This is a genomic window from Mesorhizobium sp. C120A (assembly GCF_030323105.1).
In the GTDB taxonomy this organism is placed as follows: Bacteria; Pseudomonadota; Alphaproteobacteria; order Rhizobiales; family Rhizobiaceae; genus Mesorhizobium.
Window position 1 is genome coordinate 5,201,818 of record NZ_CP100476.1, and the last position, 57,671, is coordinate 5,259,488.

The window sequence follows — 57,671 nt, forward strand, 5'->3', positions numbered from 1 at the left end:
GATGCCGAGGCGGGCGGCGCGCCGGTGGTGAAGTCGGTGGATCCGCTGTTTTACGCCGCCGCCTGCCGCTTCGACCTTGCCGAAGGCGTGGTGCGGATCAAGGCGCCGGGCAGCGTGCCGTTCTGGTCGGTGTCGGTCTATGACCGCAACGGCCACAATTTCTATTCATTCAACGACCGCACGGCGACCGGCAACAAGCTGGACACCGTGGTGCTGACGCCGGCACAGATGATCGACGTGCGCAGGGAGCTTCCCGAAGACCTGCAAGGGGCGATCTTCGTCGAGGCGCCGATCGAGGAAGGCATCTTCGTCATCCGCGCCTTGGTGCCTGACGACAGCTGGAAGCCGGTTGTGTCGCAGTTCCTGGACCAGAGCTCCTGCGAACTGCAGGACTACTGACCTCACCCCGACGACCAGCAAATTCAGTGGTGCGGAACAGGCGTCCGTGGTGTGCCCGGCTGGTCCGCCGGTCGCGCCTGGCCCGCCAATGGCGGATGCTCGTAGCGGACGCCGGGAAAAATGATCACCGCCGCCGGCGTACCGGTGTCCTGAACTGCTCGATTGACTGGTGCCGATCGCGGCACGAAAGACAGTACCATGCCCATGGTTCGCGTATTCCTCTCGGTTGCCCCGGAGCACAACGCAACGCCTCCAAATGTGATTAAGGCCGGCAGAGGGTTAACGGAGCGCTAACGGATCGCGGCTAATTTGATGTTTGTTCCAGGCCTTGCGCGAAACCGACATAGTTGCGGTTGAGCATGGTCCGGGTTGTGTCGAGTGTCGGGCGTATCTTCCGTGTCAGCTTCGGATTTCAGGCAAATCGCCATACGGACGGAATCGGGAAAAGCCGAAAGGCTGTTTCGCGCCGCCGTGTCGGCGTTCTGCTCGCTGACCCGCCCGTCGCGCCGCGAGATCGCCCAGCTCGAGGATCTGACGCTGCCGCTGTTCGACAGCGTACCGGTCGAATCGCGCCGCTATGTCGCCGCCGCCCTGTCCGAATGCGAATATGCGCCGGCCGCCCTGGTGCGGCGGCTTTGCGAGGAGCCGGTCGATGTCTGCGCGCCCTTGCTCGTCCGTTCGCGGGCGCTGGGCGACATCGACCTGATCGCGTTGATCGGCCGCCACGGCCTGCCGCATGCGCGCGCCATTGCCCGCCGCAAGGATTTGAACCTGACCATCGCGCAGTTGATCAAGGCGCTGGAAAAGCCGACCCTGGTGCGCGTGCGGCAGCCCGAGCCGATCGCCGACGTGGCGGGCGCCGACGCCGAAGCCGCTGCCGCCGCTCCCAGCGCACCAAAACTGCCCGGCAGCGCCGCCGAAACCGCCAGGCGCCGCCTGCGCTCGATGATGCTCGCCGAGGGCGAGGCGACATCGGTCAATCCCTTCGTCGGCTTAGCAACTTACAGCAAGCTGCGCGAGACGGCGCTGACCGGCAAGGCCGCCTTCTTCCAGACCGCGCTTGCCGACGCGCTCGACATCGACTTCTCGACGGCGCGGTCGCTGACCGAGCATTCGAGCTATGTCTCGCTGCTCGCCGCGCTGCGGGCGCTCGACCTCAGTGAGGACAGGGCATTCCTGATCGTGGTCGCGGTTTACCCCCGGGAGTTTCCGCACCCGCAGGCGATCCGCATCTTCCTCGACCGCTACCGGCTGCTGCACCACGAGGCGGCGCTCGACAAGGTGCGCGGCTGGAAGGCCGAAACATTGTCGCGAGCGGTGCGCGGCAACACCCCTGTCGCCGCGAATGGCGACCAAGCGCCGGACGTCGACAAAGCCAGCTTAGGGGCCAGCCTCAAGGCGTCTTGACGGAGAGAAGCTCCTCGACGGAAACCGTTCCGGCCTCGATCTCGACCACCCAGATGTCGGGATCGAATTTTTTCTCCCGCTCAAGCCTGGCGTCAAGCGCGGCGGCATCGTCGCCGGCGCCGAGCAGCGTGAAAAAGCGATCATCCGGTTTGTCCGAATCGTAGCTCGTCTGCGGCGCCGGGCCGAACAGGGAGACGTCGCCCAGCCTGCCGCGGGAGAGCACGAAGACAGCGCCGGCCTCGGTCGCGCCGCGCTTGACGACGGCCGCAAAGCCGCCGGCGCCGAAGACACGGCGCAGCAGGACCGACACCCAAAACTCGGTGGTTACGCGCATGACGAGGCTCCGGAGGACATGCGCGGCGTCTTAGCCGGATTTTCGGCTATCCGCGAGCGGTCGTCTTGACCACTCAATTGGTCAGGCCGATCTCGCGCATCTTGACGTAGACGACCTCGTCGGGCTCGCCCGTTTCCGGCAGGCCGAACAGCGACTGGAATTCCTTGATCGCCGCCTTGGTGCGGGCGCCGACGACGCCGTCGAGTTGCATGTCGTCATTGCCGAATGCCTTCAGGCCGGCCTGGATCTTGACGATGCGGGCATCGGGCGCTTGGGCGGATACCGGCGCGGAAACCGGGATGGGCGCAGGCGCGGCCTCGGGCGCGGCAACTCGAGCGACGGCCATATCCACGGGCCGCGGCAGCGGATGCGGGATGCCAGCTGTGGTCTGCTTGGCGCCGAGCTGGTCGAGCAGCACGGCGTCGATCTCACCGGAGGCCGGCAGGCCAACTTTCTGCTGGTAGGCCTGGATCGCCTTTTGGGTATTCGGCCCGGAAATGCCGTCGACCGTTCCCGTGTAGAAATCGAGATCCTTCAGGATGCCCTGGACCTGCTCGACGGTCGGGTCGCTTTTGACCGGTGCCGGGCCGGGCCGCAGGATGTTGATGGTGGTTTCGGGTTCGTCCGCGCCGGGGTGCGGAAAACCCTCGATGCTGCGGGTGGCGAAGAAGGCGCCGGCATGCGGAAACGGCTGGTACCACAGCGCGTTGGCGGAAACGTAGAACAGCGTCACCAGGAAGGCGGTCGACCCGCCGACCAGGACCGGATTGCGCGAGATCGCGCCGCCGAGCGCAATCGCGCCGGCCTCGAACGCGCCGCTGCGGCGCTTGACCGCCTTAGGCTGTTTTGCGGAGCGAGCCATTCCTGTCCCCTTTCGCGTCGCCTTTCGTCCTGGTCGCGGACATCGGCAGCACGCCGTTCCTGTCGGTCGCGCTCCTCTTCGGCCCGTTCACCGGCAGGCTGATCGTGACCGTCGTCCCCTCGCCAGGCATGCTTTCGATCGACATCGTGCCGTCGTGCAGCGCCACCAGGCCCTTGACCAGCGACAGGCCGAGCCCGGTGCCCTCGAAGCGGCGCGTATAGTCATTCTGGACCTGCATGAACGGCTTGCCGAGATTGACAAAATCTTCCTCGGCGATGCCGATGCCGGTGTCCCTGACCCAGAAATGCAGCCGCGAGCCGATCCGCTTGGCGCCGACGACGACATCGCCGCCATCGGGCGTGAATTTGACCGCATTGGAGACGAGGTTGATCAGGATCTGCTGCACGGCACGACGGTCGGCATTGATCTCCCCGGCGTCCGGCGCAATCTGCGCCTGGAGACCGATGTTCTTGGCATTCGCCTGCAGCTGCATCATCGACTGGCACATCTCGACCGCTTCGATGAAGCGGAACGGTTCGGGCTCGGTCGCGTAGGCGCCGGCCTCGATCCTCGAGACATCAAGGATTGAGGTGACGACGGCAAGCAGATGCTGGCCCGACTCTTTCACCAGGCCGACATACTCCTTCTGGCGCGGGTCCTTGAAGCCGCCGAACATCTCATGCAGCAGCATGTCGGAAAAACCGATGATGGCGTTGAGCGGCGTCCGAAGCTCGTGGCTGACGACCGCCAGGAAGCGGCCCTTCGCCACCTCGGCCGACGCTGCGGCCTCATTGGCGGCAGCAAGCTCGTCGCGCAATCGGGCAGTCTCGTCGTTCTCGCGCAGCAGCAGGGTGAAGGTCTCCTGCTGCCCTTCGGCCCGCACCAGTTCGAGCTGGAATGGCCGGTAATTGTCGGCCGTCAAGGCGCTGCCGTCCTGCGGCAGCCTTACCCGAAGATCGAGCCGGCGCGCCAGGGCGCCATCGCGCATGTCGGCAAGCGCGCTGAGATAAGCGACGCGATCGGACAGGTGGATGCGGTCGAACAGCCCGGCGCCGAAAAGCAGTTCCGGCGGCAGCTTCAGGATGGTGCGCGCCTTGGCCGAGGCATCCAGGACCTCGCCATGCCGGGCGACATGCAGGACAACGGCGTCGATCATGTCTTCAATGCGGTCGTTTGGAAGCAGCGCGGGCTGCGCGCGTGCGGCATCGCCTAGGGCTGCGAGCCGGGGAACCAGCGTCAGGCCCCAGGCGAGCGGCAGCAGCCAGTGCCACGCCGCGACTTGCGCCCCGCCGAGCGGGACGACAGAGGCGACAAAGGGCTGCAGCAGCATTGCGGCCAAGGCCGAGAGGCCGCCCCAAAGTGCCGCGCGCTTTGAACCGCCGATCCACCAGGCCTCGAATGGCAGTGCCAGGGCCAGCAGCGCAACCGGCGACGCCAGGCCGCCTGCTGCCGCGACGGCGCCGGCAAGCGCAAGACCGCCGGCGGCAAGGGCAACCTGGGCTGCCAGCGTCATCTTGCCTGACGCCGCCACCAGCAAGGCGGCGAACCAGCAAAGACCGAAGGCGGCGAAAATGGCTGCGACGGTGACGGCGGCGCCCATGCCCGAGGTGACCAGTGTCACCGCCGCACCGGCGGCGAAGAACGGAGCGGCAAGCATGATGCCGATGAACCGGCGCTGGCGCAGGCGATCGCCCTGGCCGATGATGGCCGGATGGACCATGCGTTCGCAACCGGCCGCCAGCGCGCCAGGCAGTTCAATATATCTGGCAGTTGTCAAACTCAACGCACTCGCACCCGGTCGTGACTGCCCTGCTTTGCAGGTCGCTTTTGCTTGTTTGAAACTCGCATCCAGCGTTTAAGGAATGAATAAGGCTGACCGGAACAACGAGCGCGCTGCGGCAAAAATTGGAGCGCCGGCACCGGAATGCACCGCCATTTGTGGCCATAGTAAACGGAGCGTTATGTGCAAAGGGCGTGCCCGTGGCTGCGAAACCCAGAGCCGGCATGCCTGCTCTTCTGAAGATATCCATGCGCAACAATTGCTTAGATGGTTACTGCAAGGTTAAGAAAATTGCCGGCATTTGAGGCTAATGCACTGCAAAACGCCTCGCTTCGAATTTGCCTAAAATTTGAGGAAAATTTTCGCTGAGCAAGAAAGCCGTCCTTTGCGCCTCATGTGCCATTGTCGCTGATATAAAGAGGTCATTGCGCATGGACGCATGATCCGGTCATTGGACGAGAGGGCAGATCGATGGGCTTTTTGATAAGAATGGCGTTCTGGTTTTCGCTGGTGTTGCTGGCGCTGCCGCTGACCGTCGGCCCCGACGAGGATGGCCGCGAGAGCGTCGGGCCGTTCCAGGCGCTTTTTGCGGCGCGCGAAGCGGTCGGCGACATCGCGGGCATTTGCGAGCGCAAGCCGGACGTCTGCGAAACCGGCAAGTCGGCGATGCATACGATCAGCGCCCGGGCCAAGGAAACCGCCAAGATCGCCGCCGCCATGCTGGACGACAAGAGCGCCGAGACCTCGCCCGATACATCGCTGGCCACCGGCAGCGTCGCCAAGGACATCGTGCTGCCGGCGACAGTCAACATACCTGCCAAGCTGGTGGCGAAGAACTAAACACCGTTTCAGCTGTATCTACAGCGACACCGCAGGCCGGTCGGACCTCTCGATGCCTGCGGTGCTTTTCTTCTTTTTCCGTGACGCCGCAGCCGCGGATGACTATATCGCGAGCAATGGCCACGACGATCCAGACGATCCGCGACGACTTCTCCCTGCTCGACGAGTGGGAAGACCGCTATCGCTATGTGATCGAGCTCGGCGAAGCGCTGCCGCCATTTCCCGACGCCGAACGCAACGCCGCCAACAAGGTGCCGGGCTGCGTCAGCCAGGTCTGGCTGACCACGAGCCGAGCGCCGGGCGCCGATCCGGTCATCACCTTCACAGGCGATTCAGACGCTCATATCGTGCGCGGTCTGGTCGCCATCATGCTGGCGCTGTTTTCGGGACGGACTGCCAGCCAGATCCTTGAAACGGACGCAGAGGCGACGCTGAGGTCGCTTGGCCTCGACGAACATCTGTCGCCGCAGCGGGCCAATGGCCTGCGCTCGATGGTCAAGCGCGTCAAGCGGGACGCCGAGATGGCTCTCAAGCAGACTGCTTGATTGCTCTATCTTCTCTTCTTTCGACGCAATTCCAAGGGAAAGCGCTCGGCAGTTTTCCTGGAATTGTTCTAGAAACAAAAACGGCGCCGTAAGGGGCGCCGTTGATCTTGTCCATTGGAGCCGGTGTTACCGCCCCTTGCGCTTGCGGCCGAGGCCCATCTTCTTGGCCAGCTGCGAACGGGCAGCGGCATAGTTAGGGGCAACCATCGGATAGCTGGCGTCGAGATTCCACTTCTCGCGGTATTCATCGGGCGTCAGACCGTAATGGGTCATCAGGTGGCGCTTCAGCGACTTGAACTTCTTGCCATCTTCAAGGCAGACGATGTAATCGTCATGAACAGAGCGCTTCGGGTTTACCGCAGGCTTCTGCTTGTCGGCCGGAGGCTGTTCGCTTGCTCCGCCCACGCGCCCGAGAGCGGCATGGACATCAGCGATAAGGTTCGGCAATTCGCCGACCGGCACGGGATTGTTGCTGACATAGGCTGCCACCACATCGGCGGTCAGCTCGATCAGCGCATCGCTATTTCTGGAAGGTGTTTCGACGATATCCATGGTTTAGGCCCCAACGAAGGATGTTTCTGTTTGCGCCCTTTTTGGAAGATCGGGCATGGCGCGAATTTCACGCGGGAAGAGCTTCATGGATTCGCGTCCGGGCATCTTAATGAGCCCACAGACAAAGTAAGTCAATTCGCATCTTGCGCTATATTCAACGATATTCATCGAATAGTCGCTCTTCAGCTTCAATCTTTCGTGCACTCTGTAACTTCGCGATATTTTCTGGTCGGACCAGGACTAGCATGACGTAAGGTCACGCCATCGCTAAATCAGCAGGGACTCATAAAGTGGGCAGCGATGCTTGATCTATGCTTCAAGGTTTGGGCAGCTGATTGTCGGATTCGTACCAAACCGCAAGTTGCAAAGCGTTGGCGAAACCCGCCGAAGAAGATCTTCGGTCTGACCGGATTCAATACGGCGTGAGGTATTTTCCATAGACCCAGCCACTAACAAAACCACCATTTTGCGCCGGGTCGTGCCAAACTTGACACCATTGATAGCGAATTGCCTGTTTCTGTTTCCAGTGCGGCTGGCCGGCGATCTCCAGAAGATTCAAGCCGCCGGTGCACTTGCCGGTCATCTGCAGGATCGTCCCGTTGGGATAGGCGGCCTGCTTCTGCGAGGTGCCGGACGGATATTTGCGAACGTTGAGCGTGTCGCCGAACGGCACGCCAGCCACTTGCCAAGCGGCGAACGCGGTTGCATGAGACTGGCCGGTGAAAGCCAGAACGGTCGAAGCGACGACGGCGAGAGCCGCAGCGGTGTTGATATGGAAATTCATCATCCTCTCCTTTTGGCTCATCTCCCGAGCCCGCCGCAACCAATACATCCCGGCCCTTGAACCCGCGCTGATCGGCGTGTTCATTTGCCATTCAAGTAATTTCTTCAGTGAGACGCAATGACCAAGACCTCAGCTTTTCCGTCCGCCAGCCCGCCGATCCCCGAGAAACACCCCGTCTTCGACACGCATCACGGCATTACCCGCACAGATGACTATGCCTGGCTGAGGGCCGAGAACTGGCAGGCGATGTTCAGGGACCCTTCCCTGCTTGAGGGCCGCATCCGCGCCCATCTCGAAGCCGAAAACGCCTATCAAGCAGTGCTTATGGCCGATACGCTAGAGCTTCGGAAGCAGCTGTTCGGCGAGATGAAGGGGCGCATCAAGGAAGATGATTCGACGGTGCCGATGAAGGATGGCCCCTATGCTTACGGCTCATCCTTCAAGCTTGGCGGCGAACAGCCCCGCTATTTCCGCATGCCGCGCGATGGCGGCGATGAGCAGATCCTGCTCGATGGCGACGCGGAAGCCGAGGGCAAGCCCTATTTCCGCCTCGGCGGCGTCGACCATTCGGCCGATCACCGCAAGCTGTTGTGGGCGTTCGACGACAAGGGCTCTGAATTCTTCACACTTCGCGTGCGCGATCTCACCAGCGGCAAGGAACTGAGCGACCAGATCGAGGCCACCAGTGGTGGCGGCGTCTGGAATGCCGCCGATGACGGTTTCTTCTACACAAGGCTCGACGACAATCATCGCCCGTCCAAGGTGCTGTTCCACGCGCTCGGCGGCAGCCCCCTTAATGACCGGCTGATTTATGAGGAAACCGATCCCGGCTTCTTCATGGATGTCGGCGGCACGCGCTCCAACGAATGGATCATGATCGGGATCAACGATCACGAAACCTCGGAATATCACCTGATGCGCGCCGATGAGCCTTTCGCCGAGCCAAAGCTGGTGGCAAAGCGCGAGACTGGCCTGCAATATGATCTGGAAGAAGGCGGCGACATCTTCTTCGTCCTCACCAATGCCGACGGCGCCAAGGACTTCAAGATCATGACGGCGCCGGCTAATGACCCGGTTCGCGCCAATTGGGAAGAGCTGGTGGCGCACGAGCCAGGCCGGCTGATCCTGTCGGTGGTCGGCTTCAGGGATCATATGGTCAGGCTCGAGCGCAAGGAAGGGCTGCCGCGCATCGTCGTTCGCGATCGCCGCAGCGGCGAGGAGCATCTGATCTCGTTCGACGAAGAGGCGTTCTCGCTCGGCCTGTCGGGGTCCTATGAATACGACACCGAGATCATGCGCTTCACCTATTCGTCGATGACGACCCCGGCGCAGGTCTTCGACTACAATATGCGCAGCCGCGAGCGTGTGCTGCTGAAGACCCAGGAAGTGCCGTCCGGTCACAATCCGGATCATTATGTCACGCGCCGGCTGATGGCGCCGGCCGCCGATGGCGAACTGGTGCCGGTCTCGCTGCTGCACCACCGCGACACGCCGCTCGATGGCTCCGCACCGTGCCTGCTTTACGGCTACGGCTCTTACGGCATTGCCATTCCGGCGGCGTTCAACACCAACTGGTTCTCGCTGGTCGACCGTGGCTTTGTCTTTGCCATCGCCCATGTCCGCGGCGGCAAGGACAAGGGCTATGGCTGGTATGACGACGGCAAGCGGGCGCACAAGATGAACACGTTCACCGATTTCATCGCCGTCGCGCAGCATCTCGTCGCCGAGCGTTACACCCAACACGACCGCATCGTCGCGCAAGGCGGCTCGGCCGGCGGCATGCTGATGGGTGCGATCGCCAACATGGCGCCGCAAAATTTCGGCGCCATCGTTGCCGAGGTCCCCTTTGTCGACGTGCTGACCACGATGCTCGACGCAAGCTTGCCGCTGACGCCGCCGGAGTGGCCGGAATGGGGCAACCCGATCGCGTCGGCGGAAGATTACCAAACGATCGCCGCCTACTCACCCTATGACAATGTCGCCGATCACGACTACCCGCCGATCCTGGCGCTGGCCGGCCTCACCGATCCGCGCGTCACCTATTGGGAGCCGGCCAAATGGGTGGCGCGGCTGCGCGAGCGCAAGAGCGGCGACAATCCGGTGCTGTTCAAGATCAACATGGATTCCGGCCATGCCGGCGCCTCCGGCCGCTTTTCAAGGCTGGAGGAGATCGCCTATACCTACTCCTTCGCGCTCAAGGTTACGGCCAAGCCCGAACCCGAGGTTACGGGCAAGGCTGAGAATGCAACGGAGGCGTCGCAATGATCGATCTATCCACCTTGACGGCTTACATAGCGGTTGTGCTTGGCTTTGTGTTTATTCCAGGCCCAGCCACGCTTTTGACGGTCGCGCGAGCGACGAGTTCCGGAACCAGGGTTGGCGTCGCGACGGGCGCGGGCGTCGCGGCTGGCGATGTGTTCCATACCATCATGGCGATGGTCGGCATTTCGGCGATCATCGCCACTTCGGCAACGCTGTTCAGCGTCGTAAAATACATCGGCGCGGCGTATCTCGTTTACCTCGGCCTTCGCGCAATCATCGAGAGAATACCGGCCGATCCTACTGCCGGTGCACTCGCGATCTCCGCCAGCAAGGCGTTTCGTCAAGCTGTCCTGACCGAAGTGCTTAATCCAAAGACGGCGCTTTTCTTCCTTGCCTTCCTGCCCCAGTTCGTGCGGCCTGAAAACGGATCGGTGATGCTCCAGCTGATGACGCTGGGCATAATCTTTGTTCTGCTCGGCCTTTTCAGCACAGTCGTCTTTGCCGTGAGTGCGGGCCGGCTCGGCACGTTCCTGCGCCGCAATCCGTCGGTGGTGAAATGGCAAGGCAAGGTGGTTGGCGGCATCTACTGCGCGTTAGGCGTTCGTCTGGCCTTGCAGCAGCGCTGATGTCGATGCGAAAGGCGCGCCCGTCGAGGCGCGCCGATCGTCACTTTTTGAATTCCAGGCTGCTCATTTTCACTCGCATTTGCAATGGCTGCGCGCTACCCAATGCGCGCCACCTTCCAGACCATGACATACGCAAAAGGGGCCACTATGTTGCTCGTCGACACCTATCTCGAGAAATCACCGATCCAGGGCATCGGGGTTTTCGCCAGGAACCACATTGCCAAGGGCACGCTGGTCTGGAAGCTCGACCCCAGATTCGACCGGATCATCGACGTCGAGACCTATGAAGGCGAGAGCGGCCCGGTGAAGAACTATCTCGACCGTTATTCCTATCCAGACCGCCGGGATCCGAACTACATCGTCTTCGAAGCCGACGACGCCCGCTACATGAACCATGACGACGAACCGAATTGCGACGTCTCCTCGCCCGAGGAAACCTATGCCTTGCGCGACATCGCACCCGGCGAGGAACTGACCTGCAATTACAGCCATTTCTTCGAGACGGGCTTCGACTTCCTCGGCGATCGCCACCTGTAGATCGCCACCTGTGGCCGGGATCACTTGGCCGGCTTGCTGCGCACCGGGTAGCCGTTGGGATGCGGCGGCACCGCCTTGAGATAGGCGGCTATTGCCGCGCGATCTTCCGGCGGCAGTTCGGCCATGTTGCGCTGCACGTCGACCATGGCGCCGCCGACCGAATCGAAATCAGGGGTAAAACCGGTTTCGAGATAGTTGGCGATGTCGGCTTCCGACCAGTCACCGAGCCCGCCTTCGCCCGATGTGATGTTCGGCACGATGCCGCTGCCTTCGGCGGCCGCCGCGCCAGCCAGCCACTGGCTCCTCCTGGTGCCGCCGGTGATGTCGCGCGGCGTGTGGCATTCGCCGCAATGGCCGGGCCCCTCGACCAGATAGCGGCCGGCGAGTACCAGATCAGGCGTGCCATCGGCAAAGGCAATCACCGGCTCTTTGCTGAGATGGAGCCGCTTCCACAGGCCGAGGCCGCGGCGGATGTTGAAGGGGAAAGTCAGGGAATTGTCGGGCGCCTTGCCGGCGACCGCCGGCAGCGTCTTCAGGAACGCATAGAGATCGGCAATATCAGCCGGCTTCATCCGGGCGTAGGACGCGTAGGGAAAGGCCGGATAGAAATGCTCGCCCGACGGCGACACGCCCTTCAGCATGGCGTTGGCAAGGTCCTCGACCGTCCAGGCGCCGATGCCGTCCTTGGGATCCTGTGAGATGTTGGGCGGCACGAAGGTGCCGAACGGCGTCTTGAGCTCGAGGCCGCCGACCAGTTGCAAACGGCCGTCGCCTTGCGAGCCCGGCTTGGCGTGACAGGAGGTGCAGCCGCCGGCATTGAAAATGCGCTTGCCCCTGGCGGCGTCGCCGGGGCCGAGCTGCGCCAGGGTGTCAGTGTCGAGCTTGACCGGCGCCGACAACAGCCAGCCGGCGCCGGCACCGACGACGCCCAGGACAAGGGCGGCGCCGACAAATTTATTCCACAAGGGCATTGCCCGGGATCAGCTCTTCTTCACCCGATAGGTCTTGTGGCAGGTGCCGCAATCACTGCCGAGCGTATCGATCTGCGCCTTCAGCGCATCGACATCGGCGGGTGCGGCGGCGACTGCGGCCTTGACGTCGGCGAGGTACTTGTCTTCGGTCGATTTGAAGCCCGCCATGTCTTTCCAGATTTTGGGCGAGGCGGTGGTATCACCGCTGTCGCTGCCGGCCGGGAACAGCGTGTCGACATCGAACTTCTCGGCATTAACTTGCAGCGCCTGCAGCGCCGTCAGCACGGCGGCGGCATCGAAGTCTGCCTCGCCCTTGGCGATTTTTGACAGGCCGCCGACGATCTTGCCTCGTTCCTTCATCAGTCCCTGTCGGTCGAGGATCGGGTCGGCAAAAGCCGCCGAGGCGGCGAGGCTGAGCATAGAGATGGCGATAACAAGCTTTCTCATTCAATTGGCTCCAGGATGATGAGGGGTCGCGACCTACCGTTAACGGAGGGCGGGCCGGGATTATTCCCTGTCCGCCGGCCGGATTCCGCCGAATTTTGTGTGCCTGCTGCTTCAGCTGAGAAAGAAAAGCCCCGGAGTACCGGGGCTTCTCTGGGTCGATCAGGCTTTCGCCTCTTCGTACATCTCAAGGACATGGTCCCAGTTGATGAGGCTGTCGACGAAGGCCTCGAGATATTTCGGCCGCGCGTTGCGGTAGTCGATGTAATAGGAATGTTCCCAGACATCGACGCCGAGGATCGGCGATGCGCCATGGACGAGCGGGTTCTCGCCGTTCGGCGTCTTGGATATCGCCAGCTTGCCGTCCTTGACCGAGACCCAGGCCCAGCCCGAACCGAACTGCGTGGTGCCGGCGGCGATGAAGTCGGCCTTGAACTTGTCGTAGCCGCCGAGGTCGGCGTCGAAAGCCTTCTGCAGGGCGCCCGGAAGCTTGTTGCCGCCGCCGCCCTTCTTCATCCACTTCCAGAAATGGATGTGGTTGTAGTGCTGGGCTGCGTTGTTGAAGAGGCCGGCATTCTTGCCGAACGACTGTTTGACCACCTCTTCGACCGACAGATCGCCAAGGCCCGCTTCGGCGGCCAGCTTGTTGCCGTTGTCGACATAAGCCTTGTGGTGCTTGTCGTGGTGATACTCCAGCGTCTCCTTCGACATGTAAGGCTGCAAGGCCTCGTAGTCGTAGGGCAAGGCGGGCAATTCAAAAGCCATCGGTCATACTCCTCATGGAAAAATCCGGTGCGGATACCGGATTAAGATAGGGCTGCATTGATCTGGAACAACTCCGGAATGAAGCGCCAATTGCCTTTTAGCGGCTCAACCGGCGGAAGTCGAATGCGCCCATTCCCAATAAAGGTCGCGCGCTTTCTTGGCCACCGGCCCGGGCTGCAGATCGCGGTCCTCGATGCGGGTGATCGGCACGACCTTGGAATGATTTCCGGTCGAAAATATCTCGTCGGCTTCAAGAAAGTCGCGCACCGACAGCATCTTCTCCGTGGTCTTGAAGCCGTAATCGCCAAGCAGCGTCATGGTGCGCGAGCGGGTGATGCCGGACAGGAAGGTGCCGTTGGGCGCCGGCGTCAACACGTGGCTGTCCTTGACCAGGAAGATGTTCGAGGTTCCGGTCTCGGCGACATTGCCCAGCATGTCCAGCACCAGCGCATTGTCGAAGCCGCGTCCCTTGGCTTCGAGAATGGCGCGGCCATTGTTGGGATAGAGGCAGCCGGCCTTGGCATTGGTCGGCATGGTCTCGATGGTCGGCCGCCGGAACGGCGACACGGTGATCGAAAAGCCGGTCGGCGAGATCATCGGCGATTCGTAAAGGCAGAGGCAGAAACGGGTCGAGGCCGGATCGGCCGGCACGCCCATATAGCCGCCATGCTCGGCCCAGTACATCGGCCTGATGTAGACCGCTGTCTTGCCGTCGAACTTCTTCAGCCCGTCCCAGGTCAGGCCGACGATCTGGTCGACGTTCATCGATGGCGTGAGGCCGAGCGCGATCGCCGAGGCGTTCACTCTGGCGGCATGCAGTTCGAGATCGGGGGCGACGCCTTCGAACCAGCGGGCGCCGTCGAAGACGCTGGTGCCGAGCCACATGGCATGGCTGCGCGGCCCAAGGATGGCGACGTTGCCTTCGTACCAGTCGCCGTCGACGAAGGTCCATGTCGCCGATAGCGCCGCAGTCGCCAGTGTCATTGTTCGGTTCCGCTTCAAAGCTGCCTGTGCCAAGCATTGGAAGATGCTTTGACCGGCGCCGTCAACCGGCATGGAGCGGTTTTTGTTGAGGCCAGAGCGCCCCAAGAAAGCGATCAAGACTACAATCGATGCTTGCACCTTGCGCCGCCTGCCCTCAAAACTGTCGCCATGCATTACGCGGCTTACGTTTTCGACGCCTATGGCACGTTGTTCGACGTGCACGCCGCCGTGCGCCGTCACGACGGCGAGATCGGCCCCGACGGCCCGCTGCTTTCGGAAATCTGGCGCGCCAAGCAGCTGGAATATTCCTGGGTGCGCACGCTGATGGGCGGCTATGCCGATTTCTGGCAGCTCACCGAACAGGCGCTCGATTTCGCCCTGCGCAAGGTTCCCTCCGCCGACAAGGGACTGAAGGCCAAGCTGCTCGAAGCCTATTGGCGGCTCGACTGCTATCCGGAAGTGCCGGCCGTGCTCAAGGCGCTGAAAGCATCCGGCGCCAAGCTCGCAATCCTGTCCAACGGCTCGCCCGAGATGCTGGAAGCGGCGGTCAAGTCGGCCGCCCTCGACCAGGTGCTGGACGATATCTTTTCGGTCGACGCCGTCAGGCGCTTCAAGACCGACCCGTCGACCTACGACATGGTGGCGACGGGCTGGCGGCTCTATCCGGGCGCCGTCTCGTTCCAGTCGTCCAACCGCTGGGACATCGCCGGCGCCACCAAATTCGGCTTTCGCACCGTATGGATCAACCGCGCCAACCAGCCCGAGGAATACCGGGATTTCCCGCCGGCGCTGATCCTGCCGTCGCTTGAAGGCCTGCTGACCGGCGGCTGATCACTCTGTTGCCTTCGAGCAACAGTGGCAGGGCGGTCACAGCTTCGCCTTTGTTTGTCCACCCTCAGGCCAGAATCGGAACCGCCTATCGCGTCAGGCATTGGGGGAGGCCGACCACTGCGCCGCTTGAAGGCATTCACGCTTTCTTGCGATTCGAGACTTAAAAAAGGCAACCATGTTGAAGACCGAAATCGACCCCTATCGCCTGAGCCGTCGCGGCTTTCTGAATGCTGCAGCCCTTGGCGCCGCTTCGATTGCGGTCTCCGCCTGCACCACCACCGGACCGGCGCCGGCGCCGGTCGAACCGCCACCGCCGACCTATGACGAGCCGCCGCTCGGCGACTATGCGACGATGTACGGCCCGATTTCCGACAGCGGGTTCGAACTCCCGGCCATCCCGATCAAGAAGATGGACCCGCAGTTCCTGCGCCAGATCGTTCCCGATCCGACCGGCCAGCGGCCAGGCACCATCATCGTCGATACGACCAACCATTTCCTCTATCTGGTGCGCGAAGGCGGCCAGGCGATCCGTTACGGCGTCGGCCTCGGCCGCGCCGGCTTCGAATGGTCGGGAGACGCCGTCGTCCAGTGGAAGCAGAAATGGCCGAAATGGACGCCGCCCGATGAGATGGTTGCCCGCCAGCCTGAACTGGAAGAATACAGCGCCAAGAACGGCGGCATGCCCGGCGGCCTCAAGAACCCGCTCGGCGCCCGCGCGCTCTACCTGTTCCACGACAACGTCGACACGCTCTACCGCCTGCATGGCTCGCCGGAATGGAACTCGATCGGCAAATCCGTCTCGTCAGGCTGCGTGCGCCTGATAAATCAGGACATCATCGACCTCTACGACCGCGTGCCGTCGAAGAGCCCGGTCATCGTGACGTCCGACATCGGCCAGCCGATGGCGGCGAGCGCAAACCGCAGAGCCATCCCGATCGATGGCGGGGTGCCGGATGGCTCGGTCCTGCTCGGCCCGGTGACCTGATCGACTTCATCGATGCCATGAAGCGGCAGGTTCCGCTCCATGCGGCAAAGCTCGCCAGGATCCCGATAGCTTTACGCGAATGCCTGGGGTTCGCATCCAAGATATGCAATGCCGGCAACAGGAGGCCAAAAAAGACGTCCAGACGAACCATGGAGCCGCTGCAATCGGGGCGGCCATGCCCTGTCAATCTCGACGCTGCTGTGTTTCGTTACCGATTGATGTATATTAGACGGGAGTATGATTGCAGAGACATACATTTCATTAGATCATTGATGGCGGGGGAACGCCGATGGTGGGATTTGATTTCGATAGTCCGCCTGCCGACGGCGCCGAGGCCAACCTGTCGGCCGAATGCGAGCGCCAATTGCTGCCGCTCGTCCGCGGAATTGTCGAGGCGGCGGTTGCCGCCGGGTGGAGCCAGGAAGACGTTCTTCTGGCCATGGTCGAGCTGTCCTGGGATCTGTACGAGAAACGCCGAGGCGATCTTTAGCAGGCCTGCGTGAGCCGGATAATTCCGTAGCGCTGGCCAAACCAGGCCATGTTTTTCTCGCGCGAATTTTTTTCTTCACTTACAATGTTTTTTCTATCCGCGGGATGCGCTACGCTGCCTTTGGGCAGGACTATGGGGGATACAAATTACCGTCCGGTTTTCCGGGTTGGCTGTTTGCACGGCACGGAATTTCGATGGGCTGGCAAAGCGGCTGAGGCAAGGCTGAATGAAAAATGCGGGCGAGGTTCAGGAAACGCAGCGCAGGCGCCGATCGGGTCAATCGGCACGCCCTCGACACAATCCCCGAAAATGCCAATCCCAGAAGAGCAACCATGCGGGGGAGCGGGATATGCTCTGTCCGCAGCCCTGGATCGCTCCCGGAGGGTCGCCATCGCCGAAGTCGCTTACCTCGCGGGATTTTCGGATCAAGGCCATTTGGCCACCGCCATGAAGAAGCACAAGGGAAAGAAGCCATGGTTCGGGCGATAACTGCTGCTGGATCGTCCGTGGCAATGACAGATAGTCGACCAGCTCCGTCAATGGCCGCGCGATCTATATTCAGAATACAACGCTGGATTGTGATGGCGCACTGTGCACAATAACTAGGCACAAATGGTAAGATAAAGACGGAAAATGGTCAGAAAGCTTTGGCTAAAAATTCAAACCTGTAAATTTATAGTCAAAATCCTGGTAAAATTTTCATTTGAGCTCAAATTCTTCTTTCAATATAATGCAGCATCTGTAGGATTCGAAGGGACGCCCAGGAGCAAACGTGAATTCTGGGCGCCTCCATACAGCACAGGATTGGATTGATCGACGCAGCAGTGGCAGAGACGAAGATGCAACATAGAGGCAACGTCCAGGAAAGCGCCGGGACAGAGCGGCGGCGCGCGGATCGTCGCATCTTCGACGGAATTCCGGAAAGCGCGGGGCGGTACCTGGTCACGTTTCGAGGCGGCGCGGCTCATGTCGTTCATCGGCCGGGATCACACACATTCAAAGCGGCGGAACATTTCGCTTCGGTTCTGCTTGCACCCTCACCAGGGATAGCGGCATCGCTGGGCAGCGACAAAGTCCACGAATACGACGGCGACGTCGGTATGATCATGATCGTCCCAGCCGATCTCGGCGGCAAGGTGACCCGGTCATCCACCACGGAAAGCGTAATCGTGGCGCTCACCCCCGAGAGTCTCTTCGAGCTGGCAACGCGTGAATTCGACACCGGCCATGCCGAGCTTCAACCGCCGCCGTTCGGGACCGTCGACTTCCAGGCGCTGCAACTCGCGCAGTTGCTGAAGGCGGAACTGACGGATCGGGAAACTCCAAACGACTTCTATGTCGATTCGTTGGTCACCATGTTCGCCGTCCATTTGCTTCGGAACTACGCAGGAGCGCGAAAGTTGCCACAAGCCCCAAAGGGCGGTCTGTCGAACCGCAGCGCCCGGCGGGTGCGGGAATTCCTGGAGGTAAATTTTTCCAGCAAGATCGCGGTGGCCGAGTTGGCCGCACTCTGTGGCCTTTCGCCGAGCCATTTCATCCTGGCATTCACCAAGACTTTTGGCGAGCCGCCGCACAAATATCTGCTGCGGCTGCGTCTCGATTTCGCCGAAAAACTTCTCATCGAGAGCGACCTGTCGATTGCGGAAGTCGCTCATCTCAGTGGATTCTCGGACCAGAGCCACTTGACAGTCACCATGTCCAGATACCGGAACAGAACCCCAGGCAGGTGAAGCTGCAACGTTAACGCTTGTTGCGGCGCGCATGATTGTCCGCGGCGATACCTCGATTGATCTTCAGTATAGTCGAAGGTTGTGTGGCAGAGCAGTCACAGTCGTCGCGCAGGGACCAAATACCGGATTTTCCTACAAAGATTCCGGATTATTCCAAAATACCTGCACCGCGAATGTGCTCATGGTCGCGATGGAAGTCATTTGGGGCGGGGGAGCAACCAGATGATACAGCATGTCGGATTGTCCCATGGACATTCAATTCGCGGAAATCGAGGTCTTCGCGCCTAAGGCCGAAGCGGCCTGGGCTGCACTGCAACGCCAATACGCCAGCCGGATCAGCGCTGCGGAACTCGACCATCTCCTGGCCTGTTTCGTGCTTGGACTGACCTCTCCGGCTTGTGGTGAAGGCGATCCGGGATTTCATTTCGATCTCTGCCGCGCGCTGGTGGCGGTAAGCCTGCCGCCGGAACGGACGGAGGCTGCACTGCATACGGTTCCAGAGCCGACGCAGCCATGGGTCGCGAGCGCCTATCAGCTGATTGAAAAACAAGGCGCGAAGGTCGGTCTCTCGTTGCGGGAGAAGACGCGCAATTTCGAAGATTTTTTGGCCACCGAGGCGAATGGTGCGGCACATCAGAGCGCCTCGGCAATTGCGAGGAAAAACTAGCATGACCAAACGCGTCGAGGGGCGGAGAAGGATCGAACTTTCTTCAAGCTTTGTCGGAAACTGGATCGCGGGCGCGGCCGACAGCCGCTCGGTGCGGCGCCGCCTGATGGCGGTGCTGCGCATGGCTCACCGGGTTCTTGGATTCGGTCGCAAGAATATGGGTCTGGGAACATTGAGAAGCGGCACCAGCGTGCGTTCGGCTCTGGCCTGTGGCGTGAGCCCGGCCAGCGTGCTCGGCGGCCTGGCCGCGATCGCCGCGCTCGGCCTCGCCACACCGGCCCAGGCACAATATCAGGCTGGCGGCGGTTCGGCGACCGGCGGCAACGCCGTCGCCATCGGTAACGGCGCCGCGACGAATGGCAATAACAGCGTGGCGTTGGGCAGTTCCAACAGTGCAACGGGCGACGGCACGATCGCCATCGGCTATGCGATGGGTGTCAATGGCCTCAATTCCATAGGCATAGGTGTCTTCGCAGGCGCAACCGGCGTCAATGCCCTCGCCGTGGGCGGGAACGCCAAGGCCAACGGGGACGCAGCAAGCGCTATTGGCGTCAATTCGGTTGCAACCACAAGCGCGGCCGCTTTTGGCAATAATGCGCGTGCCGACGGAGTCAACTCGACCGCGATCGGCCCTGTTACCCGGGCGACCGGATTGCGCGCCACCGCGCTCGGGTTCGGGGCAACGGCATCCGGCGTGGATTCGATTGCCCAAGGTAACAGCGCCGTCGCAAGCAACCAGAATGCCGTCGCCATTGGATTCCAGGCGACCGCGACCAGCATCAACTCCATCAACATTGGCGGGCGCACCCTCGCGGGATCAGGCGCGCTCTCGCAGGGCGCCATCGCCCTTGGTACGGATGTCACGGCAAATCAGCAAAACACCGTTGCCATAGGCGTCCTGACCAAAGCGACCGGAACGAGCGCAACGGCGATGGGCAACACCGCCAGTGCCTGGGGCAACCAGTCCATCGCATTCGGCGTCGGCGCACTGGCGGGTGTTCAGGCCAACACCGCACTGCCCAACAGCATCGCGATCGGCACGAATTCGGTCTCTTCCGGCGCTTCTGCCGTCGCGCTCGGCACCGCCGCGAAAGCATCTTCCGCCGATGCCGTTGCGATGGGAAGCAACGCCAGTGCGTCGACCCAATACGGCGTCGCAATCGGCCTGAATGCGGCAGCCTCCGGTACAGGCGGAGCGATGGCACTTGGCCAAGGTACGATCTCGAGCGGTGTCAATTCCGTTGCCCTCGGCGTCCAGGCCAGTGCCACCGGGGCAGGCGCCAATGCCTTGGGCACCTTGTCCGTTGCTTCGGGAGGCAATTCCACAGCCCTCGGCACCAGTTCCACGGCCAGCAACAACTATGCGACAGCCGCAGGCTGGGATCTGTCGCCAGCGGCGCCGATTCCGCTGCCGTAGGACGTGAGGCCGTCGCGTCGGCGCTTGACGCAACGGCGATGGGGTACATATCCAAGGCCTCGGGCCAATACAGCACCGCAGTCGGCGCCAACGCAAACGCCACCGTCACGTCCAGCACGGCGATCGGCCAGAACGCGTTTGCAACCGGCGTTCAAGCATCCGCTTTCGGCGTAGGAGCGAATGCCGGCGCCCAGAATGCGGTTGCGCTGGGCGCCCTCTCCACCGCCAGCGCCACGAGCGCCATCGCCGTGGGCAACAACGCCAAGGCGGATTCGGCCGAAGCGGTCGCCATGGGCACCAATGCGGTGGCAACCGGCGGCAAGGCCGTCTCCATCGGTTCGGGCAACACGGCTTACGGCAACGGCGCGGTCTCCATCGGCGATCCGAGCTATGCCAGCGGCACCGGCGCCTTCACCGGCGGCGCCAACAACATCGCCAACAGCGACGGCACGGCAACCGCCACAGCCGCAAACCAGGCCGCAGGCGCGGTTGCCATCGGCAACAACAACAAGGCCGTCGGGCAAGGCTCCGTGGCGCTGGGCAATGGCTCGACGGCGGGTGCAGCCGGCCTTGCCGGCAATGTCGCGCTGGGCAACGGCGCGACGGCGACGGCAAGCTCCGGCGACGTAGCGCTCGGTTCGGGCTCGGTGACCGCGACGGCGGTCGGCACCAGCGGCGCGACGATCGGCGGCACGGCCTACAGCTTCGCCGGCACGACGCCGACGAGCACTGTCAGCGTCGGCGCGCTCGGCGCGGAGCGGACCATCACCAATGTCGCGGCGGGCCGGCTCAGCAATTCGTCGACCGACGCCATCAATGGCTCGCAGCTCTTCGCCACCAACCAGCAGGTGACGCAGAACACGACGGCCATCGCCGCCAACACCGCCGACATCACCAATCTCGGCAACACGATCAACAGCATCAGCACCGGCGGCGGCATCAAGTATTTCCACGCCAATTCGACGGCGGCGGACTCGTCTGCAACGGGCACGGACTCCGTCGCCATCGGACCGGTCTCCACCGCGACGGGGACGAACGCCATCGCGGCCGGCACCAATTCGAGCGCCTCCGACGCCAACGCCTCGGCCTTCGGCAGCGGCGCCGTCGCATCGGCGCTTGACGCAACGGCGATGGGATACATCTCCAAGGCCTCGGGCCAATACAGCACCGCCGTCGGCGCCAACGCCAATGCCACAGCCACGTCCAGCACCGCGATCGGCCAGAACGCGTTTGCAACCGCCTTTCAAGCGACCGCTCTCGGCGTAGGAGCGAATGCCGGCGCCCAGAATGCAATCGCGCTGGGCGCCCTCGCCAACGCCAGCAACGCCGGCGACGTGGCGCTCGGCTCGGGCTCGGTAACCGCCGCGGCGGTCGGCACCGCCGGCACGACGATCGGCGGCGTCGCCTACAACTTCGCCGGCACGACGCCGGCAAGCACCGTCAGCGTCGGCGCGGTCGGCGCGGAACGCACCATCACCAATGTCGCGGCGGGCCGGCTCAGCAATTCGTCGACCGACGCGATCAACGGCTCGCAGCTCTTCGCCACCAACCAGCAGGTGACGCAGAATACGACCGACATCGCCGCCAACACCGCCGACATCACCAATCTCGGCAACACGATCAACAGCATCAGCACGGGCGGCGGCATCAAGTATTTCCACGCCAATTCGACGCTGGCGGATTCGCAGGCGCTGGGGACGGATTCCGTTGCCATCGGCCCGAATGCCGTGGCCAACAATGCCGGCGACGTGGCGATCGGCGCGAATGCGGTGTCGACCGCGACCACGGCGGTCGGCGGCACCACGATCGGCGGCGTTGCCTACACCTTCGCCGGAACCACGCCGGCGGGAGCGTTTTCGGTCGGCTCGGTGGGCGCGGAACGCCAGATCCAGAATGTCGCGGCCGGGCAGTTGAGCGGCTCCTCGACCGATGCGGTCAACGGCTCGCAGCTGTTTGCGACCAACCAACAGGTGACGCAGAACACCACCGATATCGCCGCCAATACTGCTGACATCACCAATCTCGGCAATTCGATCAGCACTATTACCGGCGACACCTCGCTGGCCTACACCGACGCCAATGGCGACGGCATCCGCTATGTGCGCACCAACGACAGGACGCTTGCCGTCGCGGACTCCTTCGCGCAAGGGATCGGCTCTTCCGCCCTGGGCTACCAGGCGACCGCGAGCGCCGACAATGCGCTGGCGCTCGGCCGCGACACCCAGGCCAGCGTCATCGGCGGCGTGGCGCTCGGCGCCGGCTCGGTTTCGGATCGGGCGGTCGCGCCCGTATCGGGATCGATCCTCTCCGGCACCGGCCTCATTCCCTACAACACCGCGGACATGAGCCTGCTCGGCGCCGTCTCGGTCGGCACCTCCACCTCCTATCGCCAGATCATCAACGTGGCCGACGGGACGCAGGACCAGGACGCGGTCACGCTTCGCCAGTTGAAGGGCGCGCTGAGCTCGTTCGCGGTGACGGGGAGCCTGTACTTCCACGCCAATTCGACGGCCGCGGATTCGCTTGCGGTCGGCGTCGATTCGGTTGCGGTCGGTCCGCGCACCACCGTCAATGGCGACAACGGCATCGGCATCGGCAATGGCGCCATCGTGCAGCAGACGGCGCCGGGAGGCATCGCGATCGGCCAGAATTCGACGGTCAACCAGGCCGACAGCATCGCCCTCGGCACCAACGCGACCACCAACGGAGCGCAGGCGGTGGCGCTCGGCGCCGGCGCAAAGGCCAACGAGCCGGGCAGCGTCGCGCTCGGCGCGGGCTCGACGACGGCGGCGGCGGTCGCCACCACCGGCACAACGATCAACGGCGTTGCCTATACCTTCGCCGGAACAGCTCCGACGAGCACGGTCAGCGTCGGCACCGTCGGCAACGAGCGCACCGTCACCAATGTCGCGGCGGGCCGGATCAGCGGCACCTCCACCGACGCCATCAACGGCAGCCAGCTCTTCGCCACCAACCAGGCGGTCGAAGCCATGCAGGGTAGCGTCGGCGACCTGAATCAGTTCGCCGTCCAGTACGACAAGGACGGGAACGGCAACAAGTCCAACTCGATTACCCTTGCCGGCGGCGACCCGAACACGCCGGTGGTCATCCACAATGTCGGGCCGGGCGTTGCCAACACCGATGCGGTCAATGTTCAGCAGTTCAACAGCGGGTTAGCACTCAACCTGGACAATTCGAAGAACTACACCAACCAGGTGGCGGCCACCACGCTGCAGCAAGCCAATGCGTATGCGGACTCCAAACTCAGCCAGCTCAACATGGACATGGGAGAGGTCAGGGGCGAGGCGCGCCAGGCTGCGGCAATCGGCTTGGCGGCCGGCTCGCTGCGCTACGACGATCGTCCCGGCAAGCTGAGCGTGGCCGCCGGCGGAGGCTATTGGCGCGGTGAAGGCGCCCTGGCCTTCGGCGCCGGCTACACCAGCGAGGAAGGACGTGTTCGAGCGAACCTGTCCGGTACGACGGCAGGCGGACACTGGGGTGTCGGCGCGGGCGTCAGCCTTACGCTGAACTAGAGCCCGGCCATGATCAGGCAGGCAGTCCTTGCTGTCGCGATATCCATGACGTCAATGCTCCTGTCCGGCTCGTTAGCGGCCGGGCAGGAAGCGATCCCTTCCGGCTACAGGGTAAAACCTTCCGACGTAGCGATCCCTGCGGATGCGAAGCTTGGCGAATATCAACGGACCACCCGTCCTTTCGAGAACTGGACGCTGATCTGCGACGAGAACCTGAAGGCGCGCCAAAAGGTCTGCAATGTCACCCAGATCATCGAGGACCAGGCAGGACAGGTTGCGTTCAGCTGGTCGCTTGCCGCCACCAAGGAAGGCAACCCCTACATGATCTTGCGCGCCCCGCCGATCGCCAAGAGCGACGCTCCTGTCTCGCTGACATTCGAGGGGCGCAAGGAGCCGATAAAAATTCAACTCGACGGATGCAATCAGGCCGTCTGCGTCGGCATGCTGCCGGTTGGTCCGATCATGCGCGAACAGATTTCGAAGGCCGCGGCATCCGTCATCTCCTTTCCGACCACGGATGGCAGAACGATCAACGTAACCGCGACCCTCAAGGGCTTGGCCGCGGCCGTTGCGGCGATCAATTGACGAGGCAATCGCGATGAACCAGCAATCGATCCATGACCGGATAATGGCCCGCAACCAGGGAAAGGATGCTGTCCGGGTCGGCATCGAAGACCGGAGCAGACCGCAACGAAATCGCGCGAGGACCGCTGTCTTCTCGTTGCTCGCCATTGCCGTCGTCGCCACGGCCGGCTTCGCGGCCATGCGCTACGACCTGCTCCACAATTTATTGCCGCAGCCGGCGGTCGCGGAGACCAACCAGCCCAATCCGGCCCTGGCCGAGACGCCATTTCTGCAACACGCCAAAGAGGCAGGCTTGCAGTCTTGTTCCAACATTTTCCCAGCCCTTGGGCAGATGCTGACAACCGGCACGACGTACAGCGTCCAGTCGATCTGGAACAACGAGGCCCCCGACAAACACCTCGTGGAAGCCCTGGTCGGCATGAACTACGCCACACAGGGCTACAGCGGCCCGGCGGCAGGTCTGGTGTTCGCGGCACCCACCGCATCCGTTTGCGAAGGTACGATGGTCAGGGTGGCGCCATTCGCGGCCAATTGCGCCGATGTTCCGGCCCTGCTTCCGAAAGACAGCAAGCTCGCCAACAATCTTGGACAAATCAGCGTCTATGAACTGGCCAATGGAGGGGGCAACGCGATGCTGCTGCCAACCGGCAACAGCTGCGTCGTCATTTCCGTGGCCTCGGCAGCAGGAAAACAAGGAGGCGTACAATGAGGGTTAATTCCGCTATTGCGGCGGTCGGCATGCTGTTGCTTTGCGCCGGGCGGCTGGGCGCGGCGGACCTAGCCCCGGCGGCGGACGTGCCCGAGCCGCCGGCCCAGGAGGAGAGAGGCATCTGGGCGGCGATCGCCTATTCGAGCCCCGACGAGAAGCACGGCTTCTTTTGGGGCGCCGACAAGCGGCAGGAGGCGATGGACATCGCGCTGAAGCATTGCCAGAACGCCGGCGGCGGCAGCTGCGCCGTGGTCAGCGTATTCCGCAATCATCGCCATTGGGACGATGACGACAATACCGGCTTTCCCTACAAGCATTGCGGCGCCCTCGCCGTAGGCGAGAAGCCGGAAGGGCGGCTGACCAGTTGGGGCGCCGAGACGGCGCAAACACGCCGGGATGCCGAAGACCTGACACTGCAGGCGTGCGAGCGGAACGGACAAAAATGCAAGATCCGCGAGTGGGTGTGCACATGACGCATCAGAGCGAAGCAGCGGAACGCCAATCGAGGCGCATGTTTGCACTCAGCGTAGCGCCGTGCTCAAGCGGGGTCAGCCCTTTGCCGTGATGCGCATCGACGGTATGCGACACCGGCTCGAAGCAGAAGAAATCGGCATCCTGTGACGGCGAATAGAGGATGAAGACGTCGAGCAATGGCGAGGCGGTGAGCGAGATAGCGATCCTGTCCTCGGGCCGGGTGATCCTGGCGCGGCGGTCCCAGCCGTCGAAGGCGTTGTTGACCCAGCTCCGCGGCAACAGGGAGGCGTTCGAGAAATTCCACGCGGGGTAATCGGCCACCGGCGCCACGCCGACCGGCAGATGATGCTTGTCCTCCAGCCAGACCCGCGCCGCCTTCGCCTCGAGCGTCGTTCCGGCGCTGCGCGGGAACCACGGATGAAAGCCGAGCCCGTAAGGCAGGCGAATGCCGGTGCGATTCTCCACCGTGAGCGTGGCATCCAAGGCCCCGTCATGCAGCGCATAGGCGACCCGCGCCGTATATCGGTAGGGGCCGATTTCACCGGCGTCGAGGACCAGTTCTGCCTCGGTGGCGCTGTGGCTGGCAATCCGCCACTCCCTCTGGAAGCCGTCGCCATGGATTGGAAAGGCCTCCCCCGGCACGTTCGGCTCGATCGCATGGAAGCGGCCGTCGAAGGCGAAACCGCCGCCTGAGATGCGGTTCGACCAGGGAACCAGAAGCTGGCAGCCGGAGGCGCCGGTGCCATCGTCGGGGCGGAGCAGCGGCACCGTTGCGCCGCAGACCAGTGCGTCGAAGCGGGCGATCGCCGCGCCCTTTTGCGGCGCCAGGACCAGACGGGCGCTGTCGTCGCGCAGTTCCAGGAGGCCGGCCATCCCTACCAACCGCCGTCAATAGCGATATTTTGGCCGCTGATCATGTCCGAGGCGGGCTGGCTGACACTTTTCACCGCCCCCTGGACAGGCTGCCCAGAATCCCGCGCACGATCGCGCGGCCGACCGACGAGCCGACCGAGCGCACCACCGCTTTGATCGCGGCTTCGGCCACCGTGTGGCGGTTGGACGGCCGTGGTGCAGGGGCCCGGCGATCGCCTGATTGCTGCGGCGGCGGATCGTCATTGCCGAAGCCCGGAATGGTCCAGCGCGAGCGCCCGCTGTCGGTCTGCTGCGCCTGCTCGTCCTGCGCATCCTTGGCTTTCTTCTGCAGCATCTCGAAGGCCGATTCGCGGTCGATGGTCTGGTCGTACTGGCCGGCGACCGGGCTCTGGTCGATCAGCTTGCGGCGCTCGTCCGCCGTGATCGGGCCAAGCCTGGACGACGGCGGCCGGATCAATGTCCGCTGCACCATGGACGGCACGCCCTTGACCTCCAGCGTCGAGACCAGCGCCTCGCCGGTGCCGAGCTGGGTGATGGCGGTGGCGCAGTCGAAATCGGGATTGGGCCGGAAGGTGTCGGCGGCGGTCTTGACCGCCTGCTGCTCACGCGGCGTATAGGCGCGCAGCGCGTGCTGCACACGGTTGCCGAGCTGGGCGAGAACCTTTTCAGGGATGTCCAAAGGGTTCTGCGTGACGAAATAGACGCCGACGCCTTTCGAACGGATCAAGCGAACCACCTGCTCGACGCGGTCGATCAGCACCTTCGGCGCCTCGTCGAAAAGCAGATGCGCCTCGTCGAAGAAGAACACCAGCTTCGGCTTTTCGGGATCGCCGACCTCGGGCAATTGCTCGAACAGTTCCGACATCAGCCAGAGCAGGAAGGTGGCGTAGAGCCTGGGGTTCATCATCAGCCTGTCGGCAGCGAGCACGCTGATGGCGCCGCGGCCGTCGCGGGTGGTGCGCATGATGTCGGCGATGCGCAAAGCCGGTTCGCCGAAGAAATGCGCCGCGCCCTGCTGTTCCAGCACCAGAAGCGTGCGCTGGATTGCGCCGACCGACGGCTTGGTGACATTGCCGTAGCGCGAGCTGATCTCTTCGGCGCGCGCTGCGATGTTGGCCAGCAGCGCTTGCAGATCCTTCATGTCGAGCAGCAGCAGGCCATCCTCATCGGCGATGCGGAAGGCGATGTTCATGATGCCTTCCTGCGCTTCGGAGAGGTTCATCAGCCGCGACAGAAGCAGCGGCCCCATTTCCGAGACGGTGGCGCGGATCGGATGGCCCTGCTCGCCGAACAGGTCCCAGAAGATGACCGGGAATTCCTGGAAGTCGTAAGGGTCGAGCTTGACCTGCTCGGCCCGCTTGACCAGGAAATCCTGCGCCTTGCCCATCATGGCAATGCCGGACAGGTCGCCCTTGATATCGGCGCAGAACACAGGCACGCCGGCATTGGAAAACCCCTCGGCCAGGATCTGCAGGCTGACTGTCTTGCCGGTGCCGGTGGCGCCGGTGATCAGGCCATGGCGGTTCCCATATTGCAGCAAGAGCTGTTCGGCGCGCTGATAGCTGTCGTCGGGCTTGCGGCTGGCGCCGAGGAAAATGCTGGTGTCGTCAGCCATATGACCATGTCTCCGCAAACTGATGTGTTAAAAGCCTGTGGCCGTGCCGCAGGGTATAGTCAGGCCATTGCGCAGCGACAATGCTATTCTCCAATTGGGCTATCCATCCAGTTGGCTATTCATCCAGATTGGGCCAATCGTCTAAATTGAACCAATCCTCCAAATCGGTTTTTGGAACTTGCGGATTTTGCCGCTGTTTGGCAATCGTTCCATGGTTCGTCCACGCAGGCTGCCCTATGTCAGGGAAGCGAATCCCAACCGCGCAAGCGCATTGCATTGCGATATCTGGCAGGGAACCGTAGACTGGACGGCTGACGCTGGTGCGGCCGCATAAAAACGAGGAACATGGATGGGCGCCGGAGCCTTGACCAGGAGCATCGAACCCGCTGACGTCGAGCGCCAGCGTTGGCTGGCCTTGGCCGAAAAGGCGCTCGCCGGCGCCTCCTTCGAGGAAAAACTGGTCTCGCATACCGACGATCAGATTCGCATCGAACCGCTCTACGATCGCGCCGGCGGCGCCGAGCCGCTTGTGCGCGCCAACCCCAAATTGCCCTGGATTGTCAGCCAGCGCATTGACGATCCCGATATCGGCCGCGCCAAGACGCAGGCCCTGGACGATGTGGCACAAGGCGCGACGGGATTGTCGCTTGTCTTCGAGGGTGCTCCGAATGCGTTCGGCTATGGCCTGCCGAGGACGGCGCAGGCGCTGGAGACGGTGCTGGACGGCGTACCGCTAAACCGCACGCAGATCCGCATCGACGCCCATCCCTGGAGCCGTGCCGTTGCCGACTGGCTGGTAGCGTTCCTGAGCAAGCGCCGCTCCGACCCGGCAAAGCTGAACCTCTCCTTCGGCATCGACCCGGCGGCAATCTTTGCCGGAACCGGCCGGCTGCGCATGTCGATCGAGGCGTTGCAGGCATCGATGCCGCAATCGCTGGCGCATTTCTTCTCGCTGGGCGTGCCGGGTGTGCTGCTGGAGGCAGACGGGCGGGTGTTCCACAATGCCGGCGCCACGGAGGCGCAGGAACTCGGCACCATGCTCGCTTCCGCCGTGTCCTACCTCAGGATGTTCGAGGATGCGCGCCAGCCGCTTGTCTATGCCGCTCCCCATATCGGCTTTGCGCTGAGCGTCGACCAGAACCAGTTCCTGTCCATGGCCAAGGTCCGGGCCTTGCGCAGGCTGTGGGCACGTATCCAGGAAACCTGTTCCATCCCGGCATCGACAGCCAACATCCATGCCGAGACGTCGTTCCGCATGATGACGGCGGCGGATGCCGAAACCAACATCCTGCGCACCACCATTGCCAGCTTTGCAGCGGCAGCAGGCGGCGCGGACTCGATCTCCACCCTGCCACACACCATCGCCCACGGGCTGCCGGCCGGCTTTGCCCGCCGCATCGCCCGCAATGCGCAGTTGATCATGGCCAATGAAAGCCATGTCGACCATGTCGCCGACCCAGCCTTGGGGTCGGGCGCAGTCGAGGCGCTGACCCTGGGCCTGTGCGAAGCGGCGTGGGAAGAGTTCCAGCGGATCGAAGCGGAAGGCGGCGTTCTGGCAAGCCTGCAGCAAGGGCATATCCAGAAGCGCGTCACGGCAGCATCCGAGCGCCGCGCCGAGGCCTACCGGTCGGGTGAACGGGTAATCATCGGCACCACGCTTTACCCGCTGAAAAACGATGCCCCGGTCGAGACGCTGGCGGCTGAGCGGCGGCCGCCTTTCACAGAGGGCGTGGCGGTGTGCGAGGCGCTGTTTCCGGTCCGCATCGACCAGGCAATCGGAGCCGCACAGTGATCCCGGATTTCAGCCACATTGGCTGGTCGGCGCCACGGCGCGCGCCGGTCGAGGTCAAGGGCCAGCGGCTGACGCCGGAAGGTATTGCCGTCAAGCATCTCTACAGCCAGGGCGATCTCAAGGGGCTGCCGCATCTCGACACCTATCCGGGAATGCCGCCCTTCGTGCGCGGTCCCTACCCGACCATGTATGTCCAGCAGCCGTGGACGATCCGGCAATATGCCGGCTTCTCGACGGCCGAGGAATCCAACGCCTTCTACCGGCGCAATCTCGCCGCCGGCCAAAAGGGCCTTTCGGTCGCTTTCGATCTGCCCACCCATCGCGGCTATGACAGCGACCATCCGCGCGTTGCCGGCGATGTCGGCATGGCGGGCGTGGCCATCGATTCCATCCTCGACATGCGGCAATTGTTCGACGGCATTCCGCTGGGCGAGATGACGGTGTCGATGACCATGAACGGCGCGGTGCTGCCGATCATGGCGCTCTATATCGTCGCGGCCGAAGAACAGGGCGTTGCTCAGAAGGATCTCGCCGGCACCATTCAGAACGACATTCTGAAGGAGTTCATGGTCCGCAACACCTACATCTATCCGCCGAAGCCCTCGATGCGGATCGTGTCTGACATCTTCTCCTATACCTCCCAGCACATGCCGAAGTTCAATTCGATCTCGATCTCCGGCTATCACATGCAGGAGGCCGGCGCGACCGCGGACCTGGAGCTCGCCTACACCATCGCCGACGGCATCGAATATGCCCGCGCCGGCGTCGCCGCCGGGCTCGATATCGACCGTTTCGCCCCGCGGCTTTCCTTCTTCTGGGCGATCGGCATGAACTTCTTCATGGAGATCGCCAAGCTCCGCGCGGCGCGCCTGTTGTGGGCGACCCTGATGCAGAAGAATTTTGCACCGAACGACGAACGCTCGCTGTCGCTGCGCACCCATTGCCAGACCTCCGGCTGGTCGCTGACGGCGCAGGACCCCTACAACAACATCACCCGCACCATGATCGAGGCGATGGCGGCGACGCAGGGACATACCCAGTCGCTGCACACCAACTCCTTCGACGAGGCGATGGCGCTGCCGACCGACCACTCGGCGCGCATCGCCCGCAACACGCAGTTGATCCTGCAGAAGGAATCCGGCACCACCTGCATCATCGATCCGTGGGGCGGCTCGGCCTATATCGAACGGCTGACGCACGATCTGGCGGCGCGTGCGCTCGCCCATATCGAAGAGGTCGAGGCGCTTGGCGGCATGGCGGCAGCAACCGAACAGGGCATTCCAAAACTTCGCATCGAGGAAGCGGCGGCGCGCACGCAGGCGCGTATCGATTCCGGCGAGCAGATACTGGTTGGCGTAAACGCGCATCGCCCCGAGAACGACATCGACGTCGACGTGCTGAAGATCGACAATGCCGAGGTCAAGGCCCGGCAATTGTCGAAGCTGCAGAACCTGAAAGGCACGCGCAATGTCGGCGCGGTCGAGAGCGCGCTCGATGCGCTGACCCGCGCTGCGCAGGGTAACGAAAACCTGCTGGAATTTGCCATCCGCGCCGCGCGCGCCAATGCCACGGTCGGCGAGATCTCGCTGGCGCTCGAAAAGGTCTTTGGCCGTCACGTCGCCTCGGTGCAAACGATCTCCGGCGTTTATCGCAATGCGCTTGGCGACAATCTGACGGTCGACCGATTGCTGGAGAAGCTCGAAGCTTTCGAGAAGAAGTCCGGCGGCAAGCCGCGCATCCTGGTCGCAAAGATGGGACAGGACGGCCACGACCGTGGCCAGAAGGTGATCGCCACGGCCTTCGCCGATCTCGGCTTCGACGTGACGGTCGGCGCGATGTTCCAGACACCCGACGAGATCGCCAGGCTGGCGGTGGCGCAGGACGTCCATGTCATCGGCGCCTCATCGCTGGCGGCGGGGCACCTGACGCTGATCCCCGAACTACGCGACGCGCTGAAGAAGCTCGGCCGCAGGGACATGCTGATCGTCGCCGGCGGCGTCATCCCGCCGCAGGATTACGGCGCAGTGCTGGAAGCGGGTGCCGCGGAAATCTTCCCGCCAGGGACGGTTATCCCGGAGGCTGCGGATCGGTTGCTGGACCGGCTGCTGGCGGGCTGATTGAAACAGTTGCACTGCTTATCAAAGTTGCGTTGCAATATCGGGCGCAACCTATGGTATAGCTATGAACACCATCATTCACGGACTTGAGGACGGATCGGGCGTTGTAATCCTGCCGCGGGAAACGCTCGACAGCTTGAGCCTGCAAGTGGGCGATGAACTCCAGATCATCGAAACCGACGACGGCATCATCCTAAGGCCGGTGCCGTGTGACGACGTCGAACGGCAAATACGTGCTGCTCGCGATGTCATGGCCAAGTATGAGCCCGCGTTGCGAAAGCTGGCTGTGCAAATAGGGTGAGCTGGCGTCAGGCGTCCGACAGCTTGAGGATTTCCCATTCTTTGCCGTTGACGCTTGCGACGTCGCCGACCTTCTTGCCGAACAGCGCCACGGCCATTGGCGAGACGTGTGAGATGCTGCCCTTTGAGGGGTCGGCCTCGTCCTCGCCGACTATCTTCCAGTGCACTCTCTTGCCGTCATCGCCTTCCAGCGTGACACCCATGCCGAAGCGCACCTGGTCGCTGCCCGGTTCCGGCACGGAAAGCTCGGCGCTTTCGCGGCGCGCTGTCCAGTAGCGCAGGTCGCGCGAGACAACGGCAATGCGCTCGCGATCGGCTTTTCGCTCGGCTTTCGCCAAAATGTCGCGCAGATCGGCCAGATTGTCCTCGATCATCGCCAGGCCGCGCTCCGTCACCAGATTGCGGTGTTGGCTGATCGGCCGCTCGCCGATGCCGGCAATGGCGTTTTCGCTGTCTTCCTCGCGGGTAAAAGCTCTGCTCATCGGATAAACTTAGGCCCGCTTCCGTGACTGCACAAGCCACTTGCCGGACCCGGTCATTGGCCGGACTATGGCCGAGCGGAGACCGATGCGGCTGGCCCAATTCCTGCGATCAGCCGGATGATCGCAAGGGATGTGCCGATGTTGAACAGACGAACGCTTCTGAAGGGGACGGCCGGCTTTGCCGTGCTCGGCCTTTCGGTGGGCAACGCCTTGGCGAAAACGGCGGTGCGCGGCTCGATCAACGCCGCCGAGCTTGGCGTGGAGCCGGACGCACCGGACGACCAGAGCAAGGCCTTCGCCAGGATGCTAGCCGAGGCCAGCGACCGCAACGCGCCGGTGTTCCTGCCGCCGGGCACCTATGTCGTGTCCAACCTGACCCTGCCCGCCCGCGTCAGGCTTTCGGGCGTGCCGGGCGCCTCGCGCATCCTCTATGGCGGCAATGGCCATTTGCTGACGGCCGAACAGGCCGAGCATATAGAGTTCACCGCATTGGTCTTCGACGGCGCCAACGGCGAGTTGGCCGACGATGCCCAAGGCCTGCTCGACCTGCGCCGCGTCGCCCATCTCGTCATCGACAATTGCACGATCACCGGCAGCGGCAAGCATGGGCTGGCGCTGGAGCATGCGTCGGGCCGCATCGAGCGCTCCGAGATTTCGGGGGCTGCGGACGCCGGCATCTACTCCGTCGAGGCCGCTGGCCTGGCGATATCCGACAACACCGTATCCGACTGCGGCAATGGCGGCATTCTTGTCCATCGCTGGCAGCAGGCCGAGGACGGCACGATGGTCAGCGGCAACCGCGTGCAGCGGATCGGCGCGCGCGGCGGCGGCACCGGGCAGAACGGCAATGGCATCAACGCCTTCCGTGCCGGCAATGTCTCGCTCACCGGCAACTTCGTCTCGGACTGCGCCTTCTCGGCGATCCGCGCCAACAGTTCCAGCAATCTGCAGATGACCGGCAACACGTGCTCGCGGTCGGGCGAAACGGCGCTCTATTCCGAATTCTCCTTCGAAGGCGCCATCATCGGCAACAACATCGTCGATGGTGCCGCTAACGGCATCTCGATCGTCAATTTCAACGAGGGCGGCCGTATGGGTGTCTGCTCGAACAACATCGTGCGCAACCTCTCGGCCACCGGCCCCTACCCCGCCGACGCGCCGGGCTTCGGCGTCGGTATCAGCGTCGAGGCCGACACCACCGTCTCGGGCAATGTCATCGAGAACGCGCCGCTCTACGGCATGCAGATCGGCTGGGGCGCTTATATGCGCAATGTTGTGGCGACGGGAAACATCATCCGTCAGGCCGGAACCGGCATCGCCGTCACTGTGGTAGAAGGCGCTGGAAACGCCATCATTTCCGACAACGTCATCGACGGCGCCAAGAACGGCGCCATCATCGGCCAGCGCTGGGCCGAACCGGCGACCGGCGACCTCGCGCGGTCAAGCGTAAGCGGCTATGCGCATCTGACGGTTGAGCGAAACAGGGTCAGCTGAGCGCCGTCGTCGGCCGCAGCGAGCCGACCTTGGCGCCGATGCGGCTTTCGATCGGCGGATTGGCCCGCTCCAGAAGGTTCGCCTCCAGTGCGCCGTCGGCGCTGAGAAGTTTTGCCAGCACAGCGGCAATCATCACCTCGGCGGCGCGGCCGGCGCCGTCATCACATTTTAGCGCGATGCCGAGGCCAAGCTCCGGAACGGCGGCGCAATAGACACCCTCGGCGCCCGTCTTGACGAATATGCGGCCGGGCGCGGCCTGCATCAGCGCCACATCGGCCTTGCCGGTGCCGGCGACCAGGAAAGGCTCGGCCATGCAGGCAGACAGCAGGCGTTTGGCCGCCTTGGCACGCTCAGGGCCAAAGCTCGTGCCCGTCGCCATGCGGGCAAAGCCAAGGGCAAAACTTTTCAGCGGCACGGCATAGGTGGGGATCGAGCAGCCATCGGTTGCCCGGTGATCCGCATCGTGGGCAGCGCCGGTCACCGCCTGCATGGCGTCGCGCACCATCTCCTGCAAACCATGGCCTGCCTTGACGTAGCCTTGGTGGGCAATCCCCGAGTGCACGCAGGTGCAGAGAAATCCGGAATGCTTGCCCGAGCAATTGTTGTGCAGTGCGTTCGGCGAGACGCCTGTGCGGGCCAGTGCGATCGTCGCGTCGTGGCTCGACGGCCAATGCGCGCCGCATTCCAGCGCCGACTTGTCGAGCCCCGCCTTGGCCAGCATCGCCTGCGCCAGTTCGACATGCGCGGGTTCGCCCGAATGCGAAGCGCAGGCCAGCGCCAGTTCGCGGTCGCGGAAGCCGTACGCATCGGCAGCACCCGTTTCAACCAGCGGCAGCGCCTGGATCGCCTTGACCGCCGAGCGCGGAAACACCGGCCGCGCCGTATCGCCGATCTCCAGGACAGGCTTGCCGTCACCGTCGAAGATTGCGACAGCGCCGCGATGGGCGCTCTCGACGATCGCGCCGCGCAAGACCTCGACCAGAACCGGATTTGTCATCACCACGCCCCAAAAATACGGGCCGCTTCTACCTGATCCGGTCGAGGATTGAAACGTAGTTGGCAACGGCAGCGCCACCCATGTTGAAGATGCCGCCGAGCGTTGCCCCCGGCACCTGGATGCCGCCTGCCTCGCCGGTCAACTGCATGGCGGTCAGCACATGCATCGACACACCGGTGGCGCCGATCGGATGGCCCTTGGCCTTCAGCCCGCCCGAAGGATTGACCGGCAGCCTGCCGTCCTTTGCCGTCGTGCCGTCTAGCGCCAGCCTGGCGCCCTCGCCCGGCTTGGCCAGGCCCATCGCCTCATATTCGATCAGTTCGGCAATGGTGAAGCAGTCATGCGTCTCGACGAAGGAGAGGTCGTCGAGCGTCACGCCGGCCTTCTTCAAAGCCTGGTTCCAGGCCTGCTCGCAGCCTTCGAAAGACAGGATGTCGCGCTTCGACATCGGCAGGAAATCCTGGACATGCTCGTTGGCGCGGAAGGCGACGGCGCGGCGCATCATCAACGCCGTCGAGGTGTCGGTCAGCACAAGGGCGGCAGCACCGTCGGAGACCAGCGAACAGTCCGTGCGCTTCAGCGGACCGGCCACGAACGGGTTTTTCTCGCTTTCCTGGCGGCAGAACTCGTAGCCGAAATCCTTGCGCATCTGCGCATACGGATTGTTGACGCCGTTCTTGTGGTTCTTGGCGGCGATCATCGCCAGCGCGTCGGACTGGTCGCCATAACGCTGGAAATAGGCCTGCGCGATCTTGCCGAAGACGCCGGCAAAGCCGGCCGGCGTGTCGCCCTCCTCCGGCAGATAGGAAGCTTTCAGCAGGTTCTTCCCGATCTCAGGCCCGGGCGTCGTCGTCATCTGCTCGGCGCCGACCACCAGCACGATGCGGGCAGCGTTTGCGTCGATGGCGCGGATGCCTTGCCGGACCGCGGCCGAACCGGTGGCGCAAGCATTCTCGACCCGCGTCGCCGGCTTGAAGCGCAGTCGGTCGTCGGCCTGCAACACGAGGCTGGCGGTAAAATCCTGTGGGGAAAAGCCGGCATTGAAGTGGCCGAGCACGATCTCGTCGACCTCATCCGGGCCGATGCCGGCATGGTCGAGCGCGTCGACCGCGACCTTGGTGATCAGGCCTTCCAGCGTCTCGCCTTCCAGCTTGCCGAAGCGCGAATGCGCCCAGCCAACGATGCATGCGGTCATGGCGGTCTCCATCCTTGGCGCCAGCCTAACATGTGGGCAAATGGCGCACTTCGCCTTTATTGTTCAAATATAAACAATCCCGCCCGCATCGAAAAGGGCCGCAAGCCGACAATCGCTTGGTGCAGGTTCCAATCGGATCGTTTTTTGTTGATTGACGCGTCAATAAAAAATAATCTCCGCCGCAAAAGCCGGGAACATCATGCCTAAAGTCGGAATGGAACCGTTGCGCCGCAAGGCGCTCATCGACGCGACGATCTCGGCGATCGGCGAGCGCGGCTCGCTTGACGTGACCATGTCGGAGATAGCGGGGCGCGCCGGTGTGTCGTCAGCATTGGCTCACCACTATTTCGGCGCCAAGGATGAGCTGCTGCTGGCGACGATGAGGCATATTCTGGCCGAGCTGACGATCGACATGCGGCGCGCGCTGCAATCCGCCGGCTCGCCGCGCGAACGTGTTTCGGCCGTGGTGGCCGTCAACTTCTCCGACATCCAGTTCCAGCCGGAAACCATCGCGGCCTGGCTCGCCTTCTATGTCGAGGCGCAGAAATCATCGGCCTTGCGCCGGCTGCTCAGGGTCTATGCGCGGCGGCTGCATTCCAACCTAATGAGCGGGCTGACCGGCATCTTGGCCAGGCACGAAGCCGACCGCGCGGCGGAAGCGACCGCGGCGATGATCGACGGGCTCTACATCAGGCGGGCGCTGAAGGACGGCGTGCCGGACGCGGCGACCGCGATTGCGCTGGTCGAGGACTATCTGGAAACCAAACTCGGCGGGCGACAGACACAGTGACAGCCTCAGTGACACAAAGGCGACCCAACATCCTGATCGTCATGGTCGATCAGCTCAACGGCACGCTGTTTCCGAACGGACCGGCGGACTTCCTGCACGCGCCGCATCTCAAGGAGCTGGCCGCGCGCGCGGCACGTTTCCGGAACAATTATACGCCCTCGCCGCTTTGCGCGCCGGGGCGCGCCGCCTTCATGAGCGGCCAATTGCCGTCGCGCACCCAAGTCTACGACAACGCCGCTGAGTTCGCCTCCTCAATTCCGACCTATGCTCACCATCTGCGCGCCGCCGGCTATTACACCTGCCTGTCGGGCAAGATGCATTTCGTCGGCCCCGACCAGTTGCATGGTTTCGAAGAGCGGTTGACCACCGATATCTATCCCGCCGATTTCGGCTGGACGCCGGACTACCGCAAGCCCGGCGAACGCATCGACTGGTGGTATCACAATCTGGGCTCGGTGACCGGCGCCGGCGTCGCCGAGATCACCAACCAGATGGAGTATGACGACGAGGTCGCCTTCCACGCGGTGCAAAAACTCTACGACCTTGCCCGCACCTCCGACGATGCGGCCAGCCGGCCCTGGTGCCTGACGGTTTCCTTCACCCACCCGCACGACCCCTATGTCGCACGGCGGCAATATTGGGATCTCTATGAAGATTGTCCGGCGCTCGAACCGGAGGTGGGATTCATCCCCTATGCCGATCAGGACCCGCATTCGCAGCGGCTTTACCGCGCCAGCGACTACGACAGTTTCAACATCACGCCGGAGCAGATCCGCCGCTCGCGGCGCGGCTACTACGCCAACATCTCCTATCTCGACGACAAGGTCGGCGAGTTGATGTCAGTGCTGGAACGTACGCGCATGCTGGACGACACGGTCATCCTGTTCTGCTCCGACCATGGCGATATGCTTGGCGAGCGCGGCCTGTGGTTCAAGATGAACTTTTTCGAGGGCTCGGCACGGGTGCCGCTGATGATCGCCGGCAAGGGCGTTGCCGCGGGGCTGATCGACGCGCCGGTTTCCAATCTCGACGTGACGCCGACATTGTGCGATCTCGCCGGCATCGACATCTCGGCGATCGCGCCGTGGACCGACGGCCAGTCGCTGCTGCCGCTGCTCGAGGGCACGAAACGCGATGCTCCAGTTCTGATGGAGTATGCCGCCGAAGGCTCCAACGCGCCGTTGGTGGCGATCCGCGACGGCCGCTATAAATTCATCCATTGCGAGATCGATCCGCCGCTTCTGTTCGATCTCGAAGCCGATCCGCAAGAACTCACCAATCTTGCCACCGATCCGACGCATGCCGATCTGGTGGCGGCCTTCACGGGAGCCGTACGAGCGCGCTGGGACATGGCCGCCTTCGACGCCGCCGTGCGTACCAGCCAGGCGCGGCGCTGGGTGGTCTATCCGGCGCTACGCAACGGCACGCATTACCCCTGGGAGTTCCAACCGCTGCAGAAGGCGTCGGAACGCTACATGCGCAACCACATGAACCTCGACAATCTCGAGGAACAGAAACGCTTTCCGCGAGGCGAATGATGACAATTGTCCCCTCCCTCGAGCACCTCAGACAGGCCTATGCCGTGACGTCGAAGGCGACGCAGATCACGCCTTTGCTGGAATCGACAGCCTTGGCCAAGGAGACGGGTGCGGCCCGCGTCTTTATCAAGCCGGAATCACTGCAATGGGCCGGCTCGTTCAAGGCGCGCGGGGCCTATTGGCGGTTGAAGCGGCTGTCGCCGGATGAGGCCATAAAAGGCGTCGTCGCCTACTCCTCCGGCAATTTCGCGCAAGGGTTGGCGGCTGCCGGCCAGGCGCTCGGCATTCCCGTCACCATCGTCATGCCGATCGACGCGCCGGCCGCCAAGCGCGATGCGACCACAGGCTATGGCGCGCGCGTCGTGCTGACCGATCATGGCGAGCGCGCCCGTGAAGAGGTCGCAGCCGCCAAGGCCTGCGAGATTGCCGAGACCGAAGGGCTGGCGTTGCTGCATCCATTCGACGATCCGGAGATCGTTGCCGGCCAGGCCGGCGCCGGGCTCGAAGCGCTCGAACAATTCGAGGCAAAGGACGCCAGTGCCGACCTTCTGTTCTGCTCGGTCGGCGGCGGCGGACTGATCGGCGGCATCTCGCTCGCCTTCCACTATCTGTCGCCGGCAACCGAGATCATCGGCGTCGAGCCGGAAGGCTTCAACGGCATGGGTGCATCGCTAGCGCATGGCGCCATCGAGACCATGCCGATCGCGCCGAAATCGATCTGCGACGGGCTGATGTCGCGGCGGCCGGGCGACGCGCCGTTCGCGGCGGTCAAGACCGCCGGCGTGCGCGGCATCACCGTCGACGACCAATCGGTTAGGCGAGCGATGAAGATCGCCTTCGAACGGATGAAGCTGGTGCTCGAGCCATCGGGCGCCGCCTCTCTGGCGGCGCTTCTCGGCGGCAAGGTGGATGTGACGGGTAAAACGGTCCTGGTCATGGCTACCGGCGGCAATGTCTCGCTCGCCGATTTTATTTCGCATATGAACGATGGGCGCATGTGAACCATGCTTGAAGCAGACTTCGTCATCATCGGCTCCGGCTCGGCCGGCTCGGCCATGGCCTACCGACTGTCGGAAGACGGCAAGCATTCGGTGATCGTCATCGAGTTCGGCGGTACCGATATCGGGCCGCTGATCCAGATGCCGTCGGCGCTGTCGATCCCGCTCAACATGAGCCTTTACGACTGGGGCTTTGCCAGCGAACCGGAGCCGCATCTCGGCGGCCGCGTGCTGGCGACGCCACGCGGCAAGGTGATCGGCGGCTCGTCCTCGATCAACGGCATGGTCTATGTCAGGGGCCACGCACGCGACTTCGACCACTGGGCCGAACAGGGGGCGGCCGGCTGGGGCTTCGCCGACGTGCTGCCCTATTTCAAGCGCATGGAGGACAGTGACGGCGGCGAGGACGGCTGGCGCGGCCACGGCGGCCCGCTGCACGTCCAGCGTGGCCCGCGCAAGAATCCGCTCTACGGCGCCTTTGTCGAGGCCGGCCGCCAAGCCGGGTTCGAACTGACCGACGACTACAATGGCTGGAAGCAGGAAGGCTTCGGACCGATGGAGCAAACCATTCGCGGCGGCCGCCGCTGGTCGGCTGCGTCGGCCTATCTGAAGCCGGCGCTCAAGCGGCAAAATGTCAGCGTGATCAGAGGCTTCGCCCGCCGGGTGATCATCGAGAATCAGCGTGCCGTCGGAGTCGAGATCGAAGCTCACAAACAGATTCAGGTCGTTAAGGCACGACGTGAGGTGATCGTCGCCGCATCGTCGATCAATTCGCCCAAGATCCTGATGCTATCCGGTATCGGCCCGGCCGCGCATCTCACGGGGAACGGCATCCAGGTCGTGGCCGACCGGCCCGGTGTCGGCCGCAATCTGCAGGATCATATGGAGCTCTACATCCAGCAGGAATCGACCCAGCCGATCACGCTGAATTCGGTTCTCAACCCATTCTCCAAGACGCTGATCGGGGCGCAGTGGCTGTTCTTCAAGACCGGCCTCGGCGCCACCAACCATTTCGAGGCCGCGGCCTTCGTGCGCTCGCAGGCCGGTGTCGACTACCCCGATATCCAGTACCACTTCATCCCGGCGGCGGTGCGCTATGACGGCAAGGCGGCGGCGAAGGCGCATGGCTTCCAGGCGCATGTCGGGCCGATGCGGTCGAAGTCGCGCGGTTCGGTGACGCTGCGCTCGCCCGACCCGAAAGCGACGCCGGTCATCCGCTTCAACTACATGTCGCATCCAGACGACTGGACCGAGTTCCGCCACTGCATCCGGCTGACCCGCGAGATCTTCGGCCAGAAGGCTTTTGACGGCTTCCGCGGCAAGGAAATCTCGCCGGGTTCGCATGTCCAGTCGGACGAGGATCTCGACGCCTTCATCCGGGATCATGCCGAGAGCGCCTATCACCCGTGCGGCACCTGCAAGATGGGTCGGGCCGATGACATCACGAGCGTCGTCGATCCGGAGTGCCGCGTCATCGGCATCGACGGGTTGCGGGTCGCCGACTCCTCGATCTTTCCGCGCGTCACCAATGGCAATCTCAACGCGCCCTCGATCATGACCGGCGAAAAGGCCTCCGACCACATTCTCGGCCGCACGCCGCTGGCGCCATCCAACCAGGAACCCTGGATCAATCCGCGCTGGCAGGTGGCGGATCGATAGGGCATTGTCCGGCGGACTGCTCCGCAATAGCGAATACATCTGGAGAACAGCATGCGCGCCCAGCCAACGGCATCGCACTATGTCAACGGCCGCTACATCGAGGACGAAGGCGGCGCGCCGCTGCCGGTGATCTATCCGGCGACCGGCGAGATCATCGCCACCTTGCATTCGGCGACGCCGAACGTGCTGGAACTCGCCATCGAAGCCGCGCGGGCCGCACAACCGGCCTGGGCGCGGATGAAGCCGGTCGAGCGTGGCCGCATCCTGCGCCGCGCCGCCGACATTTTGCGCGCGCGCAACGCAGATCTGGCGCGGATCGAGACGCTCGACACCGGCAAGGCGATCCAGGAAACGCTGGTGGCGGATGCGCCGTCGGCTGCCGACTGCCTCGAATATTTCGGCGGCGCGGTTGCCGTCTTCAACGGCGAGGCGATCGATCTTGGTGGACCTTTTGCCTATACGCGCCGCGAGGCGCTCGGTGTGTGCGTCGGCATCGGCGCCTGGAACTATCCGATCCAGATCGCCGGCTGGAAATCCGCCCCGGCGCTCGCCATGGGCAACGCCATGGTATTCAAGCCTTCGGAGAACACGCCGCTGTCGGCGCTGGCGCTGGCCGAGATCTACTCAGAGGCGGGCCTGCCCGACGGGCTGTTCAACGTGGTGCAAGGCTATGGCGATGTCGGCGCCGGCCTCGTCGGCCACGATGTCGTTGCCAAGGTTTCGGTGACCGGCTCGGTGCCGACCGGCCGCAAGGTGCTGTCGCTCGCCGGTTCGAAGATGAAGCACGCCACGATGGAGCTCGGCGGCAAGTCGCCGCTGATCGTCTTCGACGATGCCGATCTCGAAAACGCCATCGGCGGCGCCATGCTCGGCAATTTCTATTCGACCGGGCAGATCTGCTCCAACGGCACGCGTGTTTTCGTACAAAGCGGCATCCATGACCGCTTCGTCGACCGGCTGGTCGAGCGGACGAAAAAGATCCGCATCGGCGATCCGCTCGATCCTGAGACGCAGATGGGGCCGCTGGTCAACAAGGCGCAGCAGGAGAAGGTCGTTTCCTACATCGCGGCCGGCAGGCAGGATGGAGCAACGCTCGCCTGCGGTGGCAACGTGCCGTCGCTGCAAGGGTTCGATGGCGGCTTCTTTGTCGAGCCGACGGTGTTCACCGGTGTCACCGATACGATGCGCATTGCGCGCGAGGAGATTTTCGGGCCGGTGATGAGCGTGCTGAAGTTCGACGGCGAGGACGAGGTGATCGACCGCGCCAACGACACCGAATTCGGCCTCGCCGCCGGCGTCTTCACCCGCGACCTGCAGCGCGCTCATAGGGTGATCGCCGAACTGCAGGCCGGCACCTGCTGGATAAACGCCTACAATCTGACGCCGGTGGAAATTCCGTTTGGCGGGGTGAAGCAATCCGGCATCGGGCGCGAGAACTCGCTGGCGGCTTTAGCGCTCTATTCGCAGCTGAAGGCGGTGTATGTCGAGACCGGGGACGTGGCGAGCCCGTATTGAGGGTTGAAAGCGAAGTGACAGCTGATCTCCCCCCTTGCGGGGGAGATGGCCGGCAGGCCAGAGGGGGGTGTGACGGATCGCCAACCTTTGGTCTGATCTTCGAGTAGCTGAGACGTCGGCGGGACAGCACCCCCTCTGCCTTGCCAGGCATCTCCCCCGCAAGGGGGAGATTGGCAGCTCCAACGCTTCACCCCTTCTGCGCTGTCCCATCAAGATACTGCGTCAGCGCGCAGACCAGATGATAGAAGATGCTGGCCGGCACGTCCGATGCCAAGGAGCGGCCGCGTTCGTCGATGCGGTCAATCCACAGGCCGAGCGGGGCCGGATCGATGTGCCAGCGGAACAGGCGGCCGACGCGCGCCTCGATCTCCGGCTTGAGGTCGGGGCCACCAGGCCCGTCAAGCGCGATCGCCGCCTTGATCGCTTCGGCCTGTGGCCAGCTGCGCGATACAAGGTCGAGCGGCAGGCCTTGTCTTGAGACGGCGCCATAGGCAAGGCCGGTGGCGCGGTTGAGGCCGTTGGCGATGGCCGAGGCGTAGAGCTTGCGGGCAAAATTGCTCAACTCGCCCTGACCGCTGCGGGCGACGAAATCGGTGAGCAGCGAGGCCCATTCGAAATGATGGCCGGGCTCGGTCCATGTGCCCTTCTCGCCGGCGGCCGGCTTCCACCCGGCGTCGAAATATTCGCCCAGCGTCCAGCTCTCGGCATCGAAGAAATGACTGCGGAAAAGGTCGATGATGCGCGCGGCGCGGCGCAGATAGGTGCGGTCGCCGGTCGCCTCATACCAGGCGAGGAAGGCCTCGAGCAGATGCATATGCGGGTTGGAGCGCCGCTCGCCCTCGCCGTCGGATGTCTCCAGAAAGCCGGTCATGCGGCTGTCCTCGAGATGCGCGTCGAGAAACACGAAGGTCTCCTGGCCCAGCCGCAGCGCATCCGGATCGCCGCACATATGCGCGTGCGCCAGCGCCAGCAGCACGCAGGAATGGTCGTAGGCATCCTCGGTTGGGTCGGCGACGGAGCCGTCGACATTGAGCGTGCGCACCCAGCCGCCCCGGTCCGTGCGGCCCTTGCCGGCCATGAAGGCGATGCCATGGGCGATCAGGCGATCGGCAGGACCGTCCCAGCCGCGGGCCTTGGCAACGGCGAAGGCGTAGACTTGCCTCGCCGTCGTGCGCATGCGCTTGGGCTTCAACAGCGCCTCGCCGTCGAAGCCGAGCGCCTCGTGGAAGCCGCCATGACGCTCATCGACGCCTGAAGTCGACCACAGCGGCAAGGTCTCCTCGAACAGCCAGTGATGCACGCGCCGACGCCAGGCGCCGCTCTCGATGACGCGGTCGTGTGCCGGCGTAAACCTGGTTTCCAGCCGTCCCGATTTCTCCAGCTGCTCGACGATCTTCTTGACGTGCTGGCTGTGGCTGACCGGCGCGACGAAGGTGGCGTCCGCCGTCGAGACGATCGCGACGTCCTTCATGCCGATAGCCGACAAAAGCCGGCCGTCGCTTCTGATGTAGGAGTTCTCGCAATCGATGGCGACAACATCGCCGACGACGACATTGCCATTGGCATCAGCAGGGCCGACATCGAGCAGCGACTGCCAGGAGCCGAGGTCGTTCCAGCGAAAGCCGGCCGGCACCATGACGATGTCCTTGGCCCGCTCCATGATGGCGTAGTCGATCGAGTTCGACGGGATGGCGGCGTAGAGGTCGAGCGGCATATAGAGGCCGGACAGATCCGAAGTCGCTGCCTTGTAGGCCGCTTCGGTGGCCTGCCAGATGTCGGGCTGGAAGGCCGCAAATGCGTCGCGCATGGCGCCGGCGCGAAATAGGAAAATGCCGGTGTTCCAGTAGAAGGTGCCCGCACTGAGATAGCTCTGCGCAGTGGCGAGGTCGGGCTTTTCGACGAAGCGCGACACGTCGAAGACGCCGCCGCTTTCGGCTGCGACTTCGATATACCCATAGCCGGTCTCGGGCTGCGTCGGCTTGATGCCGAACACCACCAGACGGCCGGCAAGCGCTGCCTGGCTGCCCGCCTCGACGCTCTGCCAGAACTGCTTGGGCGTGGCGATTTCGTGGTCTGACGGCACCACCAGCACCAGGCTGTCGCCGAACTCCGACAATGTGCGCAGCGCGGCCAGCGCCACGGCGGCAGCCGTGTTGCGCCCGGTCGGCTCGAACAGCGGGCCACCGCCGGCGAGGTCGAGGCCGGCAAGGTCGGCATGGACACGCTCGGCATGGCGCTCGGCGGCGATCAGGAAGATCGGCGTCTCACCTTCCGGCCGCGCCGTCAGCCGGCGCAAGGTCTTGGCCAGCATCGAGCCGTCGCCGGAGAGATCGTGGAACTGTTTCGGGTTGTCCTCGCGCGACAGCGGCCACAGCCGCGAGCCGACACCGCCGCTCATGACAAAACTGACGATGCGCTCGCTCATGAAAGGTCCAATCAGAACGTCTGGTTGTAAGCGCCGACTTCGGGGCTGCGGCGCAGCACGGCGTCGACGGCCTCGAACATCTGCCGGCGGCGGTCGGACGATACCGGGCTTTCGACAACCACGACAAGCTCCGGCTTGTTCGACGACGCCCGTACCAGGCCCCAGGTGCCATCCTCGGCCACGACGCGCACGCCGTTGACGGTGATCAGCTCGGCGATCTTCTGGCCGGCAAAAGTCTTGCCGGCGCGCTGCATCGCCTGGAAGTCCGCCACCACCCGATCGACCACGCCGTACTTCACTTCGTCGCCGCAATGCGGCGACATGGTCGGCGTGCCGAAGGTCAGCGGCAGCGCGCGATAGAGATCGGCCATCGAACTTGTGGGGTTGCGGACGAGCATCTCACAAATGGCTATTGCCGTGATGAGACCGTCATCATAGCCGCGGCCGATCGGCGGATTGAAGAAGAAATGGCCCGACTTCTCGAAGCCGGCGACGGCGCCAAGCTCGGCGACGCGGCGCTTGATGTAGGAATGGCCGGTCTTCCAGTAATCTGTCTTCGCGCCGTTGGCGCGCAGGACGCTGTCGGTGTTGAACAGGCCGGTCGACTTGACATCGACGACGAAGGTCGAGCCGGGATATTGGGTTGATATGTCCCGCGCCAGCATGACGCCGACCTTGTCGGCAAAAATCTCGTTGCCCTCATTGTCGACCACGCCGCAACGGTCGCCGTCGCCGTCGAAGCCCAGCCCGATATCAGCACCTGTTTCCAGCACTTTGTCCCTGATGGCATGCAGCATCTGCATGTCTTCCGGGTTCGGGTTATAGCGCGGAAAACTGTGGTCGAGCTCGACATCGAGCGGGATCACCTCGCAGCCGATGCGCTCCAGCGCCTGTGGCGCGAAGGCGCCGGCAGTGCCGTTGCCGCAAGCCGCCACGACTTTCAGCTTTCGCGCGATGCGCTTGTCGCTCACCAGATCGTCGAGATAGGTCTCGCGAAAACCGGAGACGAATTCGTAGGAGCCGCCGCCGGCGAGATCGAAGTCGCTCGACAGCACGATGTGTTTCAGTGCGCTCATCTCCTCTGGTCCGAAGGTGAGCGGCCTCGCCGCACCCATCTTGACTCCGGTCCAGCCATTCTCGTTGTGCGACGCCGTGACCATGGCGACGGATGGTGCGTCGAGCGCGAACTGGGCGAAATAGGCCATGGGCGACAGCGCCAGGCCAATGTCTTTCACCTTTGCGCCCGCAGCCATCAGGCCGGAAACCAGCGCCAGCTTGATGGCAAGCGAATAGGAACGGAAATCATGCCCGGTGACGATGTCGGGACCCGCGCCAAGACGGCGGATCAAAGTGCCCAGGCCCATGCCCAACGCTTGGACGCCGATCAGGTTCAGGTCCGGCGGTTGCGTCGAACCGGCATGGCCAAACCACCAGCGCGCGTCGTATTCGCGAAAGCCGGACGCCTTGATCAGCGCTTCGGTTTCGAATTCGAAGCTGTTGGGCCGGGCGTCGCCTACGATTTTCAGGGGCAAGGCAGCAAAGCTCCAGATGGCGAAAACACGATCTATCGAGGCTGCGACTTAGCACACAAGGCTTTAAGCCGGGTTTATCCCGGGAGGGAAAGCCAAGCTTTGCGGCAATGCCCAACGAAAGCCAACGAAATGCGACAGAAGCGCTGCCATTGCCGCTTGCAGGAACGGTATGCGGCAGCTATAAGCCCGCGGTCTGGTCACGGAGTGTAGCGCAGCCTGGTAGCGCACCTCGTTCGGGACGAGGGGGTCGCAGGTTCAAATCCTGCCACTCCGACCAGCCAAATCAAATACTTAGCGTTTCCCGAAAATCGCCGCCTACCTAAAACCCTACCTGAAACGCGAAGCAGCCATTCTTCAGTCAAATGCGCAGCCGAGCGAATTGATCGTCGTCGGGCGCATCGATACCGTTTATGAGAGGGAGGTCTGGTTTTGGGTTTTATGCACAGCAAGTAGGCAGCTACAAAGCTATTCGTCCATCAAATATTTGAGGAACACCAGGTGCTTATATATCCGCTCCAGACCTACAAATCTAATGCGAAGCTGGCGGATTTCTATAAGCGGCAGTCCACGTCGTTTAATATAGCCCACAGGCGTGGGTCCGTAAAAATTGCAGCCATCGACGACGAGCCCTTCAGTCCACAAACTAGCTTAAAAGCATTCGGCTACAATATTGATCATATCGGCGACATCAAGAGCGTTTCCGAAATCAAAGATTATCCAATTGTTCTATGTGATCTAATGGGAGTTGGAATTCATTTTGACAAAAGTTCTCAAGGCGCAACCATAATTCGTGAGATCAAGAAAAACTACCCAGCCATTATTGTTGTTGCTTATACCGGCTCTAGTCTGGGCTCGCTTCAGGCCCGGGCAGCGAAAGATTATGCAGACGCCGTTATAAAGAAGGACGCTGACAATTCGGAATGGAGTTCCACGCTTGATGGGTTGCTGGACCAGGCTTTGGACCCTCATGCCGTTTGGAAGAGAATTCGGGCGAGCCTTGTAGCCGCTGACGTCGATACTATCGACCTTGTGGTTCTTGAGGACGCTTACGTCCATGCAATTTTGTCACGAGATAGTTCGTTCACTCGCCTTTCGGCCGCTGTGAAGGATCGCGGCCTTTCCGGTGATGCCCGCTCGATCGTCCAAGGCATAATAAGTTCGGCGATTTTCAAATTGATTGTGGGCTGATGTTTCCCACCTTCACCGTTATTCGGACCGCTGACGAACGCGTTGAAACCCACGAAGGAACGTTAATCCGAGTACCGGTCGAACTTCGAGATCAGCCACGAATTCGGCGCTACGCGTCCATACGCTCCCCAGGTTGGTCACGGTCGGAATTTGGATACAGTGCTTACGCGCGAGCCAATGAAAAGGGAGATTTCTACGTTTTCCCCGGGTTGATTGTCGCGAACGAACGGAAGCCTGATCGCTATTTTGGCATCTATCGTATGGAGTTCCAAAAGGCAGAAATTGAGAGCTACGTCGACGGCCTTTTCCGATTGATTTCAGAACGCGACGAGCGAGTTGAGGAGAACTTGAACCTTCTCATTCACGACCTGCGTAGACTTTCAGGCGCGATCTATCACGCAGCCGAGGAAGCTAAGGGGTTTCTGGCCGCACGGGATTTGGACCCCCTTGGCGTCCGCCTAAACAACGTCACAGCAGCTCAGGCGATGCTCGCCATCCGGACAGACATCCTAGATTTTCAGAAGGATACAACGCTCCCCTTTAACGAGACGGAGATACCGGTCTATCGTAGGGTGGATAAAGTTGTTCGGTGCTTCACGCCGCTGGCCAATAAGAGTTATATCCGACTTTCTATCCAGGGCAGCTCATTTTCTTCGGTAGTCGGTCCAAACCTATTTGAGATCATACCCTACATATTGATAGACAATGCGGTCAAGTACTCTCCTCAAAATGCAGAAGTTAGAGTTCTTATTGAAGACAAATCCGGCGAGACGCGCTTTTCTGTTAATTCGATTGGCCCTGTAATCGAGGAGGCCGAGCGAGAACACATTTTTGACAAGAGTTTTCGTGGCAAGAACGCGATTAATTCGGGAAGGCCAGGTTCGGGCATTGGTCTTTTTCTCGCCCGGGCGTTGGTTGCACGTTTCGGTGGGACGATAACCTTGCAGCAAAGCGAGCGGCGCCAACTGGTCGGCGAGACGACAATGACTGATGTGACTTTCACAGTTGCCATACCCAATACGACGGTGTCGACCTAGACGGTCGCTCGTCAGACACTTTTTCACGCTCGCAGACGTATTCGATGGACGCCGGCTTTTAACCCATCCGTCTTACCTTTATATGCTCTTGGTACGATGCGATTACGCGATGAACATAGGATGCGTTTGCTACGCGAGATGGAGCACGCCATCCGCAATAGCCAGTTTTGGCGCCGGAAGCCGAAGGGCGCCGACACGGCGATCCGGCGGCTCTATTTGACTGGTGCCGGCGACTGCGGCGGCTCCAGTTGGCCGTCTGACGCGACGCAAGAGGAGGTCGACGCGGGCATCGCCGCCGATCGCGAGCAGGAGCAGAAATTCAAGGCTCTATGGAAGTACGATCCTGAGCTGGCCAGGTCGATTGATTGGGGGCATCGCTAACTACTCGGCTGGCGAGCGTCGATTTCTGGCACATTCTCTCTGGCTTTACAGCGCCCCTCGGCACGGCCTACCTTCCCGACAATGATTTGGGGGAAGCGCAGTGGTGGCAGTAAACGGCAATAATTCCGATCTTAACTTTACGGCCGAACTTTTCCGGGCGGCCGACAAGCTCAGGGGCAACTTGGAGCCCTCAGAATACAAGCACGTGGCGCTTGGCCTGATCTTCCTGAAATACATTTCCGACGCCTTCGAATGGCTGCACGCCAAGCTCGCGGCGGAGCAGCATGCCGACGCGGAAGACCCGGAAGAGTATCTGGCCGAGAATGTCTTCTGGGTGCCTAAAGAGGCGCGCTGGTCTTTCCTGCAAGCCAACGCCAAGCGCCCCGAGATCGGCAAGCTGATCGACGAGGCGATGGAGGCCATCGAAAAAGCCCCGTCGAATGAAGGGCTGAAAGGCGTCCTGCCGAAGAATTACGCCCGGCCGACGCTTAACAAGACGATGCTAGGCGAGCTGATCGATTTGTTCTCCAACATCGGCATGCACGACGGCACCGACAAGGCGAAAGACCTGCTTGGCCGGGTCTACGAGTATTTTCTGTCGGGCTTCGCCGGTTCCGAGGGCAAGCGCGGCGGCGAGTTCTTTACGCCCCGCTCGGTGGTGCGGACGCTGGTCGAGTTGCTCGAACCCTACAAGGGCCGCGTCTACGATCCCTGCTGCGGCTCAGGCGGTATGTTCGTGCAGTCCGAGAAATTCATCGAGGAGCATGGCGGGCGTCGTGACGCCATCGCCATCTACGGCCAGGAGATCAACCACACGACATGGCGCCTGGCAAAAATGAACCTCGCCGTGCAGGGGATCGACGCCGACATCCGCTGGAACAATGAGGGCAGTTTTCATCGAGACGAGTTGCCGGACCTGAAGGCCGACTTCATCCTCGCCAATCCGCCGTTTAACATATCGGACTGGGGCGGCGAACGGCTGACTAACGATCAACGCTGGAGGCATGGAACGCCGCCGAAAGGCAACGCCAATTTCGGTTGGCTCCAGCATATCCTGCATCACCTTGCGCCGCGCGGCACGGCTGGCGTGGTGCTTGCCAATGGCTCGATGTCGTCTCAGCAGTCCGGCGAAGGTGACATCCGCAAAGCCATGGTCGAGGCCGACGTGGTGGACTGCATAGTGGCCTTGCCGGGGCAGTTGTTCTTTTCAACGCAAATCCCGGCCTGTCTCTGGATACTGGCGCGAGACAAGAGCGCCAACGGCCATCGCGACCGGCGCGGCGAAATCCTGTTCATCGACGCTCGCAAGCTCGGCTTCATGGTGGATCGCGTGCGAAAGGAGTTCAGCGCCGATGACGTCGATAGGATCGCGGAAGCCTATCATCGTTGGCGGAGCAAGGGCCACATTAAGGGCTACGCCGATGAGCCGGGCTTCTGTAAGTCGGCCACGCTCGCCGAGGTGCGCGAGCACGGTCATGTGCTGACGCCCGGCCGGTATGTCGGCGCGGCGGAGGTAGAGGATGACGGCGTATCCTTCCCGGAGAAATTCGAGGAGCTCCGGGAGCAGTTGCAGGCACAGTTTGCCGAAGGGCGCGAACTGGAGGAAAGAATTCTCGACCGACTTTCGAGTGTCGCGTCGTGAGCAGGCCAGTGGTCCATGTGCCGATGGAAAGCAGTTCTTGGGCACGCCAACGCGAATGGGTGCAGATGGATAGCCTGTGCAGAGGCATCTTCGATTGCCCGCATTCAACCCCAGAACTGACATTCGATGGCCCTTTGGTCGTACGGTCACAGGACATTCGGTCTGGGGTTTTTAGGTGGCATGAGGCAGGCCGCGTTTCGGCCGAGACCTACGCAGAACGGATCGCCCGCGCGGAGCCAGCATTTGGAGACATCCTCTACAGCCGCGAGGGTACGTACTTTGGCATCGCCGCCGAGATGCCGAGAAACCAAAAGGTGTGTTTGGGTCAGCGCATGGTGTTGATCCGGCCGAACCCGACAAAGATCAATAGCAGGTTCCTTCGTCTCTGGCTGAACTCGCCAGTGCTGTCGCGTCATATTCACGGCTTCCGAGACGGAACGGTCGCGGAACGGTTGAACATGCCCACCATCCGAGGATTGCCAGTTCCAATTTTCCCACGCGGCGAACAGGACGCGATTGCTGAGCTTCTCGGCTCCTTCGACGACAAGATCGAGTTGAACCGGCGGATGAACGAGACGCTGGAGGCTATGGCGAAGTCCATCTTCCAGGACTGGTTTGTCGATTTCGGCCCGACGCGGCGGAAAATCGAGGGCGCGACCGGTCCATTTGAAATCATGGGGAAGCTTCTCGTCGATCCGAGCCATGCGCACGAATTGGCTAAACTTTTTCCGGCTAAATTCGGCGACGATGGGCTGCCGGCAGGGTGGACACAAAAGCCAATTAGTCAGCTAGCGGAGGTTATCAAGGGACGTTCGTATAAGAGCAGTGAACTTGCCCCGTCGGAAACCGCCCTCGTGACACTCAAGTCCTTTCGAAGAGGTGGCGGATATCGTAAAGGTGGTCTGAAGCCTTACACCGGTGATTTTAAGCCAGTCCAAATTGTGCGCGCCGGAGAGATTGTAATGGCTCAGACGGACGTTACCCAGGCGGCTGAAATTATCGGACGGCCTGCAATTGTTGATGCAGACGATGCTTTCTCTGTCCTTGTGGCGTCGCTCGACGTTGCGATAATCCGACCTTTAAACCCGGAAACCTACACACGTGAGTTTTTGTTTCAGACCTTGGCGAGCGTCCAATTTACCCGGCATGCACTTGCCCACGTTACAGGAACCACAGTTCTTCACTTGGCAAGCAATGCCCTCCCCGACTTTCAAGCTCTGGTCCCAGGCGACGAAGCGGTGAGAAGATTTTCTGATCTAATAGTCCCTTTAATGCGCCGCTCGGAGGTTTGCAGGCGTGAAAGCCATACACTCACGGCCACCCGCGACCTCCTTTTGCCAAAGCTGATGTCGGGTGAAATCCTGTTGGCAGAGGCTCGTCAGCGTGCCGAAGAGGCAGCATGACCCCCATCTGCCAATCCTTCCAACAGAAAGCCGATTGGGTGTGGCGGCAAATAGCCGACGCCGACCGGCACGGATTGGCGTTCTCCGAGGAGACGATAACCGAAACGATCCTGCTCGACTTACAACGTGAACATCCCGAAGAGGTGCGGCTCCGCGCTTTCACCAAGCGCGAGGAAAAGAACAACGGAGCGGACTGGGAATGGTGGATCGGGAGGCCGGGCAGGTGGCTGGGAATGCGGATACAGGCGAAGCGCCTCGCATTGCCCCGCGAGGAGTTTAAACAACTCCAGAGCTACGGCAGGAAGAATGGAAGCCCACCCCAAATCGACGTGCTCATCGCGGAGGCAGCCAAGCACAGCCTAAACCCTGGCTACTGCCTCTATATTCATAGCAGAAAGTGGCCGACCCTTCGCGCTTGGCCCGTCTACGGTTTTGTTGGTGGCGGTCCGCTGTCTCCTCAAGGATGCCTGCTCGCCAGTGCCAATGCCGTCAAAGCGACCGGCTCCAATGCGCTTACGAGGATCGCGCCGGTCGCCGTCCCTTGGCATCTGATGGTCTGCCATTGCGCTGCCGGTGTTTTCAATAGAGGTATCGCTGATGCCGCCTGGGCGATGTTGCGCGCGTCCTCCGAACTTGCTGGCGGCGACCTCGGTGATGGCCTCTTCCCTCCAGTCGAGGAACTGCCACCTCACATGCGGCTCCTGAGAGAGGCGGGAGAAAGCGATGGGATTGCTGCGGAACTTCGTCACATCGCCATTGGGCGCGGGTTGCGCGGGTTTCTGCTGATCCAAGAGGAACGCGGATGACGAACCGCGATATCGTGTACAAGCAGATCGAGGCCGACTACTCGCGCTCGGGCTTCCGCGAAGCCACCGTCGAGGGCGCGGCTATAGGCATCTTCGTTAACCTTGGCTACGCCTACGCGCCGTCGCAGCAAATTTCGCCCGACGGCTCCGCGCCGGAGCGTGACGCCTATTCCGACACCATCCTAACATCGCGGCTGATAGCTGCGGCCGAGCGTCTCAACCCGTCTATCCCGGCGGAGGCTCGAGCATCCGCGATCAAGCAGCTTTCCGTCACGATAACGCCATCTCTGGTCGAGGAGAACCGGCGCATACACCGTTTGCTGGCGGACGGCGTCGATGTCGAGTTCGCCGTTGCCGATGGGGGGATCAAGGGCGACAAGGTCTGGCTGATCGATTTCGACAATGTGGACAACAACGACTGGCTGGTTACGAACCAGTTCACCGTGGTCGATGGCCGCCACACGCGCCGGCCCGACATCGTCGTCTTCATTAACGGCCTGCCGCTGGCCGTTATCGAATTGAAGAACGCCGGGGCCGAGACTACGGACATCGGCGCTGCCTTCAACCAGTTGCAGACCTATAAAGTGCAAATACCCTCGCTTTTCCGGACCAATACGGTGCTCGTTGCGTCGGATGGGTTGTTGGCCCGGATCGGCTCGCTGACCGCCGACGAGGAACGCTTCATGCCGTGGCGCACGGTGACGGGCGCGGACGGCGACTTCACTCCACACGGTCCGCGCGAAATGGCGACGCTGCTGCGCGGCGTCTTCGACCGCGAACGCTTTCTCGCCGTGTTGCGCGATTTTATCGTCTTCGGCGATCAAGGGGGCGGCCCGTTCAAGATCATCGGAGGGTATCATCAGTTCCATGGCGCGAGGAAAGCGCTCGCCAATGCGATAGAAGCGGCACGCCCCGGTGGCGATCGCAAAATCGGCGTCATTTGGCACACGCAAGGATCGGGCAAGAGCCTGCTGATGGCGTTCTTCGGCGGGCTCGTGGTGCGGTCGAGAGACTTGGAGAACCCAACGCTGGTCGTGCTCACCGACCGCAACGATTTGGACGATCAGCTGTTTTCCACGTTCAGCCTTTGTCGTGATCTAATCCGCCAGAAACCCGAACAGGCCGATAGCCGCGACGAGCTTCGCCGACTGCTCAATCGCTCATCGGGCGGCGTGATCTTCACGACGGTGCAGAAATTCTCGCCCGATGCCGGCGAGGAAAGCTTTCCGATGATAACGAACCGGCGCAATGTCATCGTCATCGCCGACGAGGCCCACCGCACCCAATACGGCTTCGACGCGAAGCTCGACAAGGCGACCGGCAGGCGCCGCTATGGCTATGCGCACTATGTCCGACAGGCCTTGCCGAACGCCTCTTTCATCGGCTTCACCGGCACGCCGATCGAGGCGGACGATGTGAACACGCCCGCGATCTTCGGCGAGTACATCGACATTTACGACATCAGTCGCGCCGTGGAAGACGGTGCAACCGTCCCGATCTTCTACGAAAGCCGTCTTGCCCGCATAGAATTGGACGAGGACGAGAAGCCGCGTATCGACGCCGAAATCGAGGCGATCCTCGAAGAGGACGAGTTGTCGGAACAGGAAAAGCAAAAGGCCAAGTGGACCACGATCGAGCGGCTGGTCGGCTCCGAGAAACGTCTGGCACAGATCGCCGCCGATCTGGTCGAGCACCTCGAAGCGCGCCTTGCTGGCATGAACGGCAAGGCGATGGCGGTCTGCATGAGCCGGCGCATCTGCGTTGACCTGTACAAGCAGATCATCAAGCTGCGGCCGGAATGGCATTCCGATGATGACAACAAGGGCGCGATCAAGATCGTCATGACCGGCTCGGCGTCCGATCCGCTCGACTGGCAGCCGCATATCGGCAACAAGAAGCGCCGCGACGACCTTGCCAAGCGGGCACGCAATCCCGACGATCCACTCAAACTGGTGATCGTGCGCGATATGTGGCTGACCGGCTTCGACGCGCCCTGCATGCACACCATGTACATCGACAAGCCGATGCGCGGCCACGGTCTGATGCAGGCGATTGCCCGCGTCAACCGGGTCTTTAAGGATAAGCCCGGCGGCTTAATTGTGGATTACATAGGCATCGCCCAGAACCTGAAGAACGCGCTCGGCCAGTATACGAAGTCCGACCGGGAGAAGACGGGCATCGACGAGGAAGAAGCCGTTGCCGTGCTGATGGAGAAGTTCGAGGTCGTGCGCGGAATGTTCCACGGCCATGACTATAGCCTCGGTATCAGTGGCCAACCACAGCAGCGGCTCGTTGCTCTTGCCGACGCCATCGACTGGATACTCAAATGGCAAGAGACTGAAGCCGCAAAGCTCGGAAGCGCCGACAAGAAAAAGAAGGCGCATCGCCGCTTTCAGGACGCGGTGCTGGAACTCGGCAAGGCATACGCGCTCGCTTCGGCCAGCGACGAGGCCCGCGCCATCCGCGACGAAGTCGGCTTCTTCCAGGCGGTTCGGGCGGCGCTGGTCAAGACGACGGCCGGCGGCAAGATGTCTGATCGGGCCAAGACTTTCGCGGTCGAACAGCTTCTCGACCAAGCCGTGGCCAATGCCGAGATCGTGGACATATTGAAGGCAGCGGGCATCCAGTCCCCTGACTTGTCAATCCTGTCGGACGAGTTCCTGGCGGAAATCCAGCAGATGGAAAAGAAGAACCTGGCGCTGGAGGCTCTGAGGAAGCTGTTGAACGGCGAAATCAGGAGCAGGTCGCGGTCGAACGTGGTCGAGACAAAGTCATTCTCCCGCCGCCTGGAAGACGCGGTCGCCCGCTACCATGCCAATGCGATTTCGACCGTGGAGATGATCCAGGAACTGATCGCGTTGGCGAAGGACATCAAGGCGTCGGCAGCGCGTGGCGAGGAGCACGGCCTGTCGCCCGAGGAAATGGCCTTCTATGACGCGCTTGCCGAAAACGAGAGCGCCGTCGAGGCGATGGGCAGCGAACAGTTGCGCGTCATCGCCCACGAACTGGTCGAACAGATGCGGGGTTCGGCGACCGTCGATTGGCAGCACAAGAGCAGCGCCCGCGCCCGCATGCGCGTCCTGGTCAAGCGCATCCTGAAAAAGTACGGCTACCCGCCCGATCTTGAGCAGGAAGCCGTGCAAACCGTGTTGGCGCAAGCTGAAGTGATGTTGCGGGAAGTTGCAATCACGGCATAGAGGCGTCTGGGCCGAATGAACGGCGCAATTCTCGCCAACAGTTGGTTACCTATTAGCTAAAAAGGAGGATGTCGGTGGGTGATAGCGACGACAGCACAAACTCTATCATGATGGACAGCAAGGCCTTCAAAGCAATGCAGTTCTACGGCGACAATTACGAAACGCTGTTATTCAAATCGCTAGGCGCCAAGCACGGAAAACACGTTCTCGGAACCCTACCGCGCCACTGTCGGTTCTGCGGGAAAGAAAGCCCAGACGTAAGCTTCTCAAATGACGCTCACGCGGTGCCAGCTTTCGTTGGAAACAAAGTTCTGTTTTCCCGATACGAATGTAACACTTGCAACGATCGCTTCTCAGAATTCGAAGACGATTTCGCCAAAATGACGATGGGAGATCGCGCTGTTGGGAGGGTGGCCAAGCGCAAGGGCTTCGCATCGTTAAAGGCGAAAGATAAGCGATCTAGTTGGGAGCATACACCCACAGGCGTGTTGATTAAACAATACGAAGAAGATGGAATATTCACACTCGACCCTGAGAACTCGTCACTTGTCGTCAAGCACGATACGCAGCCATTCAGGCGTCTTGGAGTTTACAAATGCCTGTCGAAGTGTGCTTACACACTTTTGCCTGATAGTGAGCTAGACAATTTCACAGAACTTCGAGAGTGGCTCAAGGAAAAAGACGTTGAGACGTCGAAAGTATATGGAGATGGTAATCATCTGTGTCTCCAAACATTTGTACCCGGCCCAAAGCCATTTCCCGACGCTATAATTGCTCTTTTGAAAAGAAAGACTGAAATTTACGCTCCATATTTGACGTTTTTCATTGCTTTTGGGAATTGGACCTATCAGATATTCCCTCCATGCCCAAAGAAAGACGTAGCGTTTATTGGAAAAACAATCCCTTTGATTTTTTATCCTCATCTTTACCAGCTTCAGCCGTGGCTTGCCACCTCCGCTATCCAATCCAGTATGTTAGGTCTTGATGACCCCGAGCGCAGATCGGAATTCAAACAAGTCAATATGCACGTTGAAGTGACGGCCGAGGCAGCCCCAACTTCGTCCCCGCCTTCAGGCGGTGACCGATAGGTCCAAGACCGGCACCGAGGCCTTCTTGAAATCGGCCGACCCTGACCGCTATTACATTTCGGGGCCTGAGTTCAGATTGCTGCTTAAAGGCCGG

Annotated in this window: 50 protein-coding genes and 1 tRNA gene (1 of these 51 running past the window's edge); 35 read left to right on the forward strand and 16 right to left on the reverse strand. The window is 62.2% G+C overall.

What is annotated here, in order from left to right:
- Together NL532_RS25615 and NL532_RS25620 are read left to right on the forward strand one after the other, a co-directional pair.
- A protein-coding gene (locus NL532_RS25615; RefSeq protein ID WP_023829075.1) for a DUF1254 domain-containing protein crosses the window boundary here: on the forward strand, positions 1–399 show its 3' portion. The gene continues 150 nt to the left of window position 1, outside the view; 399 of the gene's 549 nt are visible here — the last part of the coding sequence; its start codon lies off the left edge, out of view; its stop codon occupies positions 397–399.
- 396 nt (positions 400–795) lie between these two features.
- Positions 796–1,806 carry a hypothetical protein gene (locus NL532_RS25620; RefSeq protein WP_286487573.1) on the forward strand — a complete coding sequence of 337 codons (1,011 nt, stop codon included), beginning with the start codon at positions 796–798 and terminating at the stop codon, positions 1,804–1,806.
- Here the strand turns inward: NL532_RS25620 and NL532_RS25625 are convergent.
- The 3 genes from NL532_RS25625 to NL532_RS25635 form a co-directional block, all read right to left on the reverse strand.
- Positions 1,793–2,140 carry a DUF1491 family protein gene (locus tag NL532_RS25625; RefSeq protein WP_023829077.1) on the reverse strand — a complete coding sequence of 116 codons (348 nt, stop codon included), beginning with the start codon at positions 2,138–2,140 and terminating at the stop codon, positions 1,793–1,795. The two genes, NL532_RS25620 and NL532_RS25625, sit on opposite strands and share 14 nt — an antisense overlap.
- 73 nt (positions 2,141–2,213) lie before the next feature.
- Complete coding sequence (locus NL532_RS25630; RefSeq protein WP_023821060.1) at positions 2,214–3,002, reverse strand: peptidoglycan-binding domain-containing protein; 789 nt, start codon at positions 3,000–3,002, stop codon at positions 2,214–2,216.
- The gene (locus NL532_RS25635) at positions 2,977–4,722 is read right to left on the reverse strand and encodes an ATP-binding protein (RefSeq protein ID WP_023829078.1); all 1,746 of its coding nucleotides are present in this window, start codon (positions 4,720–4,722) and stop codon (positions 2,977–2,979) included. Before NL532_RS25635 ends, NL532_RS25630 begins: the two co-directional genes overlap by 26 nt.
- 531 nt (positions 4,723–5,253) lie before the next feature.
- Between NL532_RS25635 and NL532_RS25640 the strand changes: the two genes are divergently transcribed.
- Together NL532_RS25640 and NL532_RS25645 are read left to right on the forward strand one after the other, a co-directional pair.
- Positions 5,254–5,622 carry a DUF5330 domain-containing protein gene (locus NL532_RS25640; protein ID WP_023684546.1) on the forward strand — a complete coding sequence of 123 codons (369 nt, stop codon included), beginning with the start codon at positions 5,254–5,256 and terminating at the stop codon, positions 5,620–5,622.
- 116 nt (positions 5,623–5,738) lie between these two features.
- A complete protein-coding gene (locus tag NL532_RS25645) occupies positions 5,739–6,167 on the forward strand; it encodes a SufE family protein (RefSeq protein ID WP_023673679.1) in 429 nt (142 codons plus the stop codon).
- 126 nt (positions 6,168–6,293) lie between these two features.
- Here the strand turns inward: NL532_RS25645 and NL532_RS25650 are convergent, their stop codons facing one another.
- Positions 6,294–6,719, reverse strand: coding sequence for a Ros/MucR family transcriptional regulator (locus tag NL532_RS25650; protein ID WP_023673680.1), 426 nt, complete (start codon positions 6,717–6,719; stop codon positions 6,294–6,296).
- Positions 6,720–7,131: 412 nt separating this feature from the next.
- Positions 7,132–7,506, reverse strand: a complete 375-nt coding sequence (locus NL532_RS25655) for an SH3 domain-containing protein (protein ID WP_023702200.1) — start codon at positions 7,504–7,506, stop codon at positions 7,132–7,134.
- A gap of 114 nt (positions 7,507–7,620) precedes the next feature.
- Here NL532_RS25655 and NL532_RS25660 point away from each other — a divergent pair, with 114 nt between their 5' ends.
- The 3 genes from NL532_RS25660 (at position 7,621) to NL532_RS25670 (ending at position 10,928) form a co-directional block, all read left to right on the forward strand.
- Positions 7,621–9,768 carry a S9 family peptidase gene (locus tag NL532_RS25660; protein WP_023754807.1) on the forward strand — a complete coding sequence of 716 codons (2,148 nt, stop codon included), beginning with the start codon at positions 7,621–7,623 and terminating at the stop codon, positions 9,766–9,768.
- Positions 9,765–10,391 (forward strand): LysE family translocator, encoded by a 627-nt coding sequence (locus NL532_RS25665; protein ID WP_023754808.1) that lies wholly within the window; start codon positions 9,765–9,767, stop codon positions 10,389–10,391. The genes NL532_RS25660 and NL532_RS25665 overlap by 4 nt, the downstream gene beginning before the upstream one ends.
- A gap of 147 nt (positions 10,392–10,538) precedes the next feature.
- Complete coding sequence (locus NL532_RS25670; RefSeq protein WP_023673684.1) at positions 10,539–10,928, forward strand: SET domain-containing protein; 390 nt, start codon at positions 10,539–10,541, stop codon at positions 10,926–10,928.
- 20 nt (positions 10,929–10,948) lie between these two features.
- Here the strand turns inward: NL532_RS25670 and NL532_RS25675 are convergent, their stop codons facing one another.
- The 4 genes from NL532_RS25675 to NL532_RS25690 all read right to left on the reverse strand — a co-directional run bounded on the left by NL532_RS25675 (position 10,949) and on the right by NL532_RS25690 (position 14,092).
- Positions 10,949–11,899, reverse strand: coding sequence for a cytochrome c (locus NL532_RS25675; RefSeq protein ID WP_023829079.1), 951 nt, complete (start codon positions 11,897–11,899; stop codon positions 10,949–10,951).
- Positions 11,900–11,908: 9 nt separating this feature from the next.
- The gene (locus NL532_RS25680) at positions 11,909–12,346 is read right to left on the reverse strand and encodes a c-type cytochrome (protein ID WP_023684552.1); all 438 of its coding nucleotides are present in this window, start codon (positions 12,344–12,346) and stop codon (positions 11,909–11,911) included.
- Positions 12,347–12,505: 159 nt separating this feature from the next.
- Positions 12,506–13,108 (reverse strand): superoxide dismutase, encoded by a 603-nt coding sequence (locus NL532_RS25685; RefSeq protein ID WP_023673687.1) that lies wholly within the window; start codon positions 13,106–13,108, stop codon positions 12,506–12,508.
- A gap of 105 nt (positions 13,109–13,213) precedes the next feature.
- Positions 13,214–14,092 carry a branched-chain amino acid aminotransferase gene (locus NL532_RS25690; RefSeq protein WP_023732041.1) on the reverse strand — a complete coding sequence of 293 codons (879 nt, stop codon included), beginning with the start codon at positions 14,090–14,092 and terminating at the stop codon, positions 13,214–13,216.
- 168 nt (positions 14,093–14,260) lie between these two features.
- Here NL532_RS25690 and NL532_RS25695 point away from each other — a divergent pair, with 168 nt between their 5' ends.
- The 10 genes from NL532_RS25695 to NL532_RS25735 all read left to right on the forward strand — a co-directional run bounded on the left by NL532_RS25695 (position 14,261) and on the right by NL532_RS25735 (position 25,512).
- Positions 14,261–14,923, forward strand: a complete 663-nt coding sequence (locus tag NL532_RS25695; protein ID WP_023743721.1) for a haloacid dehalogenase type II — start codon at positions 14,261–14,263, stop codon at positions 14,921–14,923.
- 175 nt (positions 14,924–15,098) lie between these two features.
- On the forward strand, positions 15,099–15,908 hold the full coding sequence (locus NL532_RS25700) for a L,D-transpeptidase (protein WP_023692792.1): 810 nt from the start codon (positions 15,099–15,101) through the stop codon (positions 15,906–15,908).
- A 289-nt stretch (positions 15,909–16,197) separates the two neighbouring features.
- Positions 16,198–16,398, forward strand: a complete 201-nt coding sequence (locus NL532_RS25705) for a hypothetical protein (RefSeq protein ID WP_023684556.1) — start codon at positions 16,198–16,200, stop codon at positions 16,396–16,398.
- 809 nt (positions 16,399–17,207) lie between these two features.
- Complete coding sequence (locus tag NL532_RS25710; RefSeq protein WP_286487595.1) at positions 17,208–18,128, forward strand: helix-turn-helix domain-containing protein; 921 nt, start codon at positions 17,208–17,210, stop codon at positions 18,126–18,128.
- Positions 18,129–18,375: 247 nt separating this feature from the next.
- Positions 18,376–18,795 (forward strand): hypothetical protein, encoded by a 420-nt coding sequence (locus NL532_RS25715; RefSeq protein WP_023687221.1) that lies wholly within the window; start codon positions 18,376–18,378, stop codon positions 18,793–18,795.
- A 1-nt stretch (position 18,796) separates the two neighbouring features.
- Entirely contained in the window at positions 18,797–20,212 is a 1,416-nt protein-coding gene (locus tag NL532_RS32440) for a hypothetical protein (RefSeq protein WP_502881988.1), read from the forward strand.
- Positions 20,213–20,250: 38 nt separating this feature from the next.
- Positions 20,251–23,745: a YadA-like family protein gene (locus NL532_RS25720; RefSeq protein ID WP_502881989.1), complete on the forward strand. Its 3,495-nt coding sequence runs from the start codon at positions 20,251–20,253 to the stop codon at positions 23,743–23,745.
- A 9-nt stretch (positions 23,746–23,754) separates the two neighbouring features.
- Entirely contained in the window at positions 23,755–24,330 is a 576-nt protein-coding gene (locus NL532_RS25725; protein WP_023829081.1) for an invasion associated locus B family protein, read from the forward strand.
- Between the two features lie 13 nt (positions 24,331–24,343).
- Positions 24,344–25,039 (forward strand): hypothetical protein, encoded by a 696-nt coding sequence (locus tag NL532_RS25730; RefSeq protein WP_023735546.1) that lies wholly within the window; start codon positions 24,344–24,346, stop codon positions 25,037–25,039.
- Positions 25,036–25,512 (forward strand): DUF4189 domain-containing protein, encoded by a 477-nt coding sequence (locus tag NL532_RS25735; RefSeq protein WP_023684561.1) that lies wholly within the window; start codon positions 25,036–25,038, stop codon positions 25,510–25,512. Before NL532_RS25730 ends, NL532_RS25735 begins: the two co-directional genes overlap by 4 nt.
- Positions 25,513–25,516: 4 nt before the next feature.
- On the opposite strand, the gene NL532_RS25740 is transcribed toward NL532_RS25735, so the two are convergent.
- Positions 25,517–26,386, reverse strand: a complete 870-nt coding sequence (locus NL532_RS25740; protein WP_023742672.1) for an aldose 1-epimerase — start codon at positions 26,384–26,386, stop codon at positions 25,517–25,519.
- 70 nt (positions 26,387–26,456) lie between these two features.
- The gene (locus tag NL532_RS25745) at positions 26,457–28,001 is read right to left on the reverse strand and encodes a helicase HerA-like C-terminal domain-containing protein (RefSeq protein WP_023829082.1); all 1,545 of its coding nucleotides are present in this window, start codon (positions 27,999–28,001) and stop codon (positions 26,457–26,459) included.
- A gap of 349 nt (positions 28,002–28,350) precedes the next feature.
- On the opposite strand from NL532_RS25745, the gene NL532_RS25750 reads away from it, so the two are divergent.
- From NL532_RS25750 to NL532_RS25760, 3 genes are all read left to right on the forward strand, one after another.
- Complete coding sequence (locus NL532_RS25750; RefSeq protein ID WP_023829083.1) at positions 28,351–29,793, forward strand: methylmalonyl-CoA mutase subunit beta; 1,443 nt, start codon at positions 28,351–28,353, stop codon at positions 29,791–29,793.
- On the forward strand, positions 29,790–31,910 hold the full coding sequence (scpA, locus tag NL532_RS25755) for a methylmalonyl-CoA mutase (RefSeq protein WP_023829084.1): 2,121 nt from the start codon (positions 29,790–29,792) through the stop codon (positions 31,908–31,910). Before NL532_RS25750 ends, scpA begins: the two co-directional genes overlap by 4 nt.
- A 64-nt stretch (positions 31,911–31,974) precedes the next feature.
- Positions 31,975–32,211: an AbrB/MazE/SpoVT family DNA-binding domain-containing protein gene (locus NL532_RS25760; RefSeq protein ID WP_023702219.1), complete on the forward strand. Its 237-nt coding sequence runs from the start codon at positions 31,975–31,977 to the stop codon at positions 32,209–32,211.
- A gap of 7 nt (positions 32,212–32,218) precedes the next feature.
- Here the strand turns inward: NL532_RS25760 and greA are convergent, their stop codons facing one another.
- Positions 32,219–32,692 carry a transcription elongation factor GreA gene (gene greA, locus NL532_RS25765; protein WP_023702220.1) on the reverse strand — a complete coding sequence of 158 codons (474 nt, stop codon included), beginning with the start codon at positions 32,690–32,692 and terminating at the stop codon, positions 32,219–32,221.
- Positions 32,693–32,830: 138 nt separating this feature from the next.
- Between greA and NL532_RS25770 the strand changes: the two genes are divergently transcribed.
- The gene (locus NL532_RS25770) at positions 32,831–34,186 is read left to right on the forward strand and encodes a TIGR03808 family TAT-translocated repetitive protein (protein WP_023829085.1); all 1,356 of its coding nucleotides are present in this window, start codon (positions 32,831–32,833) and stop codon (positions 34,184–34,186) included.
- Here NL532_RS25770 and NL532_RS25775 read toward each other — a convergent pair.
- Positions 34,179–35,183, reverse strand: coding sequence for an asparaginase (locus NL532_RS25775; protein ID WP_023829086.1), 1,005 nt, complete (start codon positions 35,181–35,183; stop codon positions 34,179–34,181). The genes NL532_RS25770 and NL532_RS25775 overlap by 8 nt on opposite strands.
- 28 nt (positions 35,184–35,211) lie before the next feature.
- Positions 35,212–36,378, reverse strand: coding sequence for an acetyl-CoA acetyltransferase (locus tag NL532_RS25780; protein WP_023684567.1), 1,167 nt, complete (start codon positions 36,376–36,378; stop codon positions 35,212–35,214).
- 199 nt (positions 36,379–36,577) lie between these two features.
- On the opposite strand from NL532_RS25780, the gene betI reads away from it, so the two are divergent.
- Genes betI through betB form a run of 5 tightly spaced genes read left to right on the forward strand, consistent with a single transcriptional unit; the run spans position 36,578 to position 42,878 of the window.
- Complete coding sequence (gene betI, locus NL532_RS25785) at positions 36,578–37,168, forward strand: choline-binding transcriptional repressor BetI (protein WP_023692769.1); 591 nt, start codon at positions 36,578–36,580, stop codon at positions 37,166–37,168.
- 8 nt (positions 37,169–37,176) lie between these two features.
- The gene (betC, locus tag NL532_RS25790; RefSeq protein WP_023687209.1) at positions 37,177–38,706 is read left to right on the forward strand and encodes a choline-sulfatase; all 1,530 of its coding nucleotides are present in this window, start codon (positions 37,177–37,179) and stop codon (positions 38,704–38,706) included.
- The gene (locus NL532_RS25795) at positions 38,703–39,707 is read left to right on the forward strand and encodes a threonine/serine dehydratase family protein (RefSeq protein WP_023829087.1); all 1,005 of its coding nucleotides are present in this window, start codon (positions 38,703–38,705) and stop codon (positions 39,705–39,707) included. Before betC ends, NL532_RS25795 begins: the two co-directional genes overlap by 4 nt.
- 3 nt (positions 39,708–39,710) lie before the next feature.
- The gene (gene betA / locus NL532_RS25800) at positions 39,711–41,363 is read left to right on the forward strand and encodes a choline dehydrogenase (RefSeq protein WP_023709829.1); all 1,653 of its coding nucleotides are present in this window, start codon (positions 39,711–39,713) and stop codon (positions 41,361–41,363) included.
- 51 nt (positions 41,364–41,414) lie between these two features.
- Positions 41,415–42,878 carry a betaine-aldehyde dehydrogenase gene (gene betB / locus NL532_RS25805; RefSeq protein WP_023754821.1) on the forward strand — a complete coding sequence of 488 codons (1,464 nt, stop codon included), beginning with the start codon at positions 41,415–41,417 and terminating at the stop codon, positions 42,876–42,878.
- 187 nt (positions 42,879–43,065) lie between these two features.
- On the opposite strand, the gene NL532_RS25810 is transcribed toward betB, so the two are convergent.
- Both NL532_RS25810 and NL532_RS25815 read right to left on the reverse strand, forming a co-directional pair.
- Positions 43,066–45,303, reverse strand: coding sequence for a mannose-1-phosphate guanylyltransferase/mannose-6-phosphate isomerase (locus NL532_RS25810; RefSeq protein WP_023725225.1), 2,238 nt, complete (start codon positions 45,301–45,303; stop codon positions 43,066–43,068).
- A gap of 11 nt (positions 45,304–45,314) precedes the next feature.
- Positions 45,315–46,835 (reverse strand): phosphomannomutase/phosphoglucomutase, encoded by a 1,521-nt coding sequence (locus tag NL532_RS25815; RefSeq protein ID WP_023829088.1) that lies wholly within the window; start codon positions 46,833–46,835, stop codon positions 45,315–45,317.
- Between the two features lie 200 nt (positions 46,836–47,035).
- Here NL532_RS25815 and NL532_RS25820 point away from each other — a divergent pair.
- From NL532_RS25820 to NL532_RS25860, 9 genes are all read left to right on the forward strand, one after another.
- Positions 47,036–47,112: transfer RNA gene (locus NL532_RS25820), tRNA-Pro, on the forward strand.
- Positions 47,113–47,333: 221 nt separating this feature from the next.
- Complete coding sequence (locus NL532_RS25825; RefSeq protein ID WP_023829089.1) at positions 47,334–48,023, forward strand: response regulator; 690 nt, start codon at positions 47,334–47,336, stop codon at positions 48,021–48,023.
- Positions 48,023–49,060: a sensor histidine kinase gene (locus tag NL532_RS25830; RefSeq protein ID WP_081730978.1), complete on the forward strand. Its 1,038-nt coding sequence runs from the start codon at positions 48,023–48,025 to the stop codon at positions 49,058–49,060. The genes NL532_RS25825 and NL532_RS25830 overlap by 1 nt, the downstream gene beginning before the upstream one ends.
- Positions 49,061–49,180: 120 nt before the next feature.
- On the forward strand, positions 49,181–49,441 hold the full coding sequence (locus NL532_RS25835) for a hypothetical protein (RefSeq protein WP_031203113.1): 261 nt from the start codon (positions 49,181–49,183) through the stop codon (positions 49,439–49,441).
- A gap of 100 nt (positions 49,442–49,541) precedes the next feature.
- Positions 49,542–51,083 carry a class I SAM-dependent DNA methyltransferase gene (locus NL532_RS25840; RefSeq protein ID WP_050590956.1) on the forward strand — a complete coding sequence of 514 codons (1,542 nt, stop codon included), beginning with the start codon at positions 49,542–49,544 and terminating at the stop codon, positions 51,081–51,083.
- An 8-nt stretch (positions 51,084–51,091) separates the two neighbouring features.
- Positions 51,092–52,486, forward strand: coding sequence for a restriction endonuclease subunit S (locus NL532_RS25845; RefSeq protein WP_155923819.1), 1,395 nt, complete (start codon positions 51,092–51,094; stop codon positions 52,484–52,486).
- Positions 52,483–53,292 (forward strand): DUF6615 family protein, encoded by an 810-nt coding sequence (locus NL532_RS25850; RefSeq protein WP_023829094.1) that lies wholly within the window; start codon positions 52,483–52,485, stop codon positions 53,290–53,292. The genes NL532_RS25845 and NL532_RS25850 overlap by 4 nt, the downstream gene beginning before the upstream one ends.
- On the forward strand, positions 53,289–56,489 hold the full coding sequence (locus tag NL532_RS25855) for a type I restriction endonuclease subunit R (RefSeq protein WP_031203117.1): 3,201 nt from the start codon (positions 53,289–53,291) through the stop codon (positions 56,487–56,489). The genes NL532_RS25850 and NL532_RS25855 overlap by 4 nt, the downstream gene beginning before the upstream one ends.
- Before the next feature lie 74 nt (positions 56,490–56,563).
- A complete protein-coding gene (locus NL532_RS25860; RefSeq protein WP_196813852.1) occupies positions 56,564–57,577 on the forward strand; it encodes an HNH endonuclease in 1,014 nt (337 codons plus the stop codon).
- Positions 57,578–57,671 lie beyond the last annotated feature (94 nt).

Excerpts from the sequence above, each read along its gene's own strand:
- NL532_RS25715 (WP_023687221.1), top strand. The coding sequence starts at position 18,376 with ATGGACATTCAATTCGCGGAAATCGAGGTCTTCGCGCCTAAGGCCGAA.
- NL532_RS25625 (WP_023829077.1), bottom strand. The coding sequence starts at position 2,140 with ATGCGCGTAACCACCGAGTTTTGGGTGTCGGTCCTGCTGCGCCGTGTC.
- NL532_RS25730 (WP_023735546.1), top strand. The coding sequence starts at position 24,344 with ATGAACCAGCAATCGATCCATGACCGGATAATGGCCCGCAACCAGGGA.
- NL532_RS25645 (WP_023673679.1), top strand. The coding sequence starts at position 5,739 with ATGGCCACGACGATCCAGACGATCCGCGACGACTTCTCCCTGCTCGAC.
- NL532_RS25780 (WP_023684567.1), bottom strand. The coding sequence starts at position 36,378 with ATGACCGCATGCATCGTTGGCTGGGCGCATTCGCGCTTCGGCAAGCTG.
- NL532_RS32440 (WP_502881988.1), top strand. The coding sequence starts at position 18,797 with ATGACCAAACGCGTCGAGGGGCGGAGAAGGATCGAACTTTCTTCAAGC.
- betI (WP_023692769.1), top strand. The coding sequence starts at position 36,578 with ATGCCTAAAGTCGGAATGGAACCGTTGCGCCGCAAGGCGCTCATCGAC.
- NL532_RS25680 (WP_023684552.1), bottom strand. The coding sequence starts at position 12,346 with ATGAGAAAGCTTGTTATCGCCATCTCTATGCTCAGCCTCGCCGCCTCG.
- NL532_RS25835 (WP_031203113.1), top strand. The coding sequence starts at position 49,181 with ATGCGTTTGCTACGCGAGATGGAGCACGCCATCCGCAATAGCCAGTTT.
- NL532_RS25665 (WP_023754808.1), top strand. The coding sequence starts at position 9,765 with ATGATCGATCTATCCACCTTGACGGCTTACATAGCGGTTGTGCTTGGC.
- NL532_RS25640 (WP_023684546.1), top strand. The coding sequence starts at position 5,254 with ATGGGCTTTTTGATAAGAATGGCGTTCTGGTTTTCGCTGGTGTTGCTG.
- NL532_RS25830 (WP_081730978.1), top strand. The coding sequence starts at position 48,023 with ATGTTTCCCACCTTCACCGTTATTCGGACCGCTGACGAACGCGTTGAA.
- NL532_RS25635 (WP_023829078.1), bottom strand. The coding sequence starts at position 4,722 with ATGGTCCATCCGGCCATCATCGGCCAGGGCGATCGCCTGCGCCAGCGC.
- NL532_RS25810 (WP_023725225.1), bottom strand. The coding sequence starts at position 45,303 with ATGAGCGAGCGCATCGTCAGTTTTGTCATGAGCGGCGGTGTCGGCTCG.
- NL532_RS25690 (WP_023732041.1), bottom strand. The coding sequence starts at position 14,092 with ATGACACTGGCGACTGCGGCGCTATCGGCGACATGGACCTTCGTCGAC.
- NL532_RS25655 (WP_023702200.1), bottom strand. The coding sequence starts at position 7,506 with ATGATGAATTTCCATATCAACACCGCTGCGGCTCTCGCCGTCGTCGCT.
- NL532_RS25630 (WP_023821060.1), bottom strand. The coding sequence starts at position 3,002 with ATGGCTCGCTCCGCAAAACAGCCTAAGGCGGTCAAGCGCCGCAGCGGC.
- NL532_RS25735 (WP_023684561.1), top strand. The coding sequence starts at position 25,036 with ATGAGGGTTAATTCCGCTATTGCGGCGGTCGGCATGCTGTTGCTTTGC.
- NL532_RS25850 (WP_023829094.1), top strand. The coding sequence starts at position 52,483 with ATGACCCCCATCTGCCAATCCTTCCAACAGAAAGCCGATTGGGTGTGG.
- NL532_RS25670 (WP_023673684.1), top strand. The coding sequence starts at position 10,539 with ATGTTGCTCGTCGACACCTATCTCGAGAAATCACCGATCCAGGGCATC.
- NL532_RS25760 (WP_023702219.1), top strand. The coding sequence starts at position 31,975 with ATGAACACCATCATTCACGGACTTGAGGACGGATCGGGCGTTGTAATC.
- NL532_RS25725 (WP_023829081.1), top strand. The coding sequence starts at position 23,755 with ATGATCAGGCAGGCAGTCCTTGCTGTCGCGATATCCATGACGTCAATG.
- NL532_RS25695 (WP_023743721.1), top strand. The coding sequence starts at position 14,261 with ATGCATTACGCGGCTTACGTTTTCGACGCCTATGGCACGTTGTTCGAC.
- NL532_RS25740 (WP_023742672.1), bottom strand. The coding sequence starts at position 26,386 with ATGGCCGGCCTCCTGGAACTGCGCGACGACAGCGCCCGTCTGGTCCTG.
- NL532_RS25770 (WP_023829085.1), top strand. The coding sequence starts at position 32,831 with ATGTTGAACAGACGAACGCTTCTGAAGGGGACGGCCGGCTTTGCCGTG.
- betA (WP_023709829.1), top strand. The coding sequence starts at position 39,711 with ATGCTTGAAGCAGACTTCGTCATCATCGGCTCCGGCTCGGCCGGCTCG.
- NL532_RS25750 (WP_023829083.1), top strand. The coding sequence starts at position 28,351 with ATGGGCGCCGGAGCCTTGACCAGGAGCATCGAACCCGCTGACGTCGAG.
- betB (WP_023754821.1), top strand. The coding sequence starts at position 41,415 with ATGCGCGCCCAGCCAACGGCATCGCACTATGTCAACGGCCGCTACATC.
- NL532_RS25685 (WP_023673687.1), bottom strand. The coding sequence starts at position 13,108 with ATGGCTTTTGAATTGCCCGCCTTGCCCTACGACTACGAGGCCTTGCAG.
- NL532_RS25745 (WP_023829082.1), bottom strand. The coding sequence starts at position 28,001 with ATGGCTGACGACACCAGCATTTTCCTCGGCGCCAGCCGCAAGCCCGAC.
- NL532_RS25650 (WP_023673680.1), bottom strand. The coding sequence starts at position 6,719 with ATGGATATCGTCGAAACACCTTCCAGAAATAGCGATGCGCTGATCGAG.
- NL532_RS25700 (WP_023692792.1), top strand. The coding sequence starts at position 15,099 with ATGTTGAAGACCGAAATCGACCCCTATCGCCTGAGCCGTCGCGGCTTT.
- NL532_RS25720 (WP_502881989.1), top strand. The coding sequence starts at position 20,251 with ATGGGGTACATATCCAAGGCCTCGGGCCAATACAGCACCGCAGTCGGC.
- NL532_RS25675 (WP_023829079.1), bottom strand. The coding sequence starts at position 11,899 with ATGCCCTTGTGGAATAAATTTGTCGGCGCCGCCCTTGTCCTGGGCGTC.
- NL532_RS25660 (WP_023754807.1), top strand. The coding sequence starts at position 7,621 with ATGACCAAGACCTCAGCTTTTCCGTCCGCCAGCCCGCCGATCCCCGAG.
- NL532_RS25775 (WP_023829086.1), bottom strand. The coding sequence starts at position 35,183 with ATGACAAATCCGGTTCTGGTCGAGGTCTTGCGCGGCGCGATCGTCGAG.
- greA (WP_023702220.1), bottom strand. The coding sequence starts at position 32,692 with ATGAGCAGAGCTTTTACCCGCGAGGAAGACAGCGAAAACGCCATTGCC.
- NL532_RS25855 (WP_031203117.1), top strand. The coding sequence starts at position 53,289 with ATGACGAACCGCGATATCGTGTACAAGCAGATCGAGGCCGACTACTCG.
- NL532_RS25795 (WP_023829087.1), top strand. The coding sequence starts at position 38,703 with ATGATGACAATTGTCCCCTCCCTCGAGCACCTCAGACAGGCCTATGCC.
- NL532_RS25705 (WP_023684556.1), top strand. The coding sequence starts at position 16,198 with ATGGTGGGATTTGATTTCGATAGTCCGCCTGCCGACGGCGCCGAGGCC.